Source organism: Pseudomonas sp. MF6776, from assembly GCF_016613125.1.
Classification (GTDB): domain Bacteria; phylum Pseudomonadota; class Gammaproteobacteria; order Pseudomonadales; family Pseudomonadaceae; genus Aquipseudomonas; species Aquipseudomonas iridis.
In genome coordinates this window covers 1-56,948 of sequence record NZ_JAENSQ010000032.1, presented here as the reverse complement: position 1 = coordinate 56,948, position 56,948 = coordinate 1, and the positions used below count along the sequence as shown (strand labels likewise).

Sequence of the window (56,948 nt, the reverse complement as noted above, 5' to 3'; positions counted from 1 at the left end):
TCTCATGATGACTTTGCGTCAGATCCGTCACTTCATCGCCGTGGCCGAGACAGGCTCGATCTCTGCCGCTGCGCAAACGGCGTTCATTTCCCAATCGACCCTGACCCTGGCGATCCAGCAACTGGAAGAGGAAATCGGCGTCAGCCTGTTCAGCCGACACGCCAAGGGCATGACGCTGACGCATCAGGGTCATCAATTCCTACGCCAGGCGCACCTGATTCTGGCGACGGTGGATAACGCCAAACGCAGCCTGCAACAGAGCACCGATCAGGTTGCCGGGCAGTTGATAATCGGTGTGACCAGCCTTGTCGCTGGTTATTACCTCGCGGATTTGGTCACCCGGTTTCAGCGTGCTTATCCAAATGTCGAGATACGGGTGATGGAGGACGAACGCCCCTACATCGAGCACTTGCTGGTCAGCGGCGAAATCGACGTCGGCGTGTTGATCCTCTCCAACCTCGAAGATCGCCACGCCTTGCAGACTGAGGTTCTGACTCATTCGCCGCACCGTTTATGGCTTCCGGCCCAGCATCCGCTTCTGGAACACGACAGTATCAATCTCGCCGATGTTGCTCGCGAACCGTTGATTCAACTCAACGTCGACGAGATGGATCGCAACGCCCAACGCCTATGGCGCGGCGCCGGACTGCAACCGAAGATCACCCTGAGAACCGCTTCAACCGAAGCGGTGCGGAGCCTTGTTGCGGCCGGTTTGGGTGTATCGATCCAGCCGGACATGACCTACCGCCCATGGTCACTGGAAGGCGACATCATCGAAGCGCGGCCAATTGCCGACCTCAACCAGACCCTTGATGTCGGCCTGGCCTGGCGTCGCGGCGCCGCACGACCTGCTCTCGTCGACCCCTTCCTCACCGTGGCCCGCGAACAACCCCACGGCGGACGCAAGCCATCTATTTAATCGAATGCCACCTTCAGTATTTAGAATTTGTCGCCCCCGGAGCCGCGCACTAGTCTTGCTGCATCTATAAGACGGTCGGCTCCCGGTGACACAGGGAGCAACAATGGCCATACAAGAAAAGAGAGCTCGCAAAATGGCTGGCGCGCAGACCCCAATGTGTACCGCGTTGTTGATCGACGGTGAGCTGGTCGCCGGTGAAGGCTTTGTCGAGCCGATCCTCAACCCGGCCACCGGTGAAATCCTCACGCACATCGCCGAAGCCAGCACCGAACAGGTCGAAGCCGCCATCCTCGCGGCTCACCGTGCGTTCGCCGAATGGTCGCGGACCACGCCGCAGCAACGCTCCAATCTGCTGCTGGACATCGCCAACGCCGTCGAAAAACACGCCGATCACCTCGCCCGCCTTGAATCGTTGAACTGCGGCAAGCCGTTGCATCTGGCTCGTCAGGACGATTTGACTGCGACCGTCGACGTGTTCCGTTTTTTCGCCGGAGCCGTGCGCTGCCAGACCGGCCAGCTCAGCGGTGAATACCTGCCGGGTTACACCAGCATGGTGCGCCGCGATCCGATTGGCGTCGTCGCCTCGATTGCGCCGTGGAACTACCCGATCATGATGGCCGCGTGGAAAATCGCCCCGGCCCTCGCCGCTGGCAACACGCTGGTGTTCAAGCCATCCGAACACACGCCGCTGTCGATCCTTGCACTGGCCCCTGCGCTCGCCGAAATCCTGCCGCGCGGGGTGATCAACATCATCTGCGGCGGTGGCGAAGGCGTCGGCAGCCATTTGGTCAGTCACCCGAAAATCCGCATGGTCTCGCTGACCGGCGATATCGTCACCGGGCAGAAAATCCTTCAGGCCGCGGCGAAAACCCTCAAACGCACACACCTTGAACTCGGCGGCAAGGCGCCGGTAATCGTCTGCAACGACGCGGACATTCAAGCCGTCGTCGAAGGCGTGCGCACTTACGGTTACTACAACGCCGGGCAGGATTGCACCGCTGCTTGCCGGATCTACGCCCAGGCCGGCATCCACGACAAACTGGTCGCCGAACTCGGTGCCGCCGTCAGCAGCCTGCGCTTCGCAGGCAAACGCGATGCCGACAACGAAATAGGCCCGCTGATCAGCACGCGTCAGCGTGACCGCGTGGCCAGTTTCGTTGAACGCGCCCTCGGTCAGCCGCACATCGAGCGGGTGACCGGCGCGGCGGTGCATTCCGGTGCCGGTTTCTACTATCAACCAACGCTGCTGGCCGGTTGCAAGCAGAGCGACGAAATCGTCCAGCGCGAAGTGTTCGGCCCGGTGGTGACCGTGACCCGTTTCGACGAACTCGCCCAAGCCGTCGACTGGGCCAACGACTCCGAATACGGCCTCGCCTCGTCGGTGTGGACACAGAATCTGGACAAGGCGATGCAGGTCGCCGCGCGTCTGCAGTACGGCTGCACCTGGATCAACAGCCATTTCATGCTGGTCAGCGAAATGCCCCACGGCGGGCTGAAACGTTCAGGTTATGGCAAAGACTTGTCCAGCGACTCGCTTCAGGACTACAGCGTGGTGCGGCACATCATGGCCCGCCACGGCCAGCATCTCTGACTACGCTAATAACAAGCCGCCAACGGCATGCTTCACCGCGTTCACAACTGCCCCGACCATAATTTAAAGAAGAGGGTTCAACCATGTTCGTGCACAAGACCGCACTGCTCAGTGCAATCACCACGGCCCTGCTGGCCAGCGCCAGCCTGCAAGCGGCAGAACCGCTGAAGGCTGTCGGCGCTGGTGAAGGTCAGTTGGATATCGTCGCCTGGCCGGGCTACATCGAACGTGGCGAGAGCGACAAGGCCTACGACTGGGTGACCGGTTTCGAGAAGGAAACCGGCTGCAAGGTCAACGTGAAAACCGCCGCGACCTCTGACGAAATGGTCAGCCTGATGGCCAAGGGCGGTTACGACCTGGTCACCGCGTCGGGCGATGCGTCGCTGCGGTTGATCGTCGGCAAGCGTGTGCAACCGATCAACACCGCGTTGATCCCGAACTGGAAAACCCTCGACCCACGCCTGAAAGATGCGCCGTGGTACGTGGTCAACAATCAGACTTACGGCACCCCGTACCAGTGGGGGCCGAACGTGCTGATGTACAACACCAACGTGTTCAAGACTGCGCCGACCAGCTGGAATGTGCTGTTCGACGCGCAGAACCTGCCGGACGGCAAAGCGAACAAGGGCCGTGTGCAGGCGTATGACGGACCGATCTACATTGCCGATGCGGCGCTGTACCTGAAATCGGCCAAGCCTGAATTGGGCATCAGCGACCCGTATCAACTGACCGAGGCGCAGTACAAGGCTGTGCTGGATCTGTTACGCGCGCAGCAGCCGCTGATCCACCGCTACTGGCACGACACCACAGTGCAGATGAGCGACTTCAAAAACGAAGGCGTGGTCGCCTCCAGCGCCTGGCCATATCAGGTCAACGGCCTGATCAACGAGAAGCAGCCAATCGCTTCGACCATCCCGAAAGAAGGCGCCACCGGTTGGGCCGACACCACCATGTTGCACTCCGAGGCCAAGCATCCGAACTGCGCCTACAAGTGGATGGACTGGTCGCTGCAACCGAAAGTCCAGGGTGATGTGGCGGCGTGGTTTGGCTCGTTACCGGCCGTGCCGGCGGCGTGCAAGGAGAGCGAATTGCTTGGCGCCGAGGGTTGCAAGACCAACGGTTTCGACCAGTTCGACAAGATCGCCTTCTGGAAAACCCCGCAGGCCGAGGGCGGCAAGTTTGTGCCGTACAGCCGCTGGACACAGGACTACATCGCGATCATGGGCGGTCGCTAAGCTCGAGAACAGCTCGGTCAAGCTCCCTTCCCCCCCGCCCCCCGGGGGGATAGGGCGCTAAAAAGCAGATCGCATTCACCGTTAGATATTTCAGCTTTTTCAGAAGTCCAGGCAGGGCCGCTGCGACGGCTTTCGCCTTTTTGGAGCACCGCACCATGACGCTTGCAGTCCAGTTCACCAATGTTTCTCGGCAGTTCGGCGAAGTTAAGGCCGTTGACCGGGTTTCCATCGATATCCAGGACGGCGAGTTCTTTTCCATGCTCGGCCCTTCCGGCTCCGGCAAAACCACCTGCTTGCGCTTGATCGCCGGGTTCGAACAACCGAGCGCCGGTTCGATTCGCATTCACGGCGTCGAAGCGGCGGGTTTGCCGCCTTATCAACGTGACGTAAACACTGTGTTTCAGGATTACGCGCTGTTCCCGCACATGAACGTGCTCGACAACGTCGCCTACGGTTTGAAGGTCAAAGGTGTCGGCAAAACCGAGCGCCACAAACGCGCTGAAGAAGCCTTGGACATGGTCGCGCTCGGCGGCTACGGCGCACGCAAACCGGTGCAGTTGTCCGGTGGTCAGCGCCAGCGCGTGGCCCTCGCCCGCGCCTTGGTCAATCGTCCGCGAGTGCTGCTACTCGATGAGCCGCTCGGCGCGCTGGATTTGAAACTGCGCGAGCAAATGCAAAGCGAACTGAAGAAGCTGCAACGCCAGCTCGGCATCACTTTCATCTTCGTCACCCACGATCAGACCGAAGCGCTGTCGATGTCCGATCGCGTCGCCGTATTCAACAAGGGTCGCATCGAACAGGTCGACACGCCGCGCAATCTGTACATGAAACCGACCACCACTTTCGTCGCCGAATTCGTCGGCACGTCGAACGTGATTCGGGGTGAACTGGCGCGGCAGATCAGCGGCCATCCGCAGCCGTTTTCGATTCGTCCGGAACATGTGCGTTTCACCGAAGGCCCCTTGGCCAGCCATGAAATCGAAGTCAGCGGTTTGCTCCACGACATCCAGTATCAGGGCAGCGCCACGCGCTATGAATTGACCCTGGAAAACGGCCAGACCCTGAGCATCAGCCACGCCAACAACCAGTGGATCGACAGCAGCGCACAGCATCAGACCGGTCAACGCCTTAGCGCACGCTGGGCGCGGGGAGCGATGATCCCGCTGCACGATACCGTGACGAGCGGGGTGTGAAATGAGCACGCTCGCGATGACTCAATCGCCGCCATTGCGCAGGTTTTCCAACCTGCTCTACCGCAAGCCGAACCTGTATTTGTCGATGCTGCTGGTGCCGCCGCTGCTGTGGTTCGGCGCGATCTATCTCGGCTCGTTGCTGGTGCTGTTGTGGCAGGGTTTCTACACCTTCGACGACTTCACCATGGCGGTCACTCCTGACCTGACGCTGGCGAACTTTGCCGCGCTGTTCCAGCCGTCGAACTTCGACATCATCCTGCGCACGCTGAGCATGGCCATCGTCGTGTCGATTGCCAGCGCCATCCTGGCATTCCCGATTGCCTACTACATGGCGCGCTACACCACCGGCAAGACCAAGGCGTTTTTCTACATCGCGGTGATGATGCCGATGTGGGCCAGTTACATCGTCAAGGCTTACGCGTGGACGTTGTTGCTGGCCAAGGGTGGCGTGGCGCAGTGGTTCGTTCAGCACCTGGGGCTGGAACCGGTTTTGCAATTCATCCTCGGGATTCCTGGCGTGGGCGGCAGCACCTTGTCGACCTCGCATCTGGGGCGGTTCATGGTGTTCGTCTACATCTGGTTGCCGTTCATGATCCTGCCGATTCAGGCTTCGCTGGAGCGCCTGCCGCCGTCGTTATTGCAGGCTTCGGCCGACCTTGGCGCCAAGCCGCGCCAGACCTTCATGCAGGTGATTCTGCCGCTGTCGATTCCGGGGATTGCCGCCGGATCGATCTTCACGTTTTCCCTGACCTTGGGCGACTTCATCGTGCCGCAACTGGTGGGCCCGCCGGGCTACTTCGTCGGCAGCATGGTGTATGCGCAGCAAGGTGCGATTGGCAACATGCCCATGGCCGCCGCGTTTACGTTGGTGCCGATTGTGTTGATTGCCATCTACCTGTCCATCGTTAAACGACTGGGGGCCTTCGATGCACTCTGAGCGCGCTTCACTGGGTCTGCGCATCGCAGCCTGGGGCGGGTTGGTGTTTCTGCACTTCCCGATCCTGATCATCTTCCTTTACGCCTTCAACACCGAAGAGGCCGCGTTCAGCTTTCCGCCTAAGGGCTTCACGCTGCACTGGTTCAGCGTGGCGTTTTCGCGAACGGACGTTCTGGAATCGATCAAGTTATCGCTGCAAATCGCAGCCATCGCCACCTTGATCGCGATGGTCCTCGGCACGCTCGCCTCGGCGGCTTTGTACCGCCGCGATTTCTTCGGCAAACAGGGCATTTCGTTGATGCTGATCCTGCCGATCGCGCTGCCCGGGATCATCACCGGGATCGCGCTGCTGGCGACCTTCAAGACGCTGGGGATCGAACCGGGAATGTTCACCATCATCGTCGGCCACGCGACCTTCTGTGTGGTGATCGTTTACAACAACGTCATCGCCCGCCTGCGCCGCACTTCGCACAGTTTGATCGAGGCTTCGATGGATCTGGGCGCCGATGGTTGGCAGACGTTTCGCTACATCATCCTGCCAAACCTCAGCTCGGCGTTGCTGGCCGGCGGCATGTTGGCGTTTGCGCTGTCGTTCGACGAAATCATCGTCACCACGTTTACCGCCGGTCATGAACGCACGTTGCCGTTGTGGCTGCTCAACCAGCTCAGCCGCCCACGGGATGTGCCGGTGACCAACGTCGTCGCCATGCTGGTGATGATGGTGACCATGCTGCCGATCCTGGGCGCGTACTACCTGACGCGGGGTGGTGAGAGCGTGGCGGGGAGTGGCGGCAAATGAATCCCTGACAGACACCACCGTCCCCTGTGGGAGCGAGCCTGCTCGCAAAGAGGCCGTCGCATCCAGCATTGATGTCGACTGATACACCGCTTTCGCGAGCAGGCTCGCTCCCACAGTTTCAATCCGGTTTCGGCAGAAAAATAATAGATTCGAAGAGGACAACAGACATGCAAACCAAACTCTTGATCAACGGCCAATTGGTCAACGGCGAAGGCCCCGCCCAACCGGTGCTCAACCCCGCGCTCGGCGAAGTGCTGGTGGAAATCAACGAAGCCAGCGAAGCCCAGGTCGATGCCGCCGTGCGTGCCGCCGACAATGCCTTCGCCGAGTGGTCGCAAACCGCACCGAAAGACCGTTCGCTGCTGCTGCTCAAACTCGCCGACGCCATCGAAGCCCACGGCGAAGAACTGGCCAGACTCGAGTCCGACAATTGCGGTAAACCCTACAGCGCCGCGCTCAACGACGAGATCCCGGCAATTGCCGACGTGTTCCGTTTCTTCGCCGGCGCCAGCCGTTGCATGAGCGGTTCGGCCGGCGGCGAATACCTGCCCGGCCACACCTCGATGATTCGCCGCGACCCGGTCGGGGTGATCGCCTCCATCGCGCCGTGGAACTACCCGCTGATGATGGTCGCCTGGAAAATCGCCCCCGCCCTCGCAGCCGGTAATACCGTGGTGCTCAAGCCGTCGGAACAAACCCCGCTGACCGCGTTGCGTCTGGCCGAACTGGCGTCGGAAATCTTCCCGGCGGGCGTACTCAATCTGGTGTTTGGCCGTGGTCCTACGGTCGGCAGTTCGTTGGTCACACATCCAAAAGTGCGCATGGTCTCGCTGACCGGGTCCATCGCGACCGGTTCGAACATCATTTCCAGCACCGCCGACAGCGTCAAACGCATGCACATGGAACTGGGCGGCAAGGCGCCGGTGATCATCTTCGACGATGCTGATATCGATGCGGCGGTTGAAGGCATTCGCACCTTTGGTTTTTACAACGCCGGGCAGGACTGCACCGCCGCGTGCCGGATCTACGCCCAGCAAGGCATTTACGACAAATTCGTCGAGAAGCTCGGCGCGGCAGTCAGCAGCATCAAGTACGGCTTGCAGGATGATCCTTCTACCGAACTGGGGCCGCTGATTACTGCACAGCATCGTGATCGTGTCGCATCGTTCGTCGAACGTGCCGTTGCCCAACCGCACATTCGCTTGATCACGGGCGGCAAGGCTGTGGACGGAAATGGTTTCTTCTTTGAACCGACGGTGTTGGCTGACGCGCAACAGGACGACGAGATTGTCCGCCGCGAAGTGTTCGGGCCGGTGGTGTCGGTGACCAAATTCACCGATGAAGCGCAGGCGCTGGAATGGGCCAACGATTCGGACTACGGCTTGGCGTCCTCCGTTTGGACAGCTGATGTAGGACGCGCCCATCGGATGTCGGCACGGTTGCAGTACGGCTGCACCTGGGTGAATACGCACTTCATGCTGGTCAGCGAAATGCCCCATGGCGGTCAGAAACTGTCCGGTTACGGCAAGGACATGTCCATGTATGGGCTGGAGGACTACACCACCGTTCGGCATGTGATGTTCAAGCACTAAGCCTTTAAAAGCTTCGCGAGCACCGCGGTTTTAGGACGGAACCGGCACTGCGCACCACCAGGATCCCAAAACAATAACTACCGAACCGGGCGGCGCTCCCAAAGCCCCGCCACGGCCTCGGCCATCCGAAATCTGCCGATTTCACGGAGCAAACACACATGAGTGCATCACCCGACCTCTCAGTTGCCGTCGCCGACAGCGATGCCGAACAACTGCGCAAACTCGGCTACACCTCCAACTTCAATCGCAGCATGAGCCTGTGGGAAAACTTCGCGCTGGGCTTCACCTATCTGTCACCGGTCGTAGGGGTTTATACCCTGTTCGGCCTATGCCTCGCCGCTGGTGGCCCGCCGATGTTCTGGGCCTATTTGCTGGTTGGTTGCGGCCAGTTGCTGGTGTGCCTGATCTTCGGCGAAGTGGTTTCGCAGTTCCCGATTTCTGGCGGCGTTTACCCATGGGCGCGCCGACTGGTCGGCAAGAAATGGGCGTGGATGGTCGGCTGGATCTACTCCATCGCACTGTGCGTCACCATTGCTGCCGTTGCAGTCGGTGCTGGCCCGTACCTGGCAGCCATGCTGGGATTTGAGCCGAGCAACAACACCAACATCGTCATCGCCCTGGTGCTGACGTTGTTCGCCACGCTGGTCAACCTCAGCGGCACCAAAGTGCTGGCACGCATCGCCATGTTCGGCTTCCTCTGCGAACTGGTCGGCGCGGTGATCGTCGGTGTTTATCTGCTGGTCTTCGAGCGTCACCAGCCGCTCAGCGTGCTGTTCAACACCTTCGACATCAGCATCGATGGCTCGTACCTGCCGGCGTTCCTCACTGCCTCGCTGGCGGGGATGTTCCTCTACTACGGCTTCGAGGCCTGCGGCGATGTTGCCGAAGAAACCCCTAACCCGAGCGCAAAAATCCCGGTGGCCATGCGCATGACCATCTACATCGGTGGCATCGCAGCGATGTTTGCCTGTCTGGCGCTGATCCTCGCCGTACCGGACATGCAAGCGGTGATCAACGGCACCGACAAAGACCCGGTCACCACCATCCTCAACAACGCGTTCGGCCCGGTCGGCTCGAAAGTAGTGATGGGCGTAGTGATGATTTCCTTCATCTCGTGCGTCATCAGCCTACAGGCTGCAGCGAGTCGTCTGCTGTACTCCTACGCCCGCGATGAAATGGTCATCGGCAGCCGACTGCTGAAAAAGATCTCTCCTACGACCCAGGTGCCGGTCGCTGCGCTGTTCGTGTCCGGCGTCCTGCCGGCCCTGATCATCGCCCTCGGTTTCTTCCTGCAAGACGCCGTGGCGACCATCGTCAGTTTCGCGGCAATCGGCATCTACCTCGCGTTCCAGATGATCGTGCTGGCCGCGCTGTACGCGCGTAGCAGAGGCTGGAAACCCAGCGGCAAATTCACCCTCGGCGCGTGGGGCTGGCCGGTGAACATCGGCGCGCTGGTGTATGGCGTTGGCGCGATCATCAACATGGCCTGGCCACGTACGCCGGATGCGGCGTGGTACGTGAACTATGCGATGGTGCTGAGCACCGCGATCGTGATTGGGTTGGGCTTGTTGTACATGTGGATTGGCAAGCCGTATGACCATGGTAAGGCGCCGGCTGGGGATGCCTGGAAGGTGAGTCGCTAAGAGTTTTTGACCTCGGCATCGACTAGGTGCCGGGGTTCAGGAAAGCCGAGAAAAATCATCAAAAAGAAAGCTCTGCCTGATCGTGCTTCAACGAGGAAATACGGTCGAACAACTTTATTTTTTCGTTGGCTTTTTGCTTGGCGTGGTCGGACATGAAAGTAATCAACTCTTCGAGCTGATTGACGTCTGCGACCACTTTGAATTCCTTTTCCTTGTTGACGAAAACAAGCGACTTCTTCTTTCTCGACAACAATTCAATGACGTTGCTGAGCGTGCCGGTGCTCTTTGCATCCCAGATGCATCAAGCCGTAGTCAGCCGCTTCGGCCATGACTACGTCTTTCTCAGTGAAGAAGGCTCTCGATCCTTTGGAATGTTGGGAGTCGACTGTTCTGGCGGGCCACTGCCCAAGGTTATTCCGCATCGTTGAACCGCTGCAGAACACCGTGGTTCTGGATCGTTCGAGGCTCAACAGGTACTCCTGAATGGAGGTATCGGCGCCCCCTGCATCACCCACCACCACTTCAAAATCCGACGCAACGATATTATTGATGCGCTCTTTAACCTTCGGATCAAGGTTCTTGATGTTGATAGAGCCGGCAATAAATTCAGTTGTCATTGAGTTCACTTCCAACAAAAAACCTGTGGCGAGGGGAGCTCGCTCCCTCGCCACAGGTTTACTGCGCAAGTTGATTGATCTGCGTGCTGTAAAAGCCAAATGGCTTTCACAGAGTCAGAACCGCGAAACACTCCTCATCGCGTCCACCAGATAGCGCATCGCTATCCGGTCGCTCTCCGAAAGCTCTCGATAACGTTCCACCAGTTTCAGCTCGTCGGAGCTGAGCCGGCGTCTTCTGCGGCCGCTGCCCAGGCAGGGAAAGATGCCTAACATGTCGGTGATGCCTTGTATTTTTTCCATGGACGATGTCCTTCTCTAATACGTCAAAGAACTGCTAAACCACCACATCGCCCTGCCCCTTTCAGCAGCGTCGAGTGCCCCACCGGTCTGAACGTTCGCGACCGGTCATGCCCATAGAATAGAAATTAATTCGGCGCTGGAAAGGGTTATTTAGAGTAATTAGTCGAGAAAAGCAGATATGTCGTATAAATCAGAAAGCGCTGTCGGAAAAAATACAGACATGTCTTGTTTCATTGCCAGCCGACGTCTTGTAATCAATCATTTCTGCTCGACAATCGAACGGTTTAAGCTATCTGGCATCTGTTTATAGTCCGTTGCGTTTGGTCGAAGGCTTGCCCGAACCGTTTTTTATGATCCAGCACGTGCCAGGAAAGGCGCGGGATTGCACACGACAGGTTGTATTTATGCACCGCAGGAATTTGCTCAAAGCGTCCATGGCCATTGCGGCTTATACCGGTCTTTCGGCCACCGGCCTGCTGGCCAGTCGTGCCTGGGCTGCCAATGGTGGCGCCGCCGATGGCGAGGCGCAGTCCTTCGATTTCGAAGCGCTGAAGCGTCAGGCCAAGCAACTCGCTGGCAACGCCTATCAGAACACCAAACAGGTGCTGCCGCCGACCCTGGCGACCATGACCCCGCAAAACTTCAACGCGATCCGCTACGACGGCGAGCATTCGTTGTGGAAGGAGAACAAGGGTCAACTGGACGTGCAGTTCTTCCACGTCGGCATGGGTTTCCGCCAGCCGGTGCGCATGTACAGCGTCGATGCCAAGACCCGCACCGCCCGCGAGGTGCATTTCCGTCCGGCGCTGTTCAACTATGAAAACACTTCGGTCGACACCCAGCAGCTCAAGGGCGACCTGGGTTTTGCCGGTTTCAAGTTGTTCAAGGCTCCGGAACTTGATCGGCATGACGTGCTGTCGTTTCTCGGCGCCAGCTATTTCCGTGCAGTCGATGCCACTGGCCAATATGGCCTTTCGGCGCGCGGGCTGGCGATCGACACTTACGCGAAGAAACGCGAAGAATTCCCTGACTTCACCAAGTTCTGGTTCGAAACGCCGGACAAAAACGCCACGCGTTTTGTGGTGTATGCCCTGCTCGATTCACCGAGTGCCACCGGCGCTTACCGTTTCGATATCGATTGCCAGGCCGAGCGCGTGGTGATGGAAGTCGACGCACACATCAATGCGCGTACTGCCATCGAACAGTTGGGCATCTCGCCGATGACCAGTATGTTCAGTTGCGGCACCCACGAGCGCCGTATGTGCGACACCATTCACCCGCAAATCCACGATTCGGACCGCCTGGCGATGTGGCGTGGCAACGGCGAGTGGATCTGCCGCCCGCTGAACAACCCGGCAACCCTGCAATTCAACGCGTTTGCCGACACCGATCCGAAGGGCTTCGGCCTGGTGCAGACCGACCATGAGTTCGCCAATTATCAGGACACCGTCGACTGGTACAGCAAGCGCCCGAGCCTGTGGGTAGAACCTACAACCGCGTGGGGCGAAGGCTCTATCGATCTGCTGGAAATTCCTACAACCGGCGAGACCCTCGATAACATCGTGGCGTTCTGGACACCGAAAAAACCGGTGGCTGCCGGGGATTCGCTGAATTACGGCTACAAGCTGTACTGGAGCGCCCTGCCGCCAGTGAGCACGCCGTTGGCGCGAGTGCACGCCACGCGCTCCGGTATGGGCGGTTTCGTCGAAGGCTGGGCACCCGGCGAGCATTATCCGCCAGTCTGGGCGCGTCGTTTCGCCGTGGACTTCAACGGAGGCGGTCTCGATCGCCTGCCGCCAGGCACCGGGATCGAGCCAGTAGTCACCTGCTCGAACGGCAAAGTGCAGGACTTCAGCGTGCTGGTGCTGGATGACATCAAGGGCTATCGGATCCTGTTCGATTGGTATCCAACCAATGACAGCGTCGAGCCGGTTGAGCTGCGGTTATTCATCCGTACCAATGACCGCACGTTGAGTGAGACCTGGTTGTACCAGTACTTCCCGCCGGCGCCGGACAAGCGCAAATACCCTTGATGATTTGAGGCGCCTGCACGGGCCTCATCGCTGGCAAGCCAGCTCCCACAGTGTTTGGTGTTGATCACAATTTTTGTGTACGACGCCAAACCTGTGGGAGCTGGCTTGCCAGCGATGACGGCAGTATTTCAACAAAAGATCATCAGACAAAACAAAGCCCCGGCCATCACTGACCGGGGCTTTTTGCCTAACCGCTACCAACTCAATCGCGCAGATCAGACTCATGAATCGGCTGATCACGATGAGTCGCGCGCTGATATTGCGCCGGCCATACGGCTTTGCGCCCACCCAGGTCATCATCGGCGTGCAGCGGCCAGTATGGATCACGCAGCAGCTCGCGGGCGAGGAAGATGATGTCAGCCTGACAGGTGCGCAAAATGTGCTCGGCCTGGGCGGGCTCGGTAATCATTCCCACAGTGCCGGTGGCGATGCCTGACTCCTTGCGCACGCGCTCGGCGAAGCGGGTTTGATAGCCCGGCCCAACGGGAATCTCAGCGTTGGCTGCGGTGCCGCCCGACGAAACGTCGATCAAGTCCACTCCGAGGGTGTGCAGGCGACGGGCCAGCTCCACGGTTTCGTCAGGGTTCCAGCCGTCCTCGACCCAGTCGGTAGCCGACACGCGGACAAACACCGGCAACTCTTCCGGCCAGACAGCGCGAACGGCTTCGGTGACCTGCAGCACCAGGCGAATGCGGTTTTCGAATGAGCCGCCGTACTGATCCCGCCGTTGATTACTCAGCGGCGACAGAAACTGATGCAGCAGGTAACCGTGTGCCGCATGCACTTCGACCACACTGAAGCCTGCCGTCAGCGCGCGCTTGGCGGCATCCACAAAGGCTTGAATGACGTCAGCGATCTGCGCTTCATCGAGCTGTTTCGGTTGAGTGTGTTGCGGGTCGAAGGCAATCGGTGAAGGGCCGACCGGCGTCCAGCCGCCATCATCGGGTTTTACGCTGCCATGTTTGCCAATCCACGGGCGGTGTGTGCTGGCCTTGCGCCCGGCGTGAGCCAGTTGAATGCCAGCGACCGCGCCCTGAGCGGTAATAAATCGGGTGATGCGTTGCAGCGGTTCGATCTGGTCGTCGTTCCACAGGCCAAGGTCTTCGGCGGTGATTCGCCCGTCGGCCGTGACCGCCGTGGCTTCGGTGAATACCAGCCCGGCGCCGCCCACCGCGCGGCTGCCGAGGTGCACCAGATGCCAGTCGTTGGCCAGGCCGTCGACGCTGGAATACTGGCACATGGGCGATACGGCGATGCGGTTGGGCAGGGTCAGTTGGCGAAGGTTAAAAGGTTCAAGCAGCAGACTCATGGGGCACCTCTCAAATCAGTGGGCAGGCTCCAGGGTTCTGTTTGAAAAGTCGACGAGTGACAGGAAAAGGTGCAGCACCCGCCCCCGCGGGCAAAAAATTCGACAAGACGTCACAAGGCCAATCAAGCAGTGCTTAGAGCCTAGTCGACAACCGGGGATGAGGGAGGGTTCAGAGTGATTCTGTGTTTGACAGACCGCTTTCGCAAGCAAGCTCGCTCCCACAAGGGAATGCATTCCAGGTGTGGGAGCGGCCGTGCGGCTTGCTCGTGAATGGGGTTAACGCGGTTCGATGTGAGCAATCATCAGTTGCACGGTCTCGTTGCCGCGGAACTCGTTGACGTCGAGCTTGTAAGCCAGTTCGACCCATTGAATCGTCGGGTTGGGCCAGATATCACGATCGATACCGAACGCAATGCCGTCGAGTTTCACCGAGCCGCATTCGCTTTTCAGCACCACTTTCAGGTGACGCTCGCCGACCACGCGCTGCTCGACCAACTGGAACACACCGTGGAACAGCGGCTCAGGGAAGTGTTGCCCCCACGGCCCGGCATGACGCAGGGCGCGGGCCAGTTCGAGGTGGAATTCTTCAACGGCCAGCGTGCCATCGGACAGCAAGCGCCCGGTCAGGTCCTCTTCGCGAAGCTGCCTACGCACTTCGGCGTCGAATGCTTCGGCGAATAACGGAAAATTCTCTTGCGGCAAGGTCAGGCCAGCCGCCATCGCGTGGCCACCGTACTTGGCGATCAGGTTAGGGTGTTGCGCCGCGACGACGCTCAACGCATCGCGAATATGGAAACCCTGCACCGAACGCCCGGAGCCCTTGAGCAAACCGTCGCCAGCATCGGCAAAGGCAATGGTCGGACGGAAATAACGCTCTTTCATCCGCGAGGCCAGAATACCGATAACACCCTGGTGCCATTCAGGATCAAACAGGCACAGGCCAAACGGCATCGACTCGACGGGCAGATCCTTGAGCTGGGCCAGCGCCTCACGCTGCATGCCCTGCTCGATGGATTTGCGATCCTGATTCATGCCATCCAGTTGCGCGGCCATTTCCCGGGCGAGGTTGACGTCGGCGGTGAGCAGGCATTCGATGCCCAGGCTCATGTCATCCAGACGCCCGGCGGCGTTCAGCCGTGGGCCGACGATGAATCCCAGATCGGTTGAAGTGATGCGCGCCGCATCACGCTTGGCCACTTCGAGTATCGCTTTGATCCCCGGCCGCGCGCGCCCGGCACGAATCCGCTCCAACCCCTGGTGCACCAGAATCCGGTTGTTGGCGTCCAGCGGCACCACGTCAGCGACGCTGCCCAGCGCCACCAGATCGAGCAGTTCGCCGATGTTCGGTTGCGGCGCGTTCTCGTACCAGCCGAGGCTGCGCAGGCGCGCACGCAAGGCCATCAACACGTAGAAAATCACCCCGACCCCGGCCAGCGCCTTGCTTGGGAACTCGCAGCCCGGCTGGTTTGGATTGACCAGCGCATCGGCCATCGGCAGTTCATCGCCGGGCAAGTGGTGGTCGGTGATCAATACCTTCAGCCCGGCCTTCTTGGCGGCAGCCACACCTTCGACGCTGGAGATTCCGTTGTCGACAGTGATCAACAGTTGCGGCTCGCGGGTCAGTGCGACTTCGACGATTTCCGGGGTCAGGCCGTAGCCGTACTCAAAGCGGTTCGGCACCAGATAGTCGACATGCGCCGCGCCCAACAAGCGCAAGCCGAGCATGCCGACAGTGCTGGCCGTAGCGCCATCGGCATCGAAGTCACCGACGATGAGGATGCGCTGTCGTTGCTCCAGCGCCGTCACCAGCAGGTCTACCGCGGCCTCGATGCCCTTGAGTTTCTCAAACGGGATCAAGTGCTTGAGGCTCTTGTCCAGCTCCACCTCGGACCGCACGCCCCGCGCCGCGTACAAGCGGGTCAGCAGTGGCGGCAGATCACCTAGAAATGGCAGAGTGGCAGGCAGTTGGCGAGGTTCGATGCGCATGGGGTGACGGAGACTTCTCTTGAATACGTAGGATTAATCAGCGATGGCGCGAATCAGCCGCGCTCGCCTTGCAGCCATTGCAACTGGACTTCGTGTTGACCACGGTCGTCGGTGACGAAGATCGTCCCTTCGCTGATCATCACGTCCCACTTGATGACGCGGGGCATGTCCTTGGCCAGGGTTTCCAGGACTTCTTGCGGGACGGCGGCGATGTTGACGTTTTTCAGGTTCTTGATCGCCGGGATCACCTTGGTTTCCCACACGCGCAGGCTGCCATAGGCGAGCAGGCTGGTGCGTTCGGTACGACGCGAGCACCACGTCAGACGGTCGGAATCCGGCTGGCCGACTTCGATCCAGTGCAGGACACGGTCGTCCAGGCTTTTTTCCCACAGAGCAGGTTCATCCACATCTGACAGACCACGGCCAAACGACAACTGCTCGTTGTACCAGAGGGCGTAGGCCAGCAACCGTACGGTCATGCGCTCTTCGGTCTCCGAAGGGTGACGGGCGATGGTTTGCTTGACGCTCTCGTAGACACTGCGGTCGAGGTCGGTGAGGTTCAGTTCAAACTTGTAAGTGGTGGAAGGCTGGGCCATGAACGGGCTTCTTGATACGAGGAAAGTCGGCAAGTCTAACCGATGCGGTAGGCAATCATCGAATTGATGGCGATCAACTTGGGGCGCCTGACGGCCGGCTATGTTAAAACGCTGTATACGCTCAGCCTTGTCCTACAGGATTCTGTATGCCGTTCGCCAATAAACCGCTCAGCGGTGTGAAAGTCATTGAATTGGGTACGTTGATTGCCGGGCCATTTGCCTCGCGCATTTGCGGCGAGTTCGGCGCCGAAGTGATCAAGATCGAATCGCCGGACGGCGGTGATCCGCTGCGCAAATGGCGCAAGTTGTACGAAGGCACGTCCTTGTGGTGGTTTGTTCAGGCGCGCAACAAGAAGTCGCTGACGCTGAACCTCAAACACCCTGACGGTTTGGCCATCCTGAAAAAACTGCTCTCTGAAGCCGACATCCTGATTGAGAACTTCCGCCCGGGCGTATTGGAAAAACTCGGTCTGAGCTGGGAAACCCTGCACGCCTTGAACCCGAAACTGGTGATGGTGCGCCTCTCCGGTTTTGGTCAGACCGGGCCGATGAAGGATCAACCGGGTTTCGGAGCCGTGGGCGAATCCATGGGTGGCTTGCGCTACATCACCGGTTTCGAGGATCGGCCGCCGGTGCGCACCGGTATCTCCATCGGCGATTCGATTGCGGCGCTGTGGGGCGTGATCGGCGCGCTGATGGCGCTGCGTCATCGTGAGGTCAACGGTGGTTTGGGCCAAGTGGTCGATGTCGCACTGTATGAAGCAATCTTCGCCATGATGGAAAGCATGGTGCCGGAGTTCGATGTGTTCGGTTTCATCCGCGAGCGCACCGGCAACATCATGCCCGGCATCACGCCCTCCTCGATCCACACCAGCGCCGACGGCAAGCATGTGCAGATCGGCGCCAACGGCGATGCGATTTTCAAGCGTTTCATGCTGACCATCGGCCGTGAAGATCTGGCCAACGACCCAATGCTGACCAGCAACGACGGGCGCGACAGTCGACGTGACGAGTTGTATGGCGTAATTGATCGCTGGGTCAATTCGCTGCCACTGCAGACCGTGCTGGATCTACTCAATCAGGCCGACGTGCCGGTCAGCCGGATTTTCAGCGCCGAGGACATGTTCACCGACCCACAATACCTGGCCCGGGAAATGTTCCTGCACGCCAAATTGCCGGATGGCAAACCCTTCAAGATGCCCGGCATCGTGCCGAAACTCTCAGAGACACCGGGCTCCTCCGAATGGGTCGGGCCGCAGCTCGGTGAACACAATGCGCAGGTACTCCACGATCTTGGCTACGACGAGAAGCAGATCGCCCGACTGCGTGAAGACGGAGCCATTTGAGCTGAAACGCCTGCAGATATCCGACTCCCCAAACGCCCTCCACTGGTGGACGTGGCGGCTGTTCGGCCTGTTGTTTCTGCTGGCCCTGCCAGCCTGGGCACAGGCAAAACCGACCTTGATCTGGTTACTGCGCGATCTGCCGCCACTGACCATTTTTGAAGGTCCGAAAAAGGGTCAGGGGGTCATCGACCACTTGATGCCGATGCTTATCGCCGGCATGCCGCAATACGAACACACGCTGATGCGGGTCAACCGCGCCCGGGGCATGCAGATGCTTCAAAACGCAACCTTCACGTGCGACCCGTCGCTGATGTGGAGCAAGGAGCGGGCGCAATGGATCGCTTTTTCCATCCCGGCGTTCCGCGCTGTCAGCAATGGGCTGGTGGTGCGCCAGAAAGATCACGACGTATTGGCGCCTTTTCTGGTGGACGGTGAGGTCGATCTGACCGCGCTCCTGGCCAATGGCGAAGAAAAGATCGGCGTCGTGGCGGGGCGCAGTTACGGTGAGTTGGTCGACAATTTGCTGCGCCAGGCCCCGAAGGATGCACTGACCGCTCATTACGGCAACGACGCCCTGAACAGTCTGCTGCTGATGCAGCGCCTCGGTCGGTTGCAGGTGGTGTTGGGATACTGGCCGGAGATCCGTTATCAGGCTCAACTGGCGCACATTGCCGAAGACGAATTGCGCTTCTATCCGATTCGCGACAACGGCAAATATCTTTCGGGTTACATCGGCTGCTCTGACACGCCTCAGGGACGCCAGGCGATCACCGAGATCAACCAGTTGCTGCGCACCCTGCCCCACGATTTATTAAACCAGCGCTACGCTGACTGGCTCGATCCTGAGATGCGCACCGATTACGTCGAACAGGCCCGAAGGTTTTTCGAACATCAATCGGCGCATTGAATAAATTGCGGACAAAAGAAACCCCGAGAAGTGGGGAGACGACTCGGGGTTAAACGTGGCCTACATAAAGGCCAGTAGCAGCAAGCGACAAGCACCGGAGCACAATGCTTGATCTTGCTGTTACGGGGTCTGACTGACAGGAATGCAGGAAGGTTCCCACAAAAGACATTTCATTTTTCAAACCGCCGGACGCTTATCCAGAGCTGCATTGCGCAAGGCCGCGATCACGCAGGGTTCCAAGCGTCCTTCGGCAATCAGGATGTCACGGTGCAGGCCGTCGACAACATCGGTCAACTGACGCTTGTCGGTCAGTTGCGCCTGATTGAATTCACGTTCCACCACAATCGCGCCGCTGCTGTTCTTCAAGCTCACCAGGCATTCGCCATGAGCACCGTTTGGAGACAACGAAACCTGATACGGGCTCAGAGCCTCACCGAGCAATAGACTGATACTTTCCATCTCGATCTCCACTCAATAGTCCGAAAACATTGTGTCTGGGGCATGTCTACAATAAATGACAATCGGCCCGAGAAGAAAGTTCTGTATTCCGGTCGCAAGCATTGGAGTGTCACCGGTCTGTCAGAGCATGCACGGCGAAGATGACAGAAAAAAAACCGTACGCATCAAACCTCGGCGGGTTGCAGGGGGGCGATCAGGTAACTGTCCAGCAAACCTCGCATCAATACTGCCGATACCGGCGTTTGCAGACGTCCCAACAGTCGCAGTCGGTGAGTGCTCAACAACGGCCCGAGATCGTTCAGCAGACTCGGTGCGACCGCGCCCAATAGAATCAGCGCACGTGCCTCACGCTGCACCGCCAGATGCTGGATCAACGCCAGGCCATGGCCGCCCTTGAGCTGTGGATCGCAAATGGCGATATCGACCGCACCACGATGATCCAGCGAACACAACGCCGAGGCCAGCGACGGCGCGGTGAGTACGTTATAGATGCCGATGGCATTGAGCATTTGATGCAATGCCATCATCTGAAACGGATCGGGTTCAAGAATCAGGACTTTAAGCGAGCGCATGGGCGACCTCTGGGACGACAATCGCGGATTCACACCGCATTTATCGTCCACTCTAGGGCAGCCCTCTTAAGCCTCCCATCGGAAAAGTAGCCGCGTCTTATAGGACATTTCCGATCTTCAGTGCTGACATCGGCACCCGCTTTCCTTCCGACGCTGGGTTATGTCCGTCCAGCCACCCAGCAAACCACGCAGATTGCCGTCGGCACTGTAGAACGGCACCGTCCACTGATAGACCTCGCGGCGACCGTTCTTGAGCTGCAAATAGCGCTTGCTGAAGCGCGACTTGCGCGTGCGCAACTGCACCATGAACTCGTTGTGCAGCATCAGCGCTGTCGCTTCGGGCAACGCATCGATCTCGATCAACAGCCGCCCCTGAATCTGATCCAGCCGAACCGAAAGCGCCTCCTCGTAACTGCGGTTGCACATGATCAAACATCCTTGCAGATCACGAACGAATATCGGATCGGGCATGGAGTCGATCAGCGCATGTTGAAAAGCCAATTGATCGCCAAGGCTTTTCTCGGCTGCGCGCCGTTGCTTTATCACCACCGTCAGCCGTCGGTTCCACACCAGCGAGAGCAGGCCGAATATGCCAGCGACTACCGCTGCCCAACAGCCCCACTCAATTATCCGCTGCCAAAGCGAGGGCGACGGAGCCGGGGATATACCCTCCAGCCATTTCAGGCGAATGGCGCGCAGTTCGGCCGCGGGAAACGCCTCCAGCGCCTTGTTGAGAATACTCAAGAGTTCGGGCATGCCTTTGCGTACCGCCAAGTGCTCAGCCTCCCACTTGCCCTCCACCAGAGCACCGACCTTGAGCAGCCCCAATGGATAAAGCTGCGCACCGATTTCGTTTTCGATGGTTGCGTAGGCCTCACCGCTCTCGACCAGTGCCCGCGCTTCGGCGTAGGTCTTGACCGAGCGGATCTGGATGGATGGGTACTCGCGGCGGATCACATCCTCGAGAGCATGCCGGGCTGGTAGCACCAGCACACGCGTGGCCAGTTGCTCCAGAGACTCGACCGATGGCGCTCCGGCGCGGCCGACAAACACCCACCCTGCGCCGCCAAATGCATGACTGAAATCCAGAAACACTTTGCGCTCATCGCTCATGGCCAGGGTGGTACTCATGTCCGCCTGCCCACTCTCGAGGCGCTCGAGCATCTGATCGGTGGAAAACGACTCGTGATGCTCAAACCGAAGCCCGGTCATCGCAGTGACGCGCTTGAGCACATCAATGTTCAGACCGCTCCAGTGCCCATGTTCATCCTGAAACAGATACAACGGGTACTGCACCGACGCCACCGTCACCTTGGGGTTGTCGCGAATCCATTGGCGCTCGCGGGCGTCCAGCTCGACAGGCTGGACGCCAGGCAAGTCGGCGTTTTCATGCAGTGCCAGTTGCGCCGCCACACTGCCGCGCACCAGTCCCATCACTGCGAAAAAGACCAGGCAAACCAGTGCCGGTTTCAAACCTCTATAAAACAGCATTGCCACATCCTTCGTGATCGACTCACCCGTCCTTCGTGGGTGAAAACCCGAACAGTGTGGCAGTAGAAACAAAAAAGCCCGTCAGGAGACGGGCTTCAAAATGTGACAGCTTTCGCGGGCTTAAAGTGGCTTGCCGCGGTTGCCATGCTGGCTGACAAAGGCCTGCACGGCTTTCAGGTCGTTCGGCAGAACGGTGCAGCGCTCATTTCGCTCAAACAAATCAGAAAGATGTGCAGGTAGCTCGAGAGCTTTTCCTACACCGGCCTTCTCCACCGCGTCCGGGAATTTCACCGGATGGGCAGTGCCCAAAATGACCATCGGAATGTCCAGGCTGCGACGGCACTCGCGCGCGGCTTTGACACCGATGGCCGTGTGCGGATCCAGCAGTTCACCGGTCTGCTCGTAAACTTCGGCAATGGTTTCACAGGTCTGCGCATCGTCGACGGCCAACGAGTCGAACAGTTTGCGGGCTTCGGTCCAGCGCTCTTGTTCGACGCTGAAACCACCGCCCTGCTTGAATGAGTCCATCAGCCCGGCAATCGCTGCTCCGTTGCGACCGTGCAGGTCGAACAGCAGGCGCTCGAAGTTCGACGAGACCATGATGTCCATCGACGGCGACAATGTCGCGTGCAGGGTTTCCTTGACGTACTGGTTACCGCTCATGAAGCGGTGCAGGATGTCGTTGCGGTTGGTGGCGACGATCAACTGGTTGATCGGCAGGCCCATGTTGCGCGCCAGGTAACCGGCGAAGATGTCGCCGAAGTTGCCGGTCGGCACCGAGAACGACACCGAACGCGCCGGGCCGCCCAACTGCAGGGAGGCGTGGAAGTAGTAGACGATCTGGGCCATGATCCGCGCCCAGTTGATCGAGTTCACTGCCACCAGACGCGTGCCTTTGAGGAAGCTCTGGTCGGCGAAGCTGGCCTTGACCATTTCCTGGCAGTCGTCGAAGTTGCCTTCAATAGCGATGTTGTGGATGTTCTCGCCGAAAATCGTCGTCATCTGGCGACGCTGCACTTCGGACACACGGTTGTGCGGGTGCAGGATGAAGATGTCGACGTTTTCGCAGTGCTTGCAGCCTTCAATGGCAGCCGAACCGGTATCACCCGAGGTGGCACCGACGATCACCACGCGCTCGCCGCGCTTTTCCAGCACGTAGTCGAGCAGACGACCGAGCAATTGCAGGGCAAAGTCCTTGAACGCCAGGGTTGGGCCGTGGAACAGCTCCAGCACCCATTCGTTGCCGTTCAGTTGACGCAGCGGCGCGACGGCACTGTGCGAGAACACGCCGTAGGTTTCTTCAAGAATCTTTTTGAAATCGGCGTCCGGAATGCTGCCGGTCACGAAAGGTCGCATAACCCGGAAGGCCAGCTCGTGATACGGCAGGCCAGCCCAGGAAGCGATTTCTTCCTGCGTGAAACGTGGCAGGACTTCCGGGACGTACAGACCGCCATCAGTGGCGAGACCTGCCAGCAGGACGTCTTCGAAATTCAGGGCCGGTGCCTGGCCGCGGGTACTGATATAACGCATGAGGGCAAACCTTCGGTTTGAGCTGCAAGCTTCAAGCTACAAGCTGCAAGAAAAAGCCGAACCGCTTTGTCTTGCCGCTTGTGGCTTGCCGCTTGTAGCTGCTGTTAATTCAAGTGTTCGACACGGATCCGCACAACCGGACCGTCTACGCCGGCCAGGGCCTCGAGAGCGGCGATCGCATCGTTGATCCGCTGTTCCACCACTCGGTGGGTCAGCAGGATCATTGGCACCAGACCGTCGTGTTCCTCGACTTCCTTCTGCATGATCGACTCGATGTTGATGCCACGCTCCGAGAGGATGCTCGCCACCTGAGCGAGAACGCCCGGATGGTCCTTGGCCTGAATGCGCAGGTAGTAGGCGCTTTCGCAGGCTTCGATCGGCAGGATCGGATGGGCCGACAGCGAATCCGGCTGGAAGGCCAGATGCGGTACGCGGTTTTCCGGGTCGGAGGTCATGGCGCGAACCACGTCCACGAGGTCGGCGATCACTGATGAAGCCGTCGGCTCCATGCCAGCGCCAGCACCGTAGAACAGGGTCGAACCGGCGGCGTCACCGTTGACCATCACCGCGTTCATCACGCCGTTGACGTTAGCGATCAGACGATCGGCCGGGATCAGCGTCGGGTGTACGCGCAACTCAATGCCGGCGTCAGTGCTGCGCGCCACGCCGAGGTGCTTGATGCGATAGCCCAGCGCTTCGGCGTAGTTGACGTCAGCCGTGGTCAGCTTGGTGATGCCTTCGGTGTAAGCCTTGTCGAATTGCAGCGGAATGCCGAACGCGATGGAGGCCAGAATCGTCAGCTTGTGCGCCGCGTCGATGCCTTCAACGTCGAAGGTCGGATCGGCTTCGGCGTAACCCAGTGCCTGAGCTTCGGCCAGCACGTCTTCGAAGGTGCGACCCTTCTCACGCATCTCGGTGAGGATGAAGTTGCCCGTGCCGTTGATGATCCCGGCGACCCAGTTGATGCGGTTGGCGGACAGGCCTTCACGGATCGCCTTGATCACCGGAATGCCACCGGCCACTGCCGCTTCGAACGCCACGATCACGCCTTTCTCGCGTGCCTTGGCGAAAATTTCATTACCGTGAACGGCAATCAGAGCCTTGTTCGCGGTGACCACATGCTTGCCATTCTCGATGGCCTTGAGTACCAGCTCGCGGGCAACGGTGTAGCCGCCCATCAGCTCTATGACGATGTCGATCTCAGGGTTCGTGGCCACTTCGAAGACATCGTTGGTAATCGCAATACCGGTCGTCTGGAACTGAGGCTTTGGCGTGCGCATGGCAATTTGTGCCACTTCGATCCCACGCCCGGCACGACGAGCAATTTCCTCGGCGTTGCGCTGAAGTACGTTGAAGGTTCCGCCACCGACGGTCCCTAACCCACAGATGCCTACTTTGACCGGATTCACTGTGAACTCCCCATAAAACGGCCGACGCAGGGTCGGCCGGATAACAACCGCGTGCTCGCGGCTCTCTATTAATGGCCCGGCGATGCTACCACCGGACCATGATCGTCAAAGGCTGACCGTGACGATGCGAATTACTTGGCGCCCAGCGCCAGTTTGGCGACTTGTGGCGCCGGCTGATAGCCCGGAATGACTTGTCCGTCGGCCAAAACGATGGCCGGTGTGCCGTTCACGCCAATCGACTGACCGAGCGCGAACTGTTTGGAAACCGGGTTCTCGCACTTGGCGGCCTTGATTTCCTTGCCATCGACCATTTTGTCCATGGCGGCTTTCTTGTCTTTGGAGCACCACACGGCTTGCAGTTGCTCGTCACCCGGCGAACCGAGGCCCTGACGCGGGAACGCCACATAACGCACTTCGATACCGCGCTTGTTCAGCTCAGGCACTTCGGCGTGCAGTTTGTGGCAGTACGGGCAGGTGGTGTCGGTGAATACGGTGATGTGCGATTTGGTTTCACCCACGGCCGGGTAAACCACGGTTTCGGCAACCGGAATGGCGTTGACCAGTTTGGACACGCCCAGACGTTCGGCCTTCTCGGTCAGGTTGACCGGTTTGCCGTCCTTGAGCTGGAACAGATAGCCCTGAACGATGTACTGGCCGTCGGCGCTCGCGTACAGCACGCGGCTGCCCTTGAGCTTGACTTCATACATGCCTGGCAGCGGGCTGGCGTTGATGCTTTCTACCGGAACCTCGAGTTCGAGTTTTTCGAGGCTTTGACGAATTGCCTTGTTGGCCGCGTCATCGGCGACGGCAAAGGTACTGACCAACGCAATGGCTGCGGCGGCGAAAATCTGGGTCAGACGCATGAGAACTCCTGAAGGCGGACAAATGGATCGATCAGAACGCCCGTGCCGAAACACCGGGTCATAACCGTCCACCGTGCAAACCGGCAAAGCCTAACACATAAGGCCACGGTGGCCGAATGCGCCTGTCACAACACTTGTGGCCACGTTGATCAGCCTCTGGGGTGGTGCTTGGCGTGCAGGTCCTGCAAGCGTGCCCGGGCGACGTGGGTGTAGATCTGGGTGGTCGAGAGATCGCTGTGCCCGAGCAACATCTGCACCACGCGCAAGTCCGCGCCATGGTTGAGCAAATGCGTGGCGAACGCATGGCGCAAGGTGTGCGGCGACAGCGACTTGCCGATCCCGGCGACCTTGGCCTGATGCTTGATTCGGTGCCAGAACGTCTGGCGAGTCATCTGCTCACCCCGCTGACTGGGGAACAGCACGTCACTGGGCCGGCCGCCGAGCAGCTCGCTGCGACCGTCACGCATATAACGCTCGACCCAGACAATCGCCTCCTCGCCCATCGGCACCAGCCGCTCCTTGCTGCCCTTGCCCATCACCCGCAGCACGCCCTGACGCAGGTTGACCTGTTCGAGCGTCAGACTGATCAACTCGGTGACCCGCAGACCACAGGCGTAAAGCACCTCAAGCATGGCGCGGTCGCGCTGACCGATGGCTTCGCTCAGATCCGGCGCTTTGAGCAGCGCCTCGACGTCGGCTTCCGACAGTGACTTGGGCAGCGGCCTACCCAGCTGGGGCATGTCGATGCGTAACGTCGGGTCAACGGTGATGATCTTTTCTCGCAGCAAATACCGATAAAAGCCACGCACGCCGGAGAGAAATCTGGCGGTAGAGCGTGGCTTGTAGTTTTGCTCCAGGCGCCAGGACAGATGATCGAGAATGAGTTCGCGACCGGCGTTGATCAGCTCCAGGTTCTTTTCCTGCAGCCAGCCGTTGAATAGCGCCAGATCACTGCGGTAGGCGTCGCGAGTGTTGTCGGACAGGCCTTTTTCAAGCCACAAAGCGTCGAGGAATTGGTCAATCTGCGGATGGTCGATGGCAGGCATGGGCGCTCAAGGCATGCAGTCTCAAAGAATGCACGCAAATGAAGAGTGAACTGTAGGAATGGGCGCTAGTCTTTCATAGCCCGCCATTTCAAGGAACAGGGAGCTTCAATGAACGAACAGCAAATCCTAATGGCGTTTGGCGCAATTGGAGCGGCGGCGCTGGGGTGCCAGTGGCTGGCCTGGCGCTTGAAACTGCCGGCAATTTTGTTTCTGTTGCTGACCGGCATTCTGGTCGGCCCGGTGCTGGGCTGGCTTGATCCACAGGAAATGTTCGGCCCCCTGTTGATGCCGCTGGTGTCGCTGGCAGTGGCGTTGATCCTGTTCGAGGGCAGCCTGACCCTGCATCTGTCGGAATGGCGCGAGATTGGTAGCGTCGTCCACCGACTGGTGACCATCGGTGCGATCTCGACCTGGATCGTCATCGCGGTCGCGACCCACTTTCTGCTCGGATTCGACTGGATGCTGGCCATTCTCTTCGGCAGCCTGACCCTGGTGACCGGGCCTACGGTGATCGTACCCATGCTGCGTGTGGTGCGCCCGAAAGCCTCTATTGCCAACATTCTGCGCTGGGAAGGGATCGTCATCGATCCGTTCGGCGCCCTGCTCGCCGTTGTGGTCTACAGCTTCATCATCGCCAGTGCCGAGGGGCATGGCCTCAAGCAGAGCCTGTTCACTTTCGGCGGCGTCATTTTGTGCGGCGCGGTGTTCGGGATCGTCGGTGGCTGGGTGCTGGGCACGGTCATTCGTCGGCAATGGCTGCCCGAGTACCTGCATAACCTCGCCTCGTTGGCGGCAGTGCTGGGGATTTTCATTGCGTCCAACGAGGTCATGCACGAGTCCGGCCTGCTGGCGGTGACGCTGATGGGCATGTGGCTGGCCAACATGAAGGGCGTGGATGTGCGGCACATTCTGCACTTCAAGGAAAACCTCAGCGTGCTGCTGATTTCCGGGTTGTTCATTCTGCTGGCAGCGCGTCTGGACCTTTACGCCCTGATCGGATTGGGGCCGCTGGTGTTGATTCTGTTGCTGGTGATTCAACTGATGGCCCGGCCGCTGAACGTGCTGCTCAGCACCGCCGGTTCCAGCCTCAGTTGGCGTGAGCGGGCGCTGTTGTGCTGGATTGCCCCACGGGGAATAGTGGCGGCGGCGGTGTCGGCGATTTTCGCGATTCGCCTCCACGAAGCCGGACATGAAGGTGCGCTGCTGCTGGTGCCGCTGACCTTTGCGGTGATCATCGGCACGGTGGTCCTGCAAAGTGCCACTGCGCGCCCCCTTGCCCGACTATTGAAGGTCGCCGAGCCGGCCCCCAGCGGTTTTTTGATCGTTGGCGCGAATGCTCCGGCGCGGGAGTTGGGCAAGTCGCTGCAACAACTCGGCAGCCGGGTTTTGCTGACCGATTCGAGCTGGGAAAACATTCGTGCCGCACGCATGGAAGGCATACCGACGTACTTTGGCAACCCGGCGTCGCAACATGCCGATGCGCATCTGGATCTGGTCGGGCTGGGGCACTTGCTGGCGCTGTCGCCGTCAGGAGAACTCAACACCCTGGCGGCAATGCGCTTTCGCCATGACTTCGGGCATCAGCGCCTTTTCGGATTGGCGAGCGGTCATGAAAGCCGCCGCAGCGATAAGCATCGGGCGAGTCTGGAGCACCGTGGTAATCAGTTGGGCAGTGAGGCTCTCACTTACGCGAAACTGGCCAGTCGGCTGAGTCAGGGTGCCGAGTTGTACAGCACGACGCTGACGGATGGGTTTGGCTGGGATGATTACCGCGCGCTGCATGGTAATCGGGCAACGTTGCTGTTCATGCGCGATGACAGTGGCTGGGTGCATGTGGTGACGCCGGAGACTACGGTGAAGCCGGGATCCGGGTGGACAGTGTTGGCTCTGATTCAGCCTGAGATCAGCGGCGCCTGACCTGAAGTCTTCGCGAGCAGGCTCGCTCCCACAGGTTGTGTGCCGGACATGAATTTTGTGTTTACCCTGATCACTGTGGGAGCGAGCCTGCTCGCGAATGACGCGACTCAGTTCTGGATCAGGCAGCAAACCCTGGCAGCACCGGCACCGGCCGCTTGTCATCATCAATTGCCACAAAGCTGAACTGACCATGAATCGCTTTCTCGCGACCGTCGCAGCTCATGCTCTCGACAAACACTTCCACTTCGACCTTGAGGCTGGTGTTGCCGACCTTGATCACTTTCCCTACCAGCTCAACGATGGAGCCCGCCGGGATTGCATGATTGAAGTCGATGCGGTCAGTGGACACGGTCACCAGCGGCAAGCGGCAGAAACGCGTGGCGGTGATGAACGACACTTCATCCATCCATGCCAGCGCAGTGCCGCCGAACAGGGTGTTGTGATGATTGGTGGTCGGCGGAAAGACGGCTTTGGTGACGCGGGTCACCGAGAGTTCGGTGCGGCGTTCGATTTCCTGGTCGCGGGGGGTCATTACTTACTGCTCGTGATTGCTGGGCTTCCGGTAAAACCAAGATCAAAAGATCGCAGCCTTCGGCAGCTCCTACAGGGGGATTTGGTGAATTTCGGACAACAAAAAAGCAGCCCGAAGGCTGCTTTTTTCTGCATCGGAAGCTGGACTTAAGCCAGTTTTTCCTTGATGCGAGCTGCTTTGCCCGACAGGTCGCGCAGGTAGTACAGCTTGGCTTTACGTACGTCACCGCGACGTTTAACAGCCATGCTGTCGATCTGCGGGGAGTAGGTCTGGAAAGTACGTTCTACGCCAACACCGTTGGAGATTTTACGTACGGTGAACGCACTGTTCACGCCGCGGTTACGCTTGGCGATTACAACGCCTTCGAACGCTTGCAGACGGGAACGATCGCCTTCCTTCACTTTCACCTGAACGACAATGGTGTCGCCTGGGGCAAAGGTAGGGATTTCTTTGGTCATCTGCTCTGCTTCGAGTGCAAGGATGATTTTGTTGGTCATGCTGTGCTCCTAAGGTAAATCAACTGATCTACCATCGATACGTTGTTAACTATCGTCCCGCTCGCGGATATATTCCTCGAGCAGCTTCTTCTCTTCTCCAGAAAGCGAGCGGCTTTCCAGAAGATCGGCGCGTCGTTCATAGGTCCTACCAAGGGACTGCTGTAAACGCCAACGCCGGATATGCGCGTGATTGCCACTTAGCAACACGTCGGGAACACGCTGATCCGCATACACCTCAGGTCGGGTGTAGTGCGGGCAATCCAGCAAACCATCCGTAAAGGAATCTTCCTCAGCGGAGTCCGCATGCCCTAAAGCTCCAGGCAGCAGCCGTGTAACCGCATCGATCAGGACCATGGCCGGCAGCTCACCGCCAGACAGTACATAGTCGCCAATCGACCACTCTTCATCGACATGAGCCTCAATAAAGCGCTCGTCAATGCCTTCATAGCGGCCGGCAATCAGGATCAATGCATCCGATTGTGCCAACTCGCGTACCGCCGACTGATTCAGTTGACGGCCTTGGGGGGACAGGTAAATAACCTTCGCCTCCTCCCCGGCTGCTGCCTTGGCCTGAGCCAGCGCATCTTCCAGGGGCTTGATCTTCATCACCATGCCCGGACCACCGCCAAACGGGCGATCGTCCACAGTGTGATGCCGATCCGTCGTGTAATCTCGCGGATTCCAACAGGTCAGCTGCAAGAGCCCCTGTTTGACCGCACGACTGGTGATGCCGTAGTCGCCAATGGCGGAAAACATCTCGGGAAACAAACTGATCACTTCTACGCGCAAGTTAGCCACGCTTAGAAGTCCGCGTCCCAATCCACCTTCATCTCGCCCGCTGCGAGGTCGACTGCCAACACGCATTGCTCCGTATAGGGCAACAGGCGTTCGCGATCATCCAGGCTGCCAGCGCAAGGCTTGACTACCATTACATCATTGGCGCCGGTTTCCAGAAGATGATCGATTTTCCCGAGCAGTTGGCCCAGTTGATCAATAACCTTCAGACCTTCGAGTTGGTACCAGTAGTACTCACCGTCGGTCAATTCAGCGAACATGTTGCGCGGCACGCAGATCTCGTAACCGGCCAGAAGACGAGCTTCTTCACGATCATCAAGATCCTTGAGCTTTGCGACCAGGAACTTATCGCTCCCGCGTCCACTGACCAGCTCGACCTGTTTGACATTGCCTTCGCGCTTGAGCGTCCAGGTTTTGTACTGCAACAGGTTTTCAGTCGGATCAGTAAAGGAATAAACCTTCACTTCGCCGCGAACGCCATGAACAGAATAAATTTTGCCAATAACGATCAAATCATCAGCAACAGCAGGCGTCGCGTTCATATTGCTCAGGCCGCAGCCTTGGCAGTTTCCTTCAACAACTGAGCAACGCGCTCAGAAGGTTGTGCACCAACGCTCAGCCAGTAGGCTACGCGCTCTTGGTTCACGGACAGACGGATTTCCTGACCACGGGCAACAGGGTTGAAGAAACCAACCTGTTCTTTGTGGGAGCCGTCACGCGGGTTACGCGAGTCGGTTACGGTCAGGTGGTAAAACGGGCGCTTTTTGGAGCCGCCAAGGGCAAGACGGATTGTTAGCATGTGAACATCGTTCCTGTAGTCGGTGCTGCAAATCTAAATGCACAGCGGGCATAGGTGCCCGAAAGGCCGCATATTCTAAGGAATATCCGGACTTTTGCAAATGACTTTTTCCGGCGCCTATGGCATGCCGTGCAGATTTGCATATAGAGCCGTCGTTTAAAACGGCCAGTCAGCTCCCGCCAAGCGCGGGTTTGCTGTTGATCCCGCATCCTTGCGGGGCCTGCGCCGGTGCGACGACCGGCCAGTTTTTTACATTTTTGGCATGCCGCCGCCGGGCAACATACCGCCCATGCCGCGCATCATTTTCGCCATTCCGCCTTTGGCGGTGAATTTCTTCATCATCTTCTGCATCTGCTTGTGCTGCTTGATCAAGCGGCCGATGTCCTGCACCTGAGTGCCGGAACCCATGGCGATCCGGCGTTTGCGCGAACCGCTGATCAGCTCAGGGTCGCGGCGCTCGGCCGGGGTCATGGAGTTGATGATGGCTTCCATCTGCTTGAACTGCTTCTCTGCGGCGTTCTGGGCATTGCCCATTTGCGACAGGTTGACGCCGCCGATGCTCGGCAGTTTGTCCATGAGCCCACCGAGGCCGCCCATGTTTTTCATCTGTTGCAGCTGATCGCGGAAGTCTTCGAGATCGAAGCCCTTGCCCTTCTTCAGCTTTTTCGCAAGCTTGTCGGCTTTGTCTTTGTCGAGGGTCGCTTCAGCCTGTTCGATCAGGCTGAGCACGTCGCCCATGCCGAGAATCCGCGAAGCGATACGCTCAGGATGGAACGGATCGAGCGCTTCGCTCTTCTCGCCCATACCGATGAACTTGATCGGTTTGCCGGTGATGGCGCGCACCGACAGGGCGGCACCACCACGTGCATCGCCGTCGACCTTGGTCAGGATCACACCGGTCAGCGGCAGTGCATCACCGAAGGCCTTGGCCGTGTTGGCGGCGTCCTGACCGGTCATGGCATCGACCACGAAGAGGGTTTCGACCGGGTTGATCGCGGCGTGCAGCGCCTTGATCTCGCCCATCATCTCTTCGTCGATGTGCAGACGACCGGCGGTGTCGACGATGACCACATCAATAAACTTGAGCTTTGCTTCTTTAATAGCGGCTCTGGCGATGTCGACCGGCTTCTGGCTCAGGTCGGACGGGAAGAAGGTCACACCGACTTCACCGGCCAGCATTTCCAGCTGCTTGATCGCTGCCGGGCGGTAAACGTCCGCCGACACGACCATGACCGACTTCTTCTTGCGTTCTTTAAGGAAGCGCGCAAGTTTACCGGCGGTGGTGGTTTTACCCGCCCCCTGCAGACCGGCCATCAGAATGACGGCGGGCGGCACGGCGCTCAGGTTCAAGTCTTCGTTGGCTGCGCCCATCAGGCTTTCGAGCTCGGCCTGGACGATCTTCACGAACGCCTGGCCCGGCGTCAGGCTGCGCGACACCTCGGTGCCGACAGCGCGCTCCTTGACCGAATTGACGAAGTCCTTGACCACCGGCAGGGCGACGTCGGCTTCGAGCAACGCCATGCGCACTTCACGCAGGGTGTCTTTGATATTGTCTTCAGTCAGCTTCGCCTTGCCGGTGACATGGCGCAGCGTCTGTGAGAGACGGTCGGTTAAGTTTTCAAACATTGCGCGATCCTTTCAGGCCCTGTGTAGACCGGGATAATGGCGGCCCAGACCGGAATCAACATGTGCTCGGCGAGCCTGCGGCGTGGGCAGGTCGCGGATTATAGCGAAGACTGCGTCTGGCGGACACCTCGCTGTCAGCTTCCTGAGTCTTTCGTGTCATGGGGGTTCTATGCCAAACTCAGCGCCTTTCGGGCTTGCCTAACAGGATTTATGCTCCCCTTGTCACCCAGTTTGCTGACTACCCTCGCCGCCGCCCTTCTATACGCCGCTGCGACTATTTATCAGAGCACTCGTCTGGCCACCGGAGCCAAGGCGAACAAGCGCCTGCTGGTTACGCTCGGCGTCCTCGCCGTGGTGGCTCACAGCGCCAGCCTGCTCACTCATTTGCTGACCCCGATCGGTCTGGGCCTGGATTTCTTCAGTGCCTCCAGCCTTATCGCGGCGGCAGTGATCGCCCTGACGCTGCTCGCCTGCTCGCGGATTCCGGTCGAGAACCTGCTGGTGTTGCTGTTCCCGCTGGGTGCGATCACCGTGTTGCTGGCGCAATTCGCGCCGACCGGCACGGTGCAGATCATCGATGAAGAGCCGGGTATCCTCGCGCACATTCTATTGTCGATCCTCGCCTACGGCATGTTCACCATCGCGGTGTTCCAGGCCTTGCTGCTGCTGGTGCAAGACCACCAGCTCAAGCACAAGCACCCTTCCGGGCTGATCAAGAACTTCCCGCCGCTGCAAACCATGGAAAGCCTGCTGTTCGGTTTCCTCTGGGCCGGCTGGACGCTGCTGTCGCTGTCGCTGATCTCCGGCTGGCTGTTCGTCGAGAACCTGTTCGCCCAGCATCTGGTGCACAAGACCCTGCTGGCGTGCCTGGCCTGGATCGTTTTCAGTGTGCTGTTGTGGGGCCGTAATCGTCTCGGATGGCGTGGCCACAAGGCGATTCGCTGGACCCTCGCCGGTTTCTGCCTGCTGATGTTGGCGTATTTCGGCAGCAAACTGGTTCGTGAATACATTCTGCACATCTGACGGGCGGCATAAATGGACGGTTTGCCCATAGGGCCGATGCTCGCGGTATTTGTCCTGCTGGTTTTATGGTCGGGGCTATTTACCGCCGTCGAAATCGCGCAGCAGCACCTGCTCGCACAACGCACCGCCTCACGCGCCAGCGATAAACCGCTGGCGAAGCTGAGCTTCCCGCTCGACAGCCTGATCCTCTGCAACACCCTGTGCCGTGCGCTCGCGGTGGTGATCGCCACACTGCTGGCGATTTTCCTCTGTGAAGAAAACGGCCCTTGGGCGGCGTGCCTGGGTGTCGGTGCGGTGTTGCTGGTGTTTGCCGATTACTTCCCGCGCACCATCGCCCGGCGTTATCCGGATGCCGTGCTGGCGTTTGGCAATTCGCTGCTGGCGGTGCCGTTGAAGATCATTTATCCCTTGGCGTGGCTGTTCAGCCGCATCAGCGCTTTGCTCCTGGCGCCGCTGGTGCGCAAAGCCCAGGTCGTGCAGCAAAGCGAAGACGATGAGCCGGTTGATCGTCACGCTGACCCGGAGCACCCGGTTCGCGCGCACCCGGTGTCGGGTATCCATGCGCTGGACAACATTACGGTCAACGACATTCTGGTGCCGCGCAGTGACGTCGACGGTATCAACCTCGACGACCCGATCGAAGAAATCATCGAACAACTGCGCAACACCAAGCGCACGCGCCTGCCGCTGTTCCACAGTGATATCAACCAGGTTGAAGCCGTGCTCAACACCCGGCAGATTCGTCACTTGCTGAACAATAACGACCTGACCCGCGAAGCACTGCTGGCCGCCAGTTACGAGCCGTACTTCGTGCCCGAAAGCACACCGCTGCAGCTGCAACTGCTCAACTTTCACAAGCAGCAGCGACGTCTGGGCATGGTGGTCGACGAGTACGGCGAAGTGCTCGGCATCGTCACGCTGGAAGACATTCTCGAAGAGATCGTCGGCGAATTCGAAAGCGAGCACAGCCTCGATAACCCGCACATTCACCCGCAAGCCGATGGCCGCATGATGATCGACGGCGCCGCCTCGATCCGTGAGTTGAACAAGTGCCTGGGCTGGCACTTGCCCAGCGATGGGCCGAAAACCCTCAATGGCCTGGTAACAGAGGCGCTGGAAACCATCCCGGAAAGCGCTGTTTGCCTGAAGATCGGCCGTTATCGGCTGGAGATTCTCGAGACCGAGGAGAACCGGGTGAGCAAGGTGCTGATCTGGCATACCTCTTCTGTACCTGCTCTGGTGCCTGCCAGATAGAAGATCAAAAGATCAAAAGATCGCAGACTTCGGCAGCTCCTAAAGGGGAACGTATTCCGAATGTGGGAACTGCCAAAGACTGCGATCTTTTGCTCTTGTTCAATCGTTAGCCACCTTCCTATAATCGAGCCGGCTTACCCAAGCCCTGCCGAACCTTGTGCTTACCCCGCACAAAACAGGTCTCGACCGTTTGCGCCTCACTCCGACGACTGTTCCTACTCGAAACAGCGCTCGCGCCTCATCCCACATCCCTGGGTGCTCGACCATAATAATTCGCTCCACCGGAGCTCATGACTGTCAGGGATCACCGCATGACTACCAGTACCGCTTTCAGCGAAACCGCACCTGCTCAACCGACCAACTCCGCCACCCGCGTGGCGACGGCGAGTTTTATCGGCACCGCGATCGAGTTCTACGACTTCTATGTCTACGCCACGGCTGCCGCACTGGTGATCGGGCCGGTGTTCTTTCCGCAAACGTCCGGCACCGCGCAGATGCTTTCGGCGTTCCTCACCTTTGGCATTGCCTTCCTCGCTCGACCATTGGGTTCGGCGCTGTTCGGTCACTTCGGTGATCGCATCGGGCGCAAATCAACGCTGGTCGCCTCACTGCTGTTAATGGGCGTCTGCACAACGCTGATTGGTGTGCTGCCGGGATACGACAGCATCGGGGCCTGGGCGCCGATTTTGTTGTGTGTGCTGCGCTTTGGTCAGGGCCTGGGATTGGGCGGTGAATGGGGTGGCGCCGCGCTGCTGGCCACGGAAAACGCGCCGAAAGGCAAACGAGCCTGGTTCGGCATGTTTCCGCAACTCGGCCCGTCGATTGGTTTTCTTGCAGCCAATGGTCTGTTCCTGACGCTCGCCATGACGCTGGATGACGAACAGTTCCGCAGCTGGGGCTGGCGCATTCCGTTTCTGCTCAGCGCAGCGCTGGTGATGGTCGGTCTGTACGTACGCCTGAAACTCCACGAAACGCCAGTGTTCGCCAATGCCATGGCGCGCCAGGAGCGGGTCAAGCTGCCGCTGGTCGAACTGTTCAGCCAATATTGGGCGCCGACCCTGTTGGGCGCGGCGGCGATGGTGGTGTGTTACGCGCTGTTCTATATCTCGACGGTGTTTTCCCTGAGCTACGGAGTGTCCACCCTGGGTTACAGCCGTGAGACGTTCCTGGGCCTGCTGTGTTTTGCCGTGTTGTTCATGGCCGCCGCGACGCCACTGTCAGCCTGGGCCAGCGACCGTTATGGACGCAAACCGGTGCTGATCATCGGCGGTGTACTGGCGATTCTTTCGGGGTTTCTGATGGAGCCGCTGCTGACCCAGGGTTCGACCTGGGGCGTGGCGCTGTTTCTGTGCATCGAACTGTTCTTGATGGGCGTGACGTTCGCACCGATGGGCGCGTTGTTGCCGGAGCTGTTCCCGACCCACGTGCGCTATACCGGCGCGTCGGCGGCGTACAACCTCGGCGGCATTGTCGGAGCCTCGGCGGCGCCGTTCTTTGCGCAGAAACTGGTGGCGATGGGCGGTTTGAGTTATGTCGGCGGGTATGTTTCGGGAGCGGCGGTGATCAGCTTGATCGCGGTGCTGTGTCTGAAGGAAACGAGGCATAACGATCTGAATCAGATTGCCTGACAAAAGATCAAAAGCTTCGCGAGCAGGCTCGCTCCCACAGGGTCCGTGCAGTACACAAAATTTGTGAATACAGCCGAAACTGTGGGAGCGAGCCTGCTCGCGAATGCCGCGCCTCGATCTTAGAGATCTACAACAACAGCCTGAGCAGCACGGGTCGCCTTGGCACGAGCAGCTTCGATCGACTCATCCCGCGCCAATGCCACGCCCATCCGACGCTGACCATTCACTTCAGGCTTGCCGAACAGACGCAGCGCCGTATCCGGCTCGCTCAGCGCAGCACCCAGATTGGCGAATGCAGTCTGGGTCGACTGTCCTTCCACCAGAATCACCGCCGAAGCCGATGGGCCGAACTGACGGATCAGCGGCACCGGCAAGCCCAGAATCGCGCGGGCATGCAGGGCGAACTGCGACAGGTCCTGGGAAATCAGGGTTACCAGGCCAGTGTCATGGGGACGCGGCGAAACTTCGCTGAACCACACCTGATCACCTTTGATGAACAGCTCGACGCCAAACAGACCACGGCCACCCAGCGCCTCGGTTACCGCTTTGGCAACACGCTCGGATTCCGCCAGCGCAACCGGGCTCATGGCTTGTGGCTGCCAGGATTCCTGATAGTCGCCCTTCTCCTGACGGTGACCGACCGGTGCGCAGAATGTTGTGCCACCGATGTGGCGCACGGTGAGCAAGGTGATTTCGTAGTCGAAATCGATGAAGCCTTCGATGATCACCCGACCTTTGCCGGCACGACCGCCCTCTTGGGCGTAGTCCCAGGCTTTCTGCACGTCATCGCTGCTGCGCAGCAGGCTCTGGCCTTTGCCCGACGAACTCATCACTGGTTTGACAACACATGGGAAACCCAGGTCTTCAACAGCTTTGCTGTAGTCCTCGAAGGTGTCGGCGAAGTGGTACGGCGAGGTCGGCAGGTCCAGCTCTTCGGCGGCCAGACGACGGATGCCTTCGCGGTTCATGGTCAATTGCGCAGCGCGAGCGGTCGGGATCACGGTGAAGCCTTCGGCTTCCAGTTCGACCAGGGTCGCGGTAGCGATGGCTTCGATTTCCGGCACGATGAAGTGCGGCTTCTCGGCTTCGATCACTGCACGCAGGGCGGCACCGTCGAGCATGTTGATCACGTGGCTGCGATGCGCGACCTGCATGGCCGGCGCGTTGGCATAGCGGTCGACGGCAATCACTTCAACACCCAAACGTTGCAGTTCGATCACCACTTCCTTGCCCAACTCACCACAGCCACACAGCAATACGCGGGTCGCGGTTGGCGACAATGGAGTTCCGATACGGGTCATCTCAGGTCCTCAAAGAAGCGGATCATCGAGGAAAGCGTCGCCATGCGCGCTTTCCATGGGGAGAAAGCGCGGCATTTTACATGAACCCGAGGGTTTGGCTTCAGCTGGCGACGGCCTGTTTGCGATCGCGCCAGGCCATGATCAACCAGACGGCGGTGACGCCGGCAAACTTCGAGACCAGCGCGGTGATGATCACCGGCGGCGTCAGGGCGTCGATCATGCCGAAAAAGATGAACGTATCGAGGGGAATGCTCAGCGCCGAACTGATCCACAACCGGTCGCGCAATGGGCGCTTGGTGATGCTGAACACCAGCCAGTCGATGCATTCGGAGACCGCGAACGCCGTGGCGCTGGCCAGAGCGATGGACGGATCAGACGTGACGTAGGACAACACCAGTGCCGCCAGCATGGCGACGATTGCGCCATGGCCGAATCGGGTTTGCACCATGTCACGCAGCACGAATACCAGACCGCCCCACGCCGACCAGATGATGTCCAGGTGTGGCGCGGTGGAGAAAGCAAAGTTGATGAGAACAACGCTGCTGATGTAGGCGATGAGGAAAATCATGGTGGCGACCTGTCAGATTGGCGCACAGGTTACTTTAGACACAGCAGAATCAAAAGATCGCAGCCTTCGGCAGCTCCTACAGGTTCAGTATTCATCCGCGCAATGGGCGGCGAACACGGCTAATGCAGGAGCTGCCGAAGGCTGCGATCTTTTGATCTTGAATTACTGGCCCGGCGTCTTACCTATCATCCAGACCAAGCCACTCGCCTTCGCGCGCTCATGACACAACCCCAACACCACCCGCCGCTCGTCGTTATTCATACGGCTCCAGCGCGTAATCTCCTCAACCGTACGCTGGCACCCGGTGCAAATATCAGCCTCATCCAGCGCACAAATATTCACGCACGGCGAGGCGACGGGTCTTTGCGGCGTCGTCATTCTTCCTGCTCAACCAGATCGCGGGCATAACGCTGAGAGTTGTGCACATAGTGGGCGGCGCTGGCTTCGAGCATTTTCTTCTGCGGCTCGGTCAGCTCACGCACGACTTTGCCCGGCGAACCCATGACCAGCGAGCCATCGGGAATTTCCTTGCCTTCACCAATCAGCGAATTGGCGCCGATGATGCAGTTTTTGCCGATCTTTGCGCCATTGAGAATCACCGCGTTGATGCCAATCAAGCTGTAATCGCCAACCGTACAGCCGTGCAACATGGCGTTATGGCCAATGGTCACACCGGTGCCGATGGTCAGGGGAAAGCCCATGTCGGTGTGCATCACCGTGCCGTCTTGCACGTTGCTGTTCTTGCCGATCAGGATCAGTTCGTTGTCGCCACGCAGTACGGCGTTGAACCAGACGTTGGCGCCCTCTTCCAGCTTGACCTTGCCCACCAGCACAGCGTTGGGGGCGACCCAGCTCTGTGGATGGGTCTCGACACGGGCGTCGCCCAAGCGGTATTTCATCTTGTTTTCCTCAGGGCTCACGGGTGGCCATTCGAACGATGGCTATGATTTCAGGTGTGGATAAAACTTTTAGGCGGCTGATGCAGGCTGATTTTCGCGTCATAGAGCAGATTGATCAACTCGACGATCATGATCGCCGTCAATCCCCAGATCTTGTACTCACCGAATCGATAGCTCGGCACATACCAACTGCGGCCCTGATAGTCGATGCGATGGGTGTGCTCACGGGGATCTGTACGGAAAAATTCCAGCGGGACGCTGAATACGGCGGCAATTTCTGCGTCGTTGGGCTGGTATTCGACAAAATCGGGGATGACGCCGACATAAGGCGTGACTTTGATGCCGTGCAGGGAGATCAGCGGACTGAGCGGACCGATCACTTCGACCAGTCCTGGCGGCAGACCGATTTCTTCTTCGGCTTCGCGTAAGGCTGTGAAGATCAGATCGGGGTCTTCCGGGTCGCGACGCCCGCCGGGGAACGCAACTTCGCCGCCGTGGGTGGAGAGGCCGCTGGCCCGCAGGGTGAGCACCAGTTCCGGCTCGTCACTGCGGGTGATCGGCACCAGAACGGCGGCCTCCGGAAAACGTTTGTCGGTCTCCAGCGTGCGCGGTGTGTGGTTGCTTACCCTATGCAGTAGCTCGTCCAGCATGAGTGTTCTCGATCTGTGCCTTACCCTGCATCATGCACCAATCATTGCAGCCGCCCAACCCCCTCAAGGGACCATGTCGCGAAACGACAACTTGCCGACCGACACCGCTGCACGCCAAGATAGGCGCAGCCTTCAGGAACCCAAGCATGAAATTTTGCAGCCATTGCGGTAACCCGGTGACCCAGCGCATTCCCGAGGGCGACTCGCGACTGCGATTTGTCTGTGACAGCTGTCAGACCATTCACTATCAAAACCCCAATATCGTCGCCGGCTGTGTCGCGACCAGGGGCACTAAAGTGCTGCTCTGTCGCCGCGCCATCGAGCCGCGCCTCGGTTACTGGACCCTGCCCGCCGGTTTCATGGAAAACGGCGAGACCATCGAGCAGGCCGCGATCCGCGAAACCGCCGAGGAAGCCTGCGCCCGGGTGCGCAACCTGAGCATCTATACCCTGATCGACGTGCCGCACATCAGCCAGGTGCATGTGTTCTTCCGCGCCGAGCTGGCCGAGCCGGAGTTTTCTGCCGGCCCCGAGAGCCTGGAAGTGCAGCTGTTCGACGAAGCCGACATTCCATGGGACGAGCTGGCTTTCCGCACGGTGGGGCGTACCTTAGAATGCTTCTTCGCGGATCGGCGTAATGAGGTGTATCCGGTTCGCTCGGAATCGATTCCGCCACTCGCTCAGCCTGCCATCACTTAATCTCGACGCCGACCGGCCGATACACAGGGCGCAGGCGAATTCTGCACAACATCCATCACTCATGTATCTGCGTCACTCTTGGGGAATCGTTTCAATGCGCTGGTTGCTTGCCCTGTTCTGCCTGTCGTTCGCTATGGTCTCGCAAGCGTCATTCGTGACCACCGTGAAGCCTTCAAACACCCCGATGATCGAAAAAGTCCTGGTGCTCAAATCGGCCCATCGACTGCAGTTGATTGCCGACGGCAAGCCGCTCAAGACCTACCGAATATCGCTTGGCAAGGGCGCGAAAAAAGGGCCGAAACTGATCGAAGGCGACAAACGCACGCCAGAAGGTTTCTATTGGATCGATTGGCGCAAGACCAGCGAGAAATTCAACCTGTCGATGCACATTTCCTATCCGAACATCACCGATTCGGCCCGCGCCCGCCGTGAAGGCGTCGAGCCTGGCGGGATGATCATGATTCACGGCACGCCGGACACGGAAGAAAACCCCGAAGACCTGCTGCACACCCTGGACTGGACCGACGGCTGCATCGCCATGCGCAACGTCGATATGCGCGAAGTGTGGAGTCTGGTGCCGGACGGCACGATGATCGAAATCCGCCCTTAATCACCGACCGCCGGTCACCTGCAAAAAATAAATCAAAAGATCGCCGCCTGCGGCAGCTCCTACAGAGGTGATACCACTTCACATGCAGGAGCTGTCGCAGGCGGCGATTTTTTGCTTTTTACAGTCCAGCCCTAATACCACTTCGAGCCCACCGACCTAAAACCCGCCATTTCATTGGGCGAATGGCCATTTCACCGCGTTGACATGGTATTCAAGTGGTATTAATTTCCGCCCCACAAGCGAGCCACAACAATCCAATACTCGCGCCGGAAATGACCGACATGAATGACCTCCACGTCCTACGCCCCGATGACTCCCAGCCGACGCCGCTGTACCTGCAACTGGCGCGTAACCTGGAAGCGGCGATTCATTCCGGTCAGTGGAAAGCCGAGCAGGCAATGCCTTCGGAGCGCAATCTCAGCGAGCAGCTCGGCATCTCCCGAGTCACCGCACGCAAGGCGCTGGAAGTGTTGTTCGACCAAGGCCTGATCCGGCGCTTGCAAGGTTCCGGCACGTTCATCACCCCACGCCTGGAACAACCCCTTTCACGCCTTTCCGGCTTTAGTGAAATGCTCCGCCTCAAGGGCTTCGTGCCCAGTTCGCAATGGCTGGAGCGAGAAATCACCCTGCCGACCCACGAAGAACTGATCCGCCTCAGCCTGTCGCCGAACGACAAAGTCGCGCGCATGAAACGCCTGCGCAAAGCCGACGACACCGTGATGGCCATCGAGATGAGCACCCTGCCCGCCTCGATCATGCCCAAGCCGCAAGCGGTGGGCGATTCGCTCTACGAATACCTCGACGGCATCGGCAAACCGATCGTCCGCGCCTTGCAGCACATTCAGGCGATCAACGCCTCGGACGAGTTCGCCGCCCTGGTCGGCATCGCCCCCGGCACCGCCATGCTGCTGATGACCCGGGTCGGCTATCTGGAAGACAACACGCCGATCGAAGTCACCGACACCTATTGCCGCAACGACTACTACGACTTTGTTGCAGAGCTGCGTCGTTAAGAGCAGCCATAAGCGAGAACCAAAATGTCCGAAGACAACATCCTCACCGCCAGCGGCTGGGTTCGCGGCCGGCTGATTCACGAACACGGCAAAGTCGTGTCGATCGAAGGCGAGCCCTGCGATCCGGCAGACAACGACCTGCCGTATCTGCTGCCAGGCTTCATCGACCTGCACGTTCATGGCGGCGGTGGCAAAGACATCATGGAAGGCGCCAGCGCTTTCGAAACCATCACCAAAACCCACGTGCGATTCGGCACCACCTCGCTGCTGGCCACCACCATGACCGCACCGAGCGCAGAGATTTCCAGCGTCTTGAAAGAGGTCGGCGAGTTCTGCGAGCAGCGGCCCAAAGGCAGCGCGCGAGTGCTCGGCGTGCACCTTGAAGGCCCGTATATCAATCCCGGCAAACTCGGCGCCCAACCGAACTTCGCCCACACCGCATTGATGGCCGAGGTCGAAGAATATCTGGCGCTCGCTCCGATTCGCGTGATCACCATCGCTCCGGAAATCGCCGGCCACGACGCTTTGATTCGTGAACTCAGCAGTCGCGGCATCCGTATGCAGATCGGCCACACCCTCGGCAGTTACGAGGAAGGCGTCGCCGCACTGGACGCCGGCGCGACCAGCTTCACCCATTTGTACAACGCCATGAGCCCGCTGCATCACCGCGAACCCGGGATCGTTGGCGCGGCACTGGCCCACGCAACATTCGCCGAGCTGATTCCGGATTTGCTGCACGTGCATCCCGGCGCCATCCGCGTCGCTCTGCGTTCGATCCCGTGCCTGTATTGCGTCACCGATTCGACCGCCGCCGCGGGCATGCCCGACGGTGAATACAAGCTCGGCAGCCACACCGTGACCAAATGCCTGGGCGGCGTGCGCCTGCCTGACGGCACGCTGGCCGGCAGCACGCTGACCATGGATCAGGCTCTGCGCAATCTGGTGAAGATCGGTTTGCCGATTGCCGAGGCTTCGCAACGTCTTTCGCAATTTCCCGCCGACTACCTCGGCATCACCGAACGCGGGCGCCTTGAACCGGGCGCCTGGGCCGACTGCGTGCGGCTGGATCGCTCACTCACACTGACCGCCGTCATGGTCGAAGGAGAAGACATTGACTTCAAAAATGCTTGAGGAGGCGCTGTCCTCGTTCGAGGCCGTGCAAGCCCAACTGCAACAGCTCGACCCGCAACTGATCGAGATCGCCGGGCGCCTGCGCCGTCAGCCGCCGCAAGTGGCAATGACCGTCGCGCGCGGCAGCTCTGACCACGCGGCGAGCTACTTTGCCTACCTGACCATGCAGCAACTGGGCGTGCCCGTGGCGTCGTTGCCGATGTCGGTGGTGACCATGCAGCAGGCGCCGTTGAAGGTCAGCGGCCAGGTTGCTTTTGCCTTCTCGCAATCGGGTCAGAGCCCGGATCTGGTCAACAGTCTGCGTCTGCTGCGCAAGCGCGGCGCGCTGAGCGTGTCGATGGTCAACGCCGCCGACTCGCCACTGGAAGCCGCGTGTGAATTCAGCGTGCCGCTGCTCGCCGGCACCGAAAGCAGCGTCGCCGCGACCAAGAGTTTTATCGCCACCCTCAGCGCCAGCGCCCGTTTGATCGCGCACTGGAAAGAAGACAGCGAACTGCTTGAGGCGCACAACGCCCTGCCCGAAGGCTTGCGTGCAGCAGCCCAGCAGGACTGGAGCGTGGCCATCGACGCCCTGCGCGATTGCGAACGCCTGATGGTCATCGGCCGTGGTGCCGGTTTTGCCATTGCCCAGGAAGCGGCATTGAAGTTCAAGGAAACCTCGGCGATCCAGGCCGAAGCGTTCAGCAGCGCCGAAGTGCGTCACGGCCCGATGGCGTTGATTGACGAGCACTACCCATTGCTGGTCTTCGCTCCACGCGGTGCCGAACAGGCCGGGCTGCTGAGCCTTGCGGCAGAAATGCGTCAACGCGGTGCCCGGGTGTTGCTGGCCGCGCCAGATGACGTGAGCGAACGCGACCTGACCCTGACCCGCGCCGAACACCCGGCCCTGGACCCGATTCTGGCGATCCAGAGTTTCTACGTGATGGCCGCAGGTTTAGCCGTGGCCCGAGGCATGGACCCGGATCAACCGCGCCACCTGAGCAAAGTGACGCGCACGCATTAATTGAAGAAAACCTGTAGGAGCTGCCGAAGGCTGCGATCTTTTGATTTTGATTCACAGAAAAACAAGATCAAAAGATCGCAGCCTTCGGCAGCTCCTACAGGGGCCAGCGAATTTCCTGATGAGACCGAGCCATGCACAACAACAATAAAGAGCTGACCCTCAGCGCCCCGCTCAGCGGCCCGGTGCTCACGCTCGCCAAAGTCCCGGACGCGGTGTTCGCCAGCGGTGCGATGGGCGATGGCATTGCTATTGATCCACTTAACGACACCCTGTATTCGCCATGCGCCGGGGTGATCATTCACGTCGCCCGCACCGGCCACGCCCTCACCGTGCGCGCCGACAATGGCGCGGAAATCCTTCTGCACCTAGGCCTCGACACCGTTGAACTGAACGGCGAAGGCTTCTCGATGCTGGTCAAGGAAGGCGTGCGGGTCAGCAACGGTCAGCCGCTGTTGCGCTACGACCTGGACAAAGTCGGCCAGCAGTGCAAAAGCCTGGTCAGCCTGTTGATCCTGACCAACAGCCAGGATTTCCAGGTGCTGCCGATCACCCTGAAAGCGGTGAAAGTCGGTGAGCCGTTGTTGCACATCGTGGCGCGCAGCACTTCGGCGGCGAATGCAGAAGAAATCGGCGGGCCTGAGGTTAACGGTCATGTGCTTGTCGCGCATCGAGGCGGTTTGCATGCGCGCCCCGCTGCGCTGATTCGTCAGACGGCGCAAGGTTTCAAAAGCCAGTCGCAACTGCATTTCGCCGGCAAATCGGCGCCGTGCAACAGCCTGATCGGGTTGATGGCGCTGGCGATTGGCGAGCAGGATGAAGTGCAAGTCAGCTGTCAGGGACCGGACGCCGAAGCCGCGCTGCAAGCGTTGCTCAGCGCATTGGCCACCGCACTGCCAGATGATCATCACGCCGCCGCACCTGTGCGCGTTGCATCCCCCAAGCGCCCGGCCGAGGCTGGCGTGTTGCAGGGTGTTTGTGCCGCACCGGGTTTGGTCGGCGGGCCGTTATTTCGTTTGAACACCATCAACTTGCCAGTGGATGCCGGCAATCATGATCTGCTGGAACAGCAGCAGAAACTTGAGACTGCGCTGATTCAGGTGCGCAACGAAATCAACGGCACCCTCGCCCAGGCGAAAAAACAACGTAACGCCGACGAAGAAGCCATCTTCGCCGCGCATTTGGCATTGCTGGAAGACCCGGCCCTGCTCGACGCTGCACAGCAATCCATCGACCAGGGCAGCGCAGCAACGCACGCTTGGAGCCAGTCGATTGATGTCCAGTGCGAAGTCCTGCAACACACCGGCAGCGCGCTGCTGGCCGAACGCGCCAACGATCTGCGCGACCTCAAGCAGCGCGTGTTGCGCGCCCTGCTCGGCGAGGCCTGGCACTACGACGTACCGGCCGGCGCCATCGTCGCTGCCCATGAACTGACGCCGTCGGATTTGCTGCAACTCAGCGCGCAAGGTGTGGCCGGTTTGTGCATGGCCGAGGGCGGCGCGACTTCTCACGTGGCGATTCTCGCGCGCGGCAAAGGTCTGCCATGCATGGTTGCACTAGGTTCAGCACTGCTCGATCAACCGCAAGGCCAAGCGGTGGTGCTGGATGCCGATGGCGGTCGCCTCGAACTGACGCCGAGCGCTGATCGACTGGCCGAAGTCCAACAAGCGCAAATCGACCGCCAGCAACGCCGCGATGCGCAGCAAGCCAAAGCGCATCTGCCGGCCGAAACCCGCAACGGTGTGGCCATCGAAGTCGTCGCCAATGTCGCCTCCAGCGCTGAAGCTGCAGACGCCTTTGCCAACGGTGCCGATGGCGTCGGCCTGCTGCGTACCGAATTCCTTTTCGTCGATCGCCAGACCGCGCCGGACGTCGAAGAACAGCGCGCCGCCTATCAAGCCGTCATCGATGCGATGGGTGACAAATCAGTGATCATCCGCACCATCGACGTCGGCGGCGACAAGCAGCTCGACTATCTGCCGCTGCCCACCGAAGCCAATCCGGTGCTGGGTCTGCGCGGCATTCGTCTGGCTCAGGCACGGCCGGAAATCCTCGATCAGCAACTGCGTGCGCTGCTGCAAGTCAGCCCATTGCAGCGTTGCCGGATCCTGTTGCCGATGGTCACTGAAGTCGATGAGCTGCTGCACATCCGTGAGCGCGTCGACGCGTTGTGCCTTGAACTGAACATCACTCAACGCCCGGAAATCGGCGTGATGATCGAAGTCCCCGCCGCCGCGCTGCAAGCCGAACAACTGGCCGAACACGCAGACTTCCTGTCCATCGGCACCAACGACCTGTCGCAATACACCCTGGCCATGGACCGCGACCACGCCGGCCTCGCCGCAAGGGTGGATGCCTTGCACCCGGCGCTGCTGCGCCTGATCGCCATGACCTGCGAAGGCGCGGCGGTGCACAAGCGCTGGGTCGGTGTGTGCGGTGCGTTGGCATCCGACCCGCTGGCTACCCCGGTACTGATCGGCCTCGGCGTGACCGAATTGTCGGTGAGCCCGGTGCAGATCGGTGAAATCAAGGATCGCGTGCGTCAGTTGCACGAAGCCGAATGCCAACGCCTCGCCCGCGACCTGCTCAAGCTGAGCAGCGCCGCCGCGGTGCGTCACGCCTGCCGCCAACACTGGCCTCTGCGCTAATAACAACAAGAAGGAGAACCGCCATGTATCAACTCTTCATCGAAGGTCTGCAACGCCTCGGGCGCGCGCTGATGCTGCCGATTGCGATCCTGCCCATCGCCGGCCTGCTGCTGCGTCTGGGTGACACCGATCTGCTGAACATCGCGATCATTCACGACGCCGGCCAAGTGATCTTCGCCAACCTGGCAATGATCTTCGCCATCGGCATCGCCGTCGGTTTCGCCAAGGACAACAACGGCACGGCGGGCCTGGCCGGGGTGATCGGTTATCTGGTGATGATCTCCACCCTTAAAGCGCTCGATGCGAGCATCAACATGGGCATGCTCGCCGGGATCGTCAGCGGCCTGATGGCCGGCGCACTGTACAACCGCTTCAAGGACATCAAGCTGCCGGAGTATTTGGCGTTCTTCGGTGGCCGACGATTCGTGCCGATTGTCACCGGGTTCGCGGCCGTCGGCCTGGGCGTGGTGTTCGGCTACATCTGGCCGCCGATCCAGCACGGCATCAACAGCTTCGGCGCCCTGATGATGGAAAGCGGCAGCATCGGCGCGTTCGTCTTCGGCGTGTTCAACCGCCTGCTGATCGTCACCGGCCTGCACCACATCCTCAACAACATGGCGTGGTTCGTGTTCGGCAACTTCACCGACCCAACCACCGGCGCACTGGTGACCGGTGACCTGTCGCGCTACTTCGCCGGCGATCCGAAGGGCGGCCAGTTCATGACCGGCATGTTCCCGATGATGATCTTCGGCCTGCCCGCCGCGTGCCTGGCGATGTACCGCAATGCCCTGCCGGAACGGCGCAAGGTGATGGGCGGGATTTTCCTGTCAATGGCACTGACTTCATTCCTGACCGGGGTGACCGAGCCGATTGAATTCGCCTTCATGTTTCTGGCGCCGCTGTTGTATCTGCTGCATGCGTTGCTGACCGGGTTGTCGATGGCGATCACCAATGCGCTGAATATTCATTTGGGCTTTACCTTCTCTGGCGGCTTCATCGACATGATTCTCGGCTGGGGCAAATCCACCAACGGTTGGTTGGTGTTTCCTGTCGGCCTGGCTTATGCAGTCGTTTATTACGGAGTGTTTGATTTCTGCATCCGTCGATTCAACCTGAAGACACCGGGCCGAGAAGATGTCGCTGTCAGTGAGAAAGCCGTACTGACTGAAAACGAGCGCGCCAGTGCCTACATCAAGGCATTGGGCGGCGCTGAAAACCTGCTGACTGTCGGCGCTTGCACCACCCGATTGCGACTGGAGATGGTGGATCGCAACAAGGCCTCGGATGCCGATCTGAAAGCGCTGGGTGCGATGGCCGTTGTGCGTCCGGGTAAAGGCGGGAGTTTGCAGGTGGTGGTCGGGCCACTGGCCGACAGCATTGCTGATGAAATTCGTCTGGCGATGCCGGCGTTGGGGCGTGCTGTTATTGCCGAATCTGTTGCAGTGGTCGAAGAGCCAAAAGCACTGATGGTCGCGGGCGCCGAGGCACAGAAATGGCTGAATGCACTGGGCGGCGGCGCCAATGTGCTGCAACTGGATTGCATAGCCATGAGCCGGATTCGTCTGTTGCTGGCGGATGGCAAGGCGCTGTCCGAGGCTCAGTTGAAGGAATTGGGCTGCCAGGGTGTCAGCCAGTTGGAAGGTGGGGTCTGGCATTTGCTGGTGGGGGATAAAGCGGCGAGTTTGAGTGGGGCGATTGAGGCTTTGGTCAGTCGTAGCGAGGTGAGTGCCAAGGTTTAGACGTCTGGTGTCTGGACTGGCCTCATCGCTGGCAAGCCAGCTCCCACAGGGGCATGTGTTTCAAACTGTGGGAGCCAGCCTGCTGGCGATGCACGAAGACGCGCTCGTCAGGCTTGCGGGTCGACTCGATCCAGCGCCCGGTTTACCACCAGCTCGGCGAGCATGACGATTTGCTGGATGCCTAACGCCGTGCTGCGCTGCGAACCGCTTAGCTCATTGGCGAAGTTGCTGGCGGCGGTGCTGGCTGAGGCTAATGACTCACAGGCGTGGGCGAGCAGGCTTTCGGTATCGACCTGGGGGCAGACCATGAACATGGTGCTCGGTCTGCGGGGCTTGGCGGGCTCGGGGCACAGGTAGAAGTCGAGGGCGCGTTTGATGGCTTCGCGGTTTCGGGCCTGCTCTTCGGCGCGGAGGGCTTCTTCGAGTGGGGTTTTGGTTTCGGGTGGGTCGGGGACGGGCTTGGTCATTGAAAAACTCCTTAATGATCGGAGCCATCCAATTGCCGTTTCTCACGCGGCGATATGGTGGCAGCTATGTGCGGGGTGAGAAACCGGGCAAGGAGCAGAACTTCCGGCCAGACCGAAGTCTGCCCGCACACAGCCGCCATAAATTTATTGCAGGCAGCAATAAGCTGACGGCGATTATGACGTACCGATGCTGGAATAACACTTCTTGCCCAGGTTCTCACACCCGATCACCGATTTGCGGTGACAAACAAAGACTAGAGACCCGACGTCCGACGGACAACCTGAAAACCTTGTGGGAAGGTTCTGGTTTTTCCACACGCACTTAAACCCTCCATCTTCTGCCTCGTTGCACCCGTCAGCATCTGGACCACCCCTGTTAGCTTCAGGAATTGTCTGATTTTTTTTAACATGCCCGACGCTTAGGCTCGCGGCATGAAATCAACTCCTCAAGCTGCCCGAAAACTTCTTCATTTATTTGCCTCTGGCCTGATCATCGCGGTCTTTGCGGGTTCGGTTATCTACTTGCGGGCCGTTTTCAACCAAGAGGTATCGCTGCGTCGCAGTTTCATGAACGAAGCGGTGTTCAGTGCTCAAGATTTTTTCGTCAGCCGTCAGACCTTGCTCAGAAGTCTGGTGTTGGCCGCAGTGCCTGAAAAATCAGAAAACGAACCTTTCATCACTGTTGATCCCGAAGAAGAGGTGAACATCAGTTTGGGCAGCGAGGCGGGTCACTGGAGCATTTGGCTGACCCAACGGATGAAGGAATATCTGCGCGAGAGCAAAGTTAATCTGCTGTATGTGCCGCAAACTGAAAACCCTGAGGTAGTCCGCGTGTTTGACACCTCAAGCCATCTAGAGCCTTTGCCAAAGACCGTGTTGCAGCAATTGATGGATGAGGGCGGCAAGCCATACGCCTTTGGCGATGATCTGTGGCTGACAGACAGCAGCAACCTGGACTCGCCATTCTATCTGTTTACCCGGCTGGATAACCGCAACATGGATTCAGGCTGGTTGGGGATTGAGGTCGAAGTCACCGATCTGGTAGCCGCCTTGCGCAGCGAAAGTGCCGGCGACTTCATGCTGCTGGATGGTCAAGGGCACATCATTTTCACCAATGCATCGCCCTCCACGCGGGTGGATTCATTGCATGCGCTGGAGCCCAAAACCTCCTTCGGATTTATCGGGCATTGGTGGTTTCCTGACAGTTTGGCGATCAGGAAAAAGCTCGGTTACTCAGGCTGGCAAATTGTCTACGCTGTGGATATTCAATCTTTGCTGCCTGTTCTGGCTGGGCCTTTGCTGGGCTGTTTGCTGTTATGCATCGCCGCATGCATTGGCTTGCGCCTTCTCATTTTGCGCATCGACCGACGGCTGATTACCCCGGGTGAAAATCGCATCCAGGCATTGATTGAAAGTGAGGCGTTCAATCGCGCCGTGTTGCAGGTAGCACCGATCGCCTTGTGCGTGATTCGCCGCACCGATGGCACCGTGGTCCTGGAAAACTCGCTATCGCAACAATGGCTGGGCAAAGGCACTGAACGCAGCAAACTGTGCCATGGCTGGATTTATCGTGCATTCGATCAGCCCGACGGGCGCACCAGTGATGAAGTCGAAATGGATGACGGCCGCCTGCTCTATCTGGCGTTCGCGCCGACCCGTTACAGCGGTCAAGACGTGCTGATCTGCGCGTTCAGTGACATTTCTGCACGTAAACAGATTGAAGTAACGCTGGAACGCGCCCGTGAACTGGCGGACCGGGCCAATGAGGCCAAGACGCTGTTTCTGGCAACCATGAGCCATGAAATCCGGACACCGCTTTATGGTGTTCTAGGCACGCTGGAGCTGTTGGCGCGCACCCAACTCAACGATCAGCAAAACAACTATTTAAAGGCGATCGAGCGTTCTTCCGGCAACTTGCTGCAGTTGATTTGCGACGTGCTGGATGTGTCGCGTATTGAGGCCGGTCAGTTGCAACTGGAACTCAACACGTTCAGCCCCATGGAGCTGATAGAAGAAGTGATTCAGGGTTATAGCGGCGCGGCACAAGCCAAAGGTTTGCAATTATTTGCGTTGATTGATTCAAAAGTGCCTGAGTGGCTGAACGGGGATGTCGCGCGAATCCGTCAGATCCTCAATAACCTGCTCAACAATGCTTTGAAATTCACTGACAACGGAAAAATTGTCCTGCGGCTAAAACTCGATAGCCGTGACGATGAGCGCGTGATGTTGCACTGGCAGGTTTCGGACACAGGAAAAGGCATCGCCCTTGAGGAACAGGCTCGATTGTTCGAGCCTTTTTATCAAGTGGAGTCAGCCAAGAATGTTGTCGCGGGAACCGGCCTGGGCCTATCCATCTGTAAGCGTCTTATGCACTTGATGAACGGCAGTATGCGACTGGTCAGTGAGCCTGGACTGGGCAGTAGCTTCACCCTGCATTTGCCTTTGGAACAGGTTCGAGATTCGGGGCACATAAGCCCTGTGGGCGAGTTGGCATCTAATGTGGTGTACGTCGTGTCTCAACTGCGCGAGCTGGCCGAGTGTTATTGCGGTTGGTTGCGTCGCTGGGGTGCGCGCGCTCAATTGGGAGCCCCCAAGTCTGGAGACGCGTTGGAAGGCGCGGTGTTGCTGGAACTGCATCCAGGTGCGGTCACGCAACTTCTGGAGCCAGGATGGACAGGTTCAGTCGTCGTCGCCGCCAGCGACCTCTCATCACCGCCCACTCCAGTCAGTACGTGCTGGTATGCGGACCTCAATAGTTTGCAGGACGTGTACCGAGCCCTGTCCCGGGCACAAGGCACGAGAACCCATACGCTGCTTGACGCTGACGCCGCAATGCACGAACTCAAACTTGATTTGAGAATTCTGGTTGCCGAAGACAACGTCATTAATCAGCTCATTTTGCGTGATCAACTTGAAGAACTCGGCTGCTCGGTCACCTTGGCCAGTGATGGCCTGGAGGCCTTGGGGCTCTGGCAGGATGCCAAGTTCGACCTGGTGCTGACTGACGTCAACATGCCAAGAATGAATGGCTACGAATTGGCGGCCCAACTGCGCGAGATGAATGTCACGCAACCCATTATCGGTGCTACGGCCAACGCCATGCGCGATGAGGGCGAACGCTGCCTGAGCGCGGGGATGAATCACTGTTTGATCAAGCCTTTTACGCTGCACACCTTGTACAACTGTCTTCAGCACTTCTAAAGGAGGGTCCAGTGAAATCCTATCGAGTCTTGGTCGTTGAGGATCATCCTTTTCAGCATGAGTATTTACTGAATGTTTTCAGTGAAGTCGGCGGCTTTAAAGTTGACACCGTATGGAGTGGTGACGAGGCACTGGAGTGTCTCACGCGCCGCGAATATGACCTGCTACTGACTGACCTGCTGATGCCCGTTATGGATGGGGTACAACTGATCCAGAAAATTGCCGCCCTGAAAAAACGACCGGCGCTGGCACTGATGAGTGCATCGTCACGTCGAATGTTGATCAGCGCAGGGCTGGTGGCGAAAAATCTGGGTATGTCCGTTGTCGGGTTGATATCCAAGCCGGTCGAGTTCAATGCTGTCATGCGTCTAAAGGAGCGGATGGCCATTTTTCGTACGCGCGGTGTGACCGATCCCGCGCTGGCCATCGAACTGGACCCGCTGAGTACCCTGCAGGCGATAGAGAATGGCCAGATTCAGGCTTGGTTCCAGCCCAAGAAATCTCTGCACAACGGCAATATCCTCAGTGCAGAGGCGCTGGTTCGCTGGTTACATCCTGAACTCGGTGTATTGCTGCCCAAAGACTTTCTGCCGCTCTTGATCAACCAGGGGTTAGAGGAGCGCCTGCTATGGCTGATGCTGGAGCAAACCCTGCGGGCGCAAAGGCAATGGCGCGATCAAGGTTGGGATATCCCTGTTTCCATCAACTTGCCGACACACTTGCTGGATAACCACGAGTTGGCCGATCGTTTGCGTGATTACGTGGTAGCCGATGGCGGGGACCCGCGAAGCATCGTGTTCGAGCTGATGGAAAGCTCAGTCACGGAGGAACTCAGCAATTACTACGCGGGCGCTTGTCGCCTGCGCATGATGGGTTTTGGGTTGGCTCAGGATGACTTCGGCAGAGGGTTCAGCTCTTACTTCAACTTGGTGTCCACCCCCTTCAGTGAACTCAAGATTGACCGTTCTCTGGTCCATGGCTGCGTCGAAAATGAAAACCTCGCGTCAGCCTTGCGCAGTTTGGTTGAGTTGAGTCGAAAACTGGGCCTGACGGTGGTTGCCGAAGGGGTCGAAACCCAGGCTGAGCTCGCTTTCCTGCGCAGCATTGGCTGTGATCAGGCGCAAGGGTTTCTGATTTGTGGAGCCGTTTCACCGGCTGATTTTGGAACTCTTCTGTTTGAGGATAGCTCAAAGCCATCATGGAGCTGATTCGGCGCAAAGGATGATGGGCTGGCCGCTCGTCCAACCGTCTGACTCATTAAAAAACGCATCAGTGGTTAGAAGAAGGATGGGCAGCAGCCTTCTGCTGTCCTGCAGAAGGAAAGTCACGGCGCGCTTGCACCGTCGTCTGCCTACGAACTCTGGATTTGTGAAGTATTCTTCTGTTCATGCCCTGTTCAGTGTGCTCCCGATTGACTGGCGAACACTGGCCAAACCTTGAATTCACTCAGCGATACACAGGGTCTGTTGATGTTTTATTGCGAGCCGCATCGCGGAGGCAAATTTTACCAGGCAAGACTCAGTGCAGCGGGACTGGGGAGGTTCACCTTTCTGTGAGCACTGCAAAGTAGCGTGGCTGAATTTGACACCCGATTCGAAGGGACGAAAAACCCTCGCACGTAAAGCGATGCTTCCCACGCCAGGTTCTGCACGGCGTGGTCATTCGTCGCGCTCGCAATGAATATCCACAGACTCCAGCAGTGCGTCATTAATTTGGAGCCAGGCAATGCGCGTAATCAAGACAGTAATTGCCGACGATCACCCGGTGGTTTTAGTAGGTCTTCGGGAAATGATTCAACGCGATGAACGCTTCACTCTCGTAGACGAAGCCGTCAGTTCATCGCAACTGGTTGAGTTGTTGGCATTGAATCAACCTGATCTGGTCATCACCGATTTCAATATGCCAGGTGACGATACCTACGGTGATGGCCTGAAGCTGATCGCCTACATCATCGAGCATTTTCCAGAGGTGACCATCCTGGTGCTGTCGATGGTTAGCAATCCGTTGATTATTTCGCGCTTGCTGGAAATGGGCGTGGCGGGAGTGATTGCCAAGAACCATATCCACGAAGAAATCGGTAAAGCACTGAATGCATTGGCCAATGATCGGCCTTATGTCGCGCCGACGGTTCAGAAAACGTCCGTACTTTCCAATCCTAGAGTGATTGACGAGCGCTTCTCCAACCTTTCGCCTCGTGAGGTTGAGGTGTTACGGCTGTTTGTCGCGGGCAGCAGCGTGAGCGAGATTGCCCGCCTACTCAATCGAAGCGTTAAAACTGTCAGCACCCAAAAAGTTTCTGCCATGCAAAAGCTGGAAGTGCTCACTGACCATGCACTGCTTACTTACTGCATCAAGGCTGATCCCTTCGAATCATAAAAATCTGTCGCGCAAGTTCACAGCTATCTGCTTTTCAGGACTGGAGTCATATACGTCATGCCCCAAATGAGAGTCTTACTGGCCGACGATCACCCGATTGTGTTGATGGGCGTACGCGAAATCATTGAGCGTGATCCGCGCTTCAAGGTCGTGGGAGAAGCGATGAATTCGTCTGAATTGATCAGTAAGGTTTTGCAACTGCGTCCTGACGTCATCATTACGGATTACAACATGCCGGGGGATGAGCAATATGGCGACGGCACCCGCCTGGTGGAGTACTTGCGGCGGCATTTTCCCGAGCCTCGGGTATTGATCCTGACGATTATCTCCAACCCGAAGATTCTGAACTGGTTATATGAGTTAGGGATTAGCGGGGTGATTTCCAAGAATGCCGGGCTGGAGCAAATCCTGGTGGCTCTGGATGCGTTCTATCGTGAGGGGCACTACCAGCACGACCCGCTAAATGGAGCATTGAATGCTGACGCGGACGGTATTGCGCAAAGGTTAAGCCAGCTCACGGTAAAGGAGTTTGAAGTCCTGCGCCTGTTTGCCTCCGGGATGAGCGTGAGTGACGTGGCGCAGAGTCTCAATCGCAGTATCAAAACCATCAGCACCCTGAAAATTTCAGGCATGCGCAAGCTGGATGTCGACAGTGATCAAGCCCTTTTGATTCTGTGCATCAAGGCTAATCTGTTCGCCTGACTGGCTTGATCAGAGGTAGATCATTTCCATCAACAGCATTGAGCTGTAATTTCCGATCTCGGGCAATTCCTGCCCGGTTTTTATCGGTCTGACCGATAGTTTGAGTTTGAGCAGCTTGTCTTCCACAGGGAAGACAAGCTGTTCGCCGAGCTTCAAATCAACGACTTTTTCGGTCGTCGTCAGGTCACTCAGGCGGGTTTTCAATCCTAGCTTATCGAGTGAAGTACGCAGTGTGCTGCTGTCGAACGAGCCACTACCTGCACTAAAGCGCAGTTGCACCAGACTGCCTTTGACACACTTGAAATCCAGGGTCACATCGGTCCACTCGCTAGTGTCGGAGCGCAGTGAATTAAGATTGACCTTGGGGATGTCAATACTTTGCGATGCCGGGAAGTCAGCCGAGCAAGGCGGTTTTATCAGCGTTCCGGTGATATCCAGTGAAGAGGTATCGGCTGCGCAGCTTGCGGTGCTAACACCCAGTACAAGTGCAGCCAATAGTGCTGACCATAGGCTTGTTCTAGCGATCATGCTCATGTCACAAGTAATCGATATTGATAACGGCGGAGGCCGAGAAAGCGCCTTCGGACAATGTGCCTTGAGCAATCAGTTTTGCCTTCATGCTCAGGTCAACCGCACCATTGAGGTTGGTCACGTTTCTCTTGGTCCCCTTTATGTTGATGACTGAATTGTCACTCTTCCAGAACAGTGAATAGCCCAGGTTGGTTCTGCCTGCGGAGGCCACGGTGTCGGTCAGCGCAGAGGATGCCGTCACACTGATGTTCAACGCCGAGTTGGGCGGGCAGGTCATGGTCATCGGCAAATCAATTTGCGCAGCTGTGTCCACCTGGTCATAGCGCAAGGTGCCAAAGTTTGCGGTCAGGGTTTTGCTGCTGGTCATGGTGCAAGGGGGGCGTGTCAGCGTGCCGCTGACGTTAATGGTCACAGTGTCAGTCACCGCGTTGGCCGATGTGCAGGCCAGGCCAGCAAAGAGCGCTGCGGCCAACGATAAATGTAATCTCATGGACGAGTTCCTCTGCCTGATCAGCGATAAGTGATGTTAAGGGTGTATTGACTTGAGAAATTACCGGTCGGCGAAACGCTGGTATTCAATCGCGGCCGAAACCCCAGGCTAATCCTGTTGGCGCCTGGTGCGAGCGTTAACGTGCGCGGGCTATTGAAGGTCACGGCGCTATCGTTATCAGCCCAGGTGGCCGCCATCGACAGCCCGGCCAACGTAGTCGCAGAAACTCCCGCGCTGCCACTGACGGCGGCTTGGGTCGGGACCAGCGTGGCAGTGACCTGAGTTCCCCGGATGCAGTTCATCGTGACGTTGGCCACTTGCTGGGTAGAGGCAAAGTCGTTGCTGTTCAACGTACCGAAAGACAGGTTCATGTTTTTGGCCGACCCCAAAGAGCAGGCGGGTTGAGCCACGGTGTAACTGAGAACGATGGTCTGGAGATAGTCCGCGTAGTTTTCCCACCCGCCGATAGACGTATCGAAG

General features: G+C 58.8%; 53 protein-coding genes and 1 pseudogene. 26 read left to right on the top strand and 28 right to left on the bottom strand.

Features of this window, described 5'->3' with window-relative positions; genetic code table 11:
* Positions 1–4 precede the first annotated feature (4 nt).
* The 8 genes from JJD74_RS25700 (at position 5) to JJD74_RS25665 (ending at position 9,909) form a co-directional block, all read left to right on the top strand.
* Positions 5–919, top strand: coding sequence for a LysR family transcriptional regulator (locus JJD74_RS25700; RefSeq protein ID WP_047299877.1), 915 nt, complete (start codon positions 5–7; stop codon positions 917–919).
* A gap of 133 nt (positions 920–1,052) precedes the next feature.
* Positions 1,053–2,510: a gamma-aminobutyraldehyde dehydrogenase gene (locus JJD74_RS25695; protein WP_042557849.1), complete on the top strand. Its 1,458-nt coding sequence runs from the start codon at positions 1,053–1,055 to the stop codon at positions 2,508–2,510.
* A gap of 83 nt (positions 2,511–2,593) precedes the next feature.
* Positions 2,594–3,745, top strand: coding sequence for a putative ABC transporter substrate-binding protein YdcS (ydcS, locus tag JJD74_RS25690; protein WP_200617106.1), 1,152 nt, complete (start codon positions 2,594–2,596; stop codon positions 3,743–3,745).
* A gap of 155 nt (positions 3,746–3,900) precedes the next feature.
* Positions 3,901–4,938, top strand: a complete 1,038-nt coding sequence (locus tag JJD74_RS25685) for an ABC transporter ATP-binding protein (protein WP_200617105.1) — start codon at positions 3,901–3,903, stop codon at positions 4,936–4,938.
* A gap of 1 nt (position 4,939) precedes the next feature.
* Complete coding sequence (locus JJD74_RS25680) at positions 4,940–5,875, top strand: ABC transporter permease (RefSeq protein ID WP_042557846.1); 936 nt, start codon at positions 4,940–4,942, stop codon at positions 5,873–5,875.
* Entirely contained in the window at positions 5,865–6,674 is an 810-nt protein-coding gene (locus JJD74_RS25675; protein ID WP_042557845.1) for an ABC transporter permease, read from the top strand. The genes JJD74_RS25680 and JJD74_RS25675 overlap by 11 nt, the downstream gene beginning before the upstream one ends.
* Positions 6,675–6,841: 167 nt before the next feature.
* Positions 6,842–8,266: a gamma-aminobutyraldehyde dehydrogenase gene (locus tag JJD74_RS25670; protein WP_200617104.1), complete on the top strand. Its 1,425-nt coding sequence runs from the start codon at positions 6,842–6,844 to the stop codon at positions 8,264–8,266.
* A gap of 158 nt (positions 8,267–8,424) precedes the next feature.
* Entirely contained in the window at positions 8,425–9,909 is a 1,485-nt protein-coding gene (locus tag JJD74_RS25665; RefSeq protein WP_200617103.1) for an APC family permease, read from the top strand.
* Between the two features lie 58 nt (positions 9,910–9,967).
* Here JJD74_RS25665 and JJD74_RS30950 read toward each other — a convergent pair whose 3' ends face one another.
* The 3 genes from JJD74_RS30950 to JJD74_RS25655 all read right to left on the bottom strand — a co-directional run bounded on the left by JJD74_RS30950 (position 9,968) and on the right by JJD74_RS25655 (position 10,826).
* Positions 9,968–10,105, bottom strand: a complete 138-nt coding sequence (locus JJD74_RS30950) for a hypothetical protein (RefSeq protein WP_234451873.1) — start codon at positions 10,103–10,105, stop codon at positions 9,968–9,970.
* 58 nt (positions 10,106–10,163) lie between these two features.
* The gene (locus tag JJD74_RS30945) at positions 10,164–10,526 is read right to left on the bottom strand and encodes a hypothetical protein (protein WP_234451872.1); all 363 of its coding nucleotides are present in this window, start codon (positions 10,524–10,526) and stop codon (positions 10,164–10,166) included.
* A 114-nt stretch (positions 10,527–10,640) separates the two neighbouring features.
* Entirely contained in the window at positions 10,641–10,826 is a 186-nt protein-coding gene (locus JJD74_RS25655; protein ID WP_042557842.1) for a hypothetical protein, read from the bottom strand.
* 404 nt (positions 10,827–11,230) lie between these two features.
* Here JJD74_RS25655 and JJD74_RS25650 point away from each other — a divergent pair, with 404 nt between their 5' ends.
* The gene (locus JJD74_RS25650; protein ID WP_042557841.1) at positions 11,231–12,859 is read left to right on the top strand and encodes a glucan biosynthesis protein D; all 1,629 of its coding nucleotides are present in this window, start codon (positions 11,231–11,233) and stop codon (positions 12,857–12,859) included.
* 202 nt (positions 12,860–13,061) lie between these two features.
* Here the strand turns inward: JJD74_RS25650 and JJD74_RS25645 are convergent, their stop codons facing one another.
* The 3 genes from JJD74_RS25645 to JJD74_RS25635 all read right to left on the bottom strand — a co-directional run bounded on the left by JJD74_RS25645 (position 13,062) and on the right by JJD74_RS25635 (position 16,750).
* Entirely contained in the window at positions 13,062–14,168 is a 1,107-nt protein-coding gene (locus JJD74_RS25645; RefSeq protein ID WP_042557840.1) for an NADH:flavin oxidoreductase/NADH oxidase, read from the bottom strand.
* Between the two features lie 276 nt (positions 14,169–14,444).
* On the bottom strand, positions 14,445–16,154 hold the full coding sequence (recJ, locus tag JJD74_RS25640; protein WP_042557839.1) for a single-stranded-DNA-specific exonuclease RecJ: 1,710 nt from the start codon (positions 16,152–16,154) through the stop codon (positions 14,445–14,447).
* 53 nt (positions 16,155–16,207) lie between these two features.
* The gene (locus JJD74_RS25635; RefSeq protein WP_042557838.1) at positions 16,208–16,750 is read right to left on the bottom strand and encodes a YaeQ family protein; all 543 of its coding nucleotides are present in this window, start codon (positions 16,748–16,750) and stop codon (positions 16,208–16,210) included.
* A gap of 146 nt (positions 16,751–16,896) precedes the next feature.
* Here JJD74_RS25635 and JJD74_RS25630 point away from each other — a divergent pair, with 146 nt between their 5' ends.
* Together JJD74_RS25630 and JJD74_RS25625 are read left to right on the top strand one after the other, a co-directional pair.
* Complete coding sequence (locus JJD74_RS25630; RefSeq protein ID WP_200617102.1) at positions 16,897–18,096, top strand: CaiB/BaiF CoA transferase family protein; 1,200 nt, start codon at positions 16,897–16,899, stop codon at positions 18,094–18,096.
* On the top strand, positions 18,077–19,003 hold the full coding sequence (locus tag JJD74_RS25625) for a TIGR02285 family protein (protein WP_442793291.1): 927 nt from the start codon (positions 18,077–18,079) through the stop codon (positions 19,001–19,003). Before JJD74_RS25630 ends, JJD74_RS25625 begins: the two co-directional genes overlap by 20 nt.
* A gap of 177 nt (positions 19,004–19,180) precedes the next feature.
* Here JJD74_RS25625 and JJD74_RS25620 read toward each other — a convergent pair whose 3' ends face one another.
* From JJD74_RS25620 to xerD, 7 genes are all read right to left on the bottom strand, one after another.
* Complete coding sequence (locus JJD74_RS25620; protein WP_042557835.1) at positions 19,181–19,462, bottom strand: DUF3509 domain-containing protein; 282 nt, start codon at positions 19,460–19,462, stop codon at positions 19,181–19,183.
* A gap of 164 nt (positions 19,463–19,626) precedes the next feature.
* Entirely contained in the window at positions 19,627–20,034 is a 408-nt protein-coding gene (locus JJD74_RS25615) for a response regulator (RefSeq protein ID WP_042557834.1), read from the bottom strand.
* Positions 20,035–20,151: 117 nt separating this feature from the next.
* Positions 20,152–21,525, bottom strand: coding sequence for a transporter substrate-binding domain-containing protein (locus JJD74_RS25610; protein WP_200617100.1), 1,374 nt, complete (start codon positions 21,523–21,525; stop codon positions 20,152–20,154).
* A 120-nt stretch (positions 21,526–21,645) separates the two neighbouring features.
* Positions 21,646–23,055, bottom strand: coding sequence for a threonine synthase (gene thrC / locus JJD74_RS25605; protein WP_047299867.1), 1,410 nt, complete (start codon positions 23,053–23,055; stop codon positions 21,646–21,648).
* 104 nt (positions 23,056–23,159) lie between these two features.
* Positions 23,160–24,464: a homoserine dehydrogenase gene (locus JJD74_RS25600; RefSeq protein WP_047299866.1), complete on the bottom strand. Its 1,305-nt coding sequence runs from the start codon at positions 24,462–24,464 to the stop codon at positions 23,160–23,162.
* Between the two features lie 131 nt (positions 24,465–24,595).
* A complete protein-coding gene (gene dsbC / locus JJD74_RS25595; protein ID WP_042557829.1) occupies positions 24,596–25,327 on the bottom strand; it encodes a bifunctional protein-disulfide isomerase/oxidoreductase DsbC in 732 nt (243 codons plus the stop codon).
* Between the two features lie 149 nt (positions 25,328–25,476).
* On the bottom strand, positions 25,477–26,373 hold the full coding sequence (gene xerD, locus JJD74_RS25590) for a site-specific tyrosine recombinase XerD (protein WP_042557828.1): 897 nt from the start codon (positions 26,371–26,373) through the stop codon (positions 25,477–25,479).
* A 108-nt stretch (positions 26,374–26,481) separates the two neighbouring features.
* On the opposite strand from xerD, the gene JJD74_RS25585 reads away from it, so the two are divergent.
* Positions 26,482–28,290 (top strand): cation:proton antiporter, encoded by a 1,809-nt coding sequence (locus tag JJD74_RS25585; protein ID WP_200617099.1) that lies wholly within the window; start codon positions 26,482–26,484, stop codon positions 28,288–28,290.
* A 118-nt stretch (positions 28,291–28,408) separates the two neighbouring features.
* Here the strand turns inward: JJD74_RS25585 and JJD74_RS25580 are convergent, their stop codons facing one another.
* From JJD74_RS25580 to ffh, 6 genes are all read right to left on the bottom strand, one after another.
* Positions 28,409–28,822, bottom strand: a complete 414-nt coding sequence (locus tag JJD74_RS25580; RefSeq protein WP_042557826.1) for an acyl-CoA thioesterase — start codon at positions 28,820–28,822, stop codon at positions 28,409–28,411.
* Between the two features lie 146 nt (positions 28,823–28,968).
* On the bottom strand, positions 28,969–29,319 hold the full coding sequence (gene rplS, locus JJD74_RS25575) for a 50S ribosomal protein L19 (RefSeq protein WP_003175895.1): 351 nt from the start codon (positions 29,317–29,319) through the stop codon (positions 28,969–28,971).
* A gap of 45 nt (positions 29,320–29,364) precedes the next feature.
* Complete coding sequence (gene trmD / locus JJD74_RS25570; protein WP_042557825.1) at positions 29,365–30,117, bottom strand: tRNA (guanosine(37)-N1)-methyltransferase TrmD; 753 nt, start codon at positions 30,115–30,117, stop codon at positions 29,365–29,367.
* Between the two features lie 2 nt (positions 30,118–30,119).
* Positions 30,120–30,656 carry a ribosome maturation factor RimM gene (rimM, locus tag JJD74_RS25565; protein WP_042557824.1) on the bottom strand — a complete coding sequence of 179 codons (537 nt, stop codon included), beginning with the start codon at positions 30,654–30,656 and terminating at the stop codon, positions 30,120–30,122.
* A gap of 5 nt (positions 30,657–30,661) precedes the next feature.
* A complete protein-coding gene (gene rpsP / locus JJD74_RS25560) occupies positions 30,662–30,913 on the bottom strand; it encodes a 30S ribosomal protein S16 (RefSeq protein WP_042557823.1) in 252 nt (83 codons plus the stop codon).
* Between the two features lie 249 nt (positions 30,914–31,162).
* A complete protein-coding gene (ffh, locus tag JJD74_RS25555) occupies positions 31,163–32,539 on the bottom strand; it encodes a signal recognition particle protein (RefSeq protein ID WP_042557822.1) in 1,377 nt (458 codons plus the stop codon).
* 210 nt (positions 32,540–32,749) lie between these two features.
* Between ffh and JJD74_RS25550 the strand changes: the two genes are divergently transcribed.
* From JJD74_RS25550 to JJD74_RS25540, 3 genes are all read left to right on the top strand, one after another.
* A complete protein-coding gene (locus JJD74_RS25550; protein WP_042557821.1) occupies positions 32,750–33,562 on the top strand; it encodes a cytochrome C assembly family protein in 813 nt (270 codons plus the stop codon).
* A 12-nt stretch (positions 33,563–33,574) separates the two neighbouring features.
* The gene (locus tag JJD74_RS25545; protein WP_200617098.1) at positions 33,575–34,816 is read left to right on the top strand and encodes a transporter associated domain-containing protein; all 1,242 of its coding nucleotides are present in this window, start codon (positions 33,575–33,577) and stop codon (positions 34,814–34,816) included.
* Between the two features lie 311 nt (positions 34,817–35,127).
* Positions 35,128–36,444 (top strand): MFS transporter, encoded by a 1,317-nt coding sequence (locus tag JJD74_RS25540; protein ID WP_200617097.1) that lies wholly within the window; start codon positions 35,128–35,130, stop codon positions 36,442–36,444.
* Between the two features lie 119 nt (positions 36,445–36,563).
* Here the strand turns inward: JJD74_RS25540 and purT are convergent, their stop codons facing one another.
* From purT to JJD74_RS25515, 5 genes are all read right to left on the bottom strand, one after another.
* On the bottom strand, positions 36,564–37,745 hold the full coding sequence (purT, locus tag JJD74_RS25535; RefSeq protein WP_042557818.1) for a formate-dependent phosphoribosylglycinamide formyltransferase: 1,182 nt from the start codon (positions 37,743–37,745) through the stop codon (positions 36,564–36,566).
* A gap of 100 nt (positions 37,746–37,845) precedes the next feature.
* The gene (locus JJD74_RS25530) at positions 37,846–38,313 is read right to left on the bottom strand and encodes a VUT family protein (RefSeq protein WP_047299862.1); all 468 of its coding nucleotides are present in this window, start codon (positions 38,311–38,313) and stop codon (positions 37,846–37,848) included.
* Between the two features lie 162 nt (positions 38,314–38,475).
* Positions 38,476–38,691, bottom strand: coding sequence for a DUF1289 domain-containing protein (locus JJD74_RS25525; protein WP_042557816.1), 216 nt, complete (start codon positions 38,689–38,691; stop codon positions 38,476–38,478).
* A complete protein-coding gene (locus JJD74_RS25520; protein WP_034154816.1) occupies positions 38,688–39,212 on the bottom strand; it encodes a gamma carbonic anhydrase family protein in 525 nt (174 codons plus the stop codon). Before JJD74_RS25520 ends, JJD74_RS25525 begins: the two co-directional genes overlap by 4 nt.
* Before the next feature lie 50 nt (positions 39,213–39,262).
* Positions 39,263–39,862: a CoA pyrophosphatase gene (locus JJD74_RS25515; protein ID WP_042557814.1), complete on the bottom strand. Its 600-nt coding sequence runs from the start codon at positions 39,860–39,862 to the stop codon at positions 39,263–39,265.
* Between the two features lie 146 nt (positions 39,863–40,008).
* On the opposite strand from JJD74_RS25515, the gene JJD74_RS25510 reads away from it, so the two are divergent.
* The 7 genes from JJD74_RS25510 (at position 40,009) to nagE (ending at position 48,701) form a co-directional block, all read left to right on the top strand.
* A complete protein-coding gene (locus tag JJD74_RS25510; RefSeq protein WP_200617096.1) occupies positions 40,009–40,560 on the top strand; it encodes an NUDIX hydrolase in 552 nt (183 codons plus the stop codon).
* Positions 40,561–40,654: 94 nt separating this feature from the next.
* On the top strand, positions 40,655–41,170 hold the full coding sequence (locus tag JJD74_RS25505) for a L,D-transpeptidase family protein (protein ID WP_042557812.1): 516 nt from the start codon (positions 40,655–40,657) through the stop codon (positions 41,168–41,170).
* Between the two features lie 281 nt (positions 41,171–41,451).
* The gene (locus tag JJD74_RS25500; RefSeq protein ID WP_042557811.1) at positions 41,452–42,183 is read left to right on the top strand and encodes a GntR family transcriptional regulator; all 732 of its coding nucleotides are present in this window, start codon (positions 41,452–41,454) and stop codon (positions 42,181–42,183) included.
* Between the two features lie 24 nt (positions 42,184–42,207).
* Positions 42,208–43,314, top strand: a complete 1,107-nt coding sequence (nagA, locus tag JJD74_RS25495) for an N-acetylglucosamine-6-phosphate deacetylase (protein ID WP_042557810.1) — start codon at positions 42,208–42,210, stop codon at positions 43,312–43,314.
* Entirely contained in the window at positions 43,295–44,317 is a 1,023-nt protein-coding gene (locus tag JJD74_RS25490) for an SIS domain-containing protein (RefSeq protein WP_115146349.1), read from the top strand. Before nagA ends, JJD74_RS25490 begins: the two co-directional genes overlap by 20 nt.
* Positions 44,318–44,448: 131 nt before the next feature.
* Complete coding sequence (ptsP, locus tag JJD74_RS25485; RefSeq protein WP_200617095.1) at positions 44,449–46,962, top strand: phosphoenolpyruvate--protein phosphotransferase; 2,514 nt, start codon at positions 44,449–44,451, stop codon at positions 46,960–46,962.
* 23 nt (positions 46,963–46,985) lie between these two features.
* A complete protein-coding gene (nagE, locus tag JJD74_RS25480) occupies positions 46,986–48,701 on the top strand; it encodes an N-acetylglucosamine-specific PTS transporter subunit IIBC (protein ID WP_200617094.1) in 1,716 nt (571 codons plus the stop codon).
* A gap of 107 nt (positions 48,702–48,808) precedes the next feature.
* Here nagE and JJD74_RS25475 read toward each other — a convergent pair whose 3' ends face one another.
* Positions 48,809–49,168 carry a DUF6124 family protein gene (locus tag JJD74_RS25475; protein WP_042557806.1) on the bottom strand — a complete coding sequence of 120 codons (360 nt, stop codon included), beginning with the start codon at positions 49,166–49,168 and terminating at the stop codon, positions 48,809–48,811.
* 432 nt (positions 49,169–49,600) lie between these two features.
* On the opposite strand from JJD74_RS25475, the gene JJD74_RS25470 reads away from it, so the two are divergent.
* The 4 genes from JJD74_RS25470 to JJD74_RS25455 all read left to right on the top strand — a co-directional run bounded on the left by JJD74_RS25470 (position 49,601) and on the right by JJD74_RS25455 (position 55,447).
* A complete protein-coding gene (locus JJD74_RS25470; RefSeq protein WP_200617093.1) occupies positions 49,601–52,369 on the top strand; it encodes an ATP-binding protein in 2,769 nt (922 codons plus the stop codon).
* A gap of 11 nt (positions 52,370–52,380) precedes the next feature.
* Positions 52,381–53,577 carry an EAL domain-containing response regulator gene (locus JJD74_RS25465; protein WP_042557804.1) on the top strand — a complete coding sequence of 399 codons (1,197 nt, stop codon included), beginning with the start codon at positions 52,381–52,383 and terminating at the stop codon, positions 53,575–53,577.
* A gap of 517 nt (positions 53,578–54,094) precedes the next feature.
* A complete protein-coding gene (locus JJD74_RS25460) occupies positions 54,095–54,745 on the top strand; it encodes a response regulator (protein WP_042557803.1) in 651 nt (216 codons plus the stop codon).
* Positions 54,746–54,802: 57 nt separating this feature from the next.
* Entirely contained in the window at positions 54,803–55,447 is a 645-nt protein-coding gene (locus JJD74_RS25455; protein WP_042557802.1) for a response regulator, read from the top strand.
* Positions 55,448–55,456: 9 nt separating this feature from the next.
* Here the strand turns inward: JJD74_RS25455 and JJD74_RS25450 are convergent, their stop codons facing one another.
* The 3 genes and pseudogenes from JJD74_RS25450 to JJD74_RS25440 all read right to left on the bottom strand — a co-directional run.
* Positions 55,457–55,981 (bottom strand): fimbrial protein, encoded by a 525-nt coding sequence (locus JJD74_RS25450; protein ID WP_200617092.1) that lies wholly within the window; start codon positions 55,979–55,981, stop codon positions 55,457–55,459.
* Between the two features lies 1 nt (position 55,982).
* Entirely contained in the window at positions 55,983–56,390 is a 408-nt protein-coding gene (locus tag JJD74_RS25445; RefSeq protein ID WP_325167022.1) for a fimbrial protein, read from the bottom strand.
* Between the two features lie 98 nt (positions 56,391–56,488).
* Positions 56,489–56,948, bottom strand: a pseudogene (locus JJD74_RS25440) (fimbrial protein); the annotation flags it as partial.

Excerpts from the sequence above, each read along its gene's own strand:
- JJD74_RS25700 (WP_047299877.1), top strand. The coding sequence starts at position 5 with ATGATGACTTTGCGTCAGATCCGTCACTTCATCGCCGTGGCCGAGACA.
- JJD74_RS25695 (WP_042557849.1), top strand. The coding sequence starts at position 1,053 with ATGGCTGGCGCGCAGACCCCAATGTGTACCGCGTTGTTGATCGACGGT.
- ydcS (WP_200617106.1), top strand. The coding sequence starts at position 2,594 with ATGTTCGTGCACAAGACCGCACTGCTCAGTGCAATCACCACGGCCCTG.
- JJD74_RS25685 (WP_200617105.1), top strand. The coding sequence starts at position 3,901 with ATGACGCTTGCAGTCCAGTTCACCAATGTTTCTCGGCAGTTCGGCGAA.
- JJD74_RS25680 (WP_042557846.1), top strand. The coding sequence starts at position 4,940 with ATGAGCACGCTCGCGATGACTCAATCGCCGCCATTGCGCAGGTTTTCC.
- JJD74_RS25675 (WP_042557845.1), top strand. The coding sequence starts at position 5,865 with ATGCACTCTGAGCGCGCTTCACTGGGTCTGCGCATCGCAGCCTGGGGC.
- JJD74_RS25670 (WP_200617104.1), top strand. The coding sequence starts at position 6,842 with ATGCAAACCAAACTCTTGATCAACGGCCAATTGGTCAACGGCGAAGGC.
- JJD74_RS25665 (WP_200617103.1), top strand. The coding sequence starts at position 8,425 with ATGAGTGCATCACCCGACCTCTCAGTTGCCGTCGCCGACAGCGATGCC.
- JJD74_RS30945 (WP_234451872.1), bottom strand. The coding sequence starts at position 10,526 with ATGACAACTGAATTTATTGCCGGCTCTATCAACATCAAGAACCTTGAT.
- JJD74_RS25655 (WP_042557842.1), bottom strand. The coding sequence starts at position 10,826 with ATGGAAAAAATACAAGGCATCACCGACATGTTAGGCATCTTTCCCTGC.
- JJD74_RS25650 (WP_042557841.1), top strand. The coding sequence starts at position 11,231 with ATGCACCGCAGGAATTTGCTCAAAGCGTCCATGGCCATTGCGGCTTAT.
- JJD74_RS25645 (WP_042557840.1), bottom strand. The coding sequence starts at position 14,168 with ATGAGTCTGCTGCTTGAACCTTTTAACCTTCGCCAACTGACCCTGCCC.
- recJ (WP_042557839.1), bottom strand. The coding sequence starts at position 16,154 with ATGCGCATCGAACCTCGCCAACTGCCTGCCACTCTGCCATTTCTAGGT.
- JJD74_RS25635 (WP_042557838.1), bottom strand. The coding sequence starts at position 16,750 with ATGGCCCAGCCTTCCACCACTTACAAGTTTGAACTGAACCTCACCGAC.
- JJD74_RS25630 (WP_200617102.1), top strand. The coding sequence starts at position 16,897 with ATGCCGTTCGCCAATAAACCGCTCAGCGGTGTGAAAGTCATTGAATTG.
- JJD74_RS25620 (WP_042557835.1), bottom strand. The coding sequence starts at position 19,462 with ATGGAAAGTATCAGTCTATTGCTCGGTGAGGCTCTGAGCCCGTATCAG.
- JJD74_RS25615 (WP_042557834.1), bottom strand. The coding sequence starts at position 20,034 with ATGCGCTCGCTTAAAGTCCTGATTCTTGAACCCGATCCGTTTCAGATG.
- JJD74_RS25610 (WP_200617100.1), bottom strand. The coding sequence starts at position 21,525 with ATGCTGTTTTATAGAGGTTTGAAACCGGCACTGGTTTGCCTGGTCTTT.
- thrC (WP_047299867.1), bottom strand. The coding sequence starts at position 23,055 with ATGCGTTATATCAGTACCCGCGGCCAGGCACCGGCCCTGAATTTCGAA.
- dsbC (WP_042557829.1), bottom strand. The coding sequence starts at position 25,327 with ATGCGTCTGACCCAGATTTTCGCCGCCGCAGCCATTGCGTTGGTCAGT.
- xerD (WP_042557828.1), bottom strand. The coding sequence starts at position 26,373 with ATGCCTGCCATCGACCATCCGCAGATTGACCAATTCCTCGACGCTTTG.
- JJD74_RS25585 (WP_200617099.1), top strand. The coding sequence starts at position 26,482 with ATGAACGAACAGCAAATCCTAATGGCGTTTGGCGCAATTGGAGCGGCG.
- JJD74_RS25580 (WP_042557826.1), bottom strand. The coding sequence starts at position 28,822 with ATGACCCCCCGCGACCAGGAAATCGAACGCCGCACCGAACTCTCGGTG.
- rplS (WP_003175895.1), bottom strand. The coding sequence starts at position 29,319 with ATGACCAACAAAATCATCCTTGCACTCGAAGCAGAGCAGATGACCAAA.
- rimM (WP_042557824.1), bottom strand. The coding sequence starts at position 30,656 with ATGAACGCGACGCCTGCTGTTGCTGATGATTTGATCGTTATTGGCAAA.
- rpsP (WP_042557823.1), bottom strand. The coding sequence starts at position 30,913 with ATGCTAACAATCCGTCTTGCCCTTGGCGGCTCCAAAAAGCGCCCGTTT.
- ffh (WP_042557822.1), bottom strand. The coding sequence starts at position 32,539 with ATGTTTGAAAACTTAACCGACCGTCTCTCACAGACGCTGCGCCATGTC.
- JJD74_RS25550 (WP_042557821.1), top strand. The coding sequence starts at position 32,750 with ATGCTCCCCTTGTCACCCAGTTTGCTGACTACCCTCGCCGCCGCCCTT.
- JJD74_RS25545 (WP_200617098.1), top strand. The coding sequence starts at position 33,575 with ATGGACGGTTTGCCCATAGGGCCGATGCTCGCGGTATTTGTCCTGCTG.
- JJD74_RS25540 (WP_200617097.1), top strand. The coding sequence starts at position 35,128 with ATGACTACCAGTACCGCTTTCAGCGAAACCGCACCTGCTCAACCGACC.
- purT (WP_042557818.1), bottom strand. The coding sequence starts at position 37,745 with ATGACCCGTATCGGAACTCCATTGTCGCCAACCGCGACCCGCGTATTG.
- JJD74_RS25530 (WP_047299862.1), bottom strand. The coding sequence starts at position 38,313 with ATGATTTTCCTCATCGCCTACATCAGCAGCGTTGTTCTCATCAACTTT.
- JJD74_RS25525 (WP_042557816.1), bottom strand. The coding sequence starts at position 38,691 with ATGACGACGCCGCAAAGACCCGTCGCCTCGCCGTGCGTGAATATTTGT.
- JJD74_RS25520 (WP_034154816.1), bottom strand. The coding sequence starts at position 39,212 with ATGAAATACCGCTTGGGCGACGCCCGTGTCGAGACCCATCCACAGAGC.
- JJD74_RS25515 (WP_042557814.1), bottom strand. The coding sequence starts at position 39,862 with ATGCTGGACGAGCTACTGCATAGGGTAAGCAACCACACACCGCGCACG.
- JJD74_RS25510 (WP_200617096.1), top strand. The coding sequence starts at position 40,009 with ATGAAATTTTGCAGCCATTGCGGTAACCCGGTGACCCAGCGCATTCCC.
- JJD74_RS25505 (WP_042557812.1), top strand. The coding sequence starts at position 40,655 with ATGCGCTGGTTGCTTGCCCTGTTCTGCCTGTCGTTCGCTATGGTCTCG.
- JJD74_RS25500 (WP_042557811.1), top strand. The coding sequence starts at position 41,452 with ATGAATGACCTCCACGTCCTACGCCCCGATGACTCCCAGCCGACGCCG.
- nagA (WP_042557810.1), top strand. The coding sequence starts at position 42,208 with ATGTCCGAAGACAACATCCTCACCGCCAGCGGCTGGGTTCGCGGCCGG.
- ptsP (WP_200617095.1), top strand. The coding sequence starts at position 44,449 with ATGCACAACAACAATAAAGAGCTGACCCTCAGCGCCCCGCTCAGCGGC.
- nagE (WP_200617094.1), top strand. The coding sequence starts at position 46,986 with ATGTATCAACTCTTCATCGAAGGTCTGCAACGCCTCGGGCGCGCGCTG.
- JJD74_RS25475 (WP_042557806.1), bottom strand. The coding sequence starts at position 49,168 with ATGACCAAGCCCGTCCCCGACCCACCCGAAACCAAAACCCCACTCGAA.
- JJD74_RS25470 (WP_200617093.1), top strand. The coding sequence starts at position 49,601 with ATGAAATCAACTCCTCAAGCTGCCCGAAAACTTCTTCATTTATTTGCC.
- JJD74_RS25460 (WP_042557803.1), top strand. The coding sequence starts at position 54,095 with ATGCGCGTAATCAAGACAGTAATTGCCGACGATCACCCGGTGGTTTTA.
- JJD74_RS25455 (WP_042557802.1), top strand. The coding sequence starts at position 54,803 with ATGCCCCAAATGAGAGTCTTACTGGCCGACGATCACCCGATTGTGTTG.
- JJD74_RS25450 (WP_200617092.1), bottom strand. The coding sequence starts at position 55,981 with ATGAGCATGATCGCTAGAACAAGCCTATGGTCAGCACTATTGGCTGCA.